This window comes from Pseudomonas frederiksbergensis (assembly GCF_001952935.1).
GTDB lineage: Bacteria > Pseudomonadota > Gammaproteobacteria > Pseudomonadales > Pseudomonadaceae > Aquipseudomonas > Aquipseudomonas frederiksbergensis.
Genome location: NZ_CP018319.1, coordinates 5412075 through 5469293 on the forward strand (window position 1 = coordinate 5412075; position 57219 = coordinate 5469293).

The following is a 57219-nucleotide window of genomic DNA, read 5'->3' on the forward strand; positions in this document are numbered from 1 at the left end:
TACCGCATCGGCCTCGGGCCGGTGGCCGTGTTTGGCGCCAGTAACTTTCCGTTGGCGTTCTCCACAGCTGGCGGCGACACCGCATCGGCATTGGCCGCCGGATGCCCGGTGGTGTTCAAGGCCCACAGCGGTCACATGGCCACGGCCGAACAGGTGGCCGACGCGATCATCCGCGCCGCCGAGAAAACCGATATGCCGGCCGGCGTGTTCAACATGATCTACGGCGGTGGCGTCGGCGAAGCGCTGGTCAAGCATTCGGCAATTCTGGCGGTTGGTTTTACCGGCTCGCTCAAGGGCGGCCGTGCATTGTGTGACATGGCCGCAGCACGGGCGCAGCCCATCCCGGTGTTCGCCGAAATGTCGAGCATCAACCCGGTGATAGTGTTGCCGCAGGCGCTGCAAACTCGCGCCGAATCGATCGCCCGGGACCTGACCGCTTCGGTGGTTCAGGGCTGTGGTCAGTTCTGCACCAATCCCGGTTTGGTCATCGGTATTCGTTCGCCGCAATTCACCACATTCGTGCAACAGGTGGCGGGGCTGGTGGGCGATCAACCGGCGCAAACCATGCTCAATGCCGGGACCTTGAGCAGCTATGGCAAAGGCCTGCAAAAACTCCTCGCGCATCCGGGCATCGAGCATCTGGCCGGAAGTCCGCAGCAAGGCAATCAGGCGCAACCGCAGCTGTTCAAGGCCGATGTCAGCCTGTTGATCAAGGGCGACGAAGTGCTGCAGGAAGAAGTGTTCGGCCCGACCACGGTGTTCGTCGAGGTCGCCGATCAGGCGCAACTCAGCGCCGCGTTGAACGGCCTGCACGGGCAACTGACGGCGACGATTATTGGCGAATCGGCCGACTTCGAACAGTTCAGCGAGCTGACGCCGTTGCTGGAACAGAAGGTCGGGCGGATCCTGCTCAACGGCTATCCGACCGGCGTGGAAGTCTGCGATTCGATGGTCCACGGCGGGCCGTATCCGGCGACCTCCGATGCACGGGGCACCTCGGTGGGTACGCTGGCGATCGACCGTTTCCTGCGCCCGGTGTGCTTCCAGAACTATCCGGACAGCCTGCTGCCGGAGGCCTTGAAGAATGGTAATCCGCTGCGTATTCAGCGGTTGGTGGATGGCCAGCCTTCGCGCGAAGCCCTCTAAACCTGTGACTGATCGTTCCCACGCTCTGCGTGGGAATGCAGCCCGGGACGCTCCGCGTCCCTTCAAAGCCGAACGCAGAGCGTCCGAAGAGGCATTCCCACGCAGAGCGTGGGAACGATCATTGCGGTGTGATGAGCTATCATTGCGTCTTTCCCATTCAAAGATTGACTGCCATGACCGCCCCAACAGACACCTTGCTCGCCACCCTCGAACACTGCGATATGGTGGAAATCGACGGGCTGCACGCCTTTGAATTCTCCCTCGATGAAGACGACAACCTGCACATCGAATGCCTGGACGGTCGTGTGTCCAAGCACTGGGAGTTCACCCCCGCCGAGGTCGAGGCCGCGACCTTCGATCCAGACCTGCAAAGCTGGTTGATCACCGGCAGTTCCGGTGAGCACCGCTTGGTGTGCATGACCGCGTTCCGCGGTGATGACGACGAGGAAGAAACGAATGAGGATGCGTAAGCTCTGGCCACTGTTGATGGTCGGCAGCGTCGGCGCAATGGGTTTTCAAGTTGCGTCGGCTGACGACTATCAGTTGCTGGTCGGTTCCTACACGGCCGGTCAGAGCCAGGGAATTTATCGCCTGAACTTCGACAGCGCTACCGGGCTGATCGACGCCAAGCCATTGCAAGTGATCAAGAGCGAAAACCCATCCTGGCTGACCCTGTCCAAGGATCAGCGTCAGCTGTTCGTGGTCAACGAAAACGGCCCGGGGCAGACCGATCCGGTAGGGCGCGTCAGCAGTTATGCGATCGATCCGAAAACCCATGAGCTGAGCCTGATCAATCAGGTGCAGAGCCTGGGCAACGAGCCGACGCATTCGGGCCTCAGCGCTGAAGCCAATCATCTGTTTGTCAGCAACTATTCGGTGTCTGAAGATCCGGGCGGCACCCTGGCGGTGTTGCCGGTGGACGCTGATGGCAAGCTCAAGCCCGTGGTGCAGATGAGCAGCCATCCATCGAGCCGGGTCAATCCTGAACGGCAGATGTCGGCGCACGTGCATTCCACGGTTTCCTCGCCGGACGGCCAGTATGTGTTCTCCAATGACCTGGGCGCCGACAAGGTCTTTGCCTACCGCTTCGACCCCAAGGCCAACCCGGAACTGCCCTTGACCGCGGCTACACCGGCGTCTGTCCAGATGCCACCCGGCAGCGGTCCGCGTCATCTGCTGTTCAGCGCCGATGGCAAGCACGCGTGGCTGACCATGGAAATGAGCGCGCAGGTTGCGGTGTTCGATTACAAGGACGGCCAACTCAAGCAAACGCAGATGGTCGAGTTGGCGACGGGGCAACCCGTTTCGGACAAGGCCGCCGCTGCGCTTCACGCGTCGAGCGATGGCAAGTTTCTCTACGTCAGCAACCGTGGCACCACCAATCAGCTGTTGGTATTCGCCATCGATCCTGTGACCGGGCACCTCAAGGAACTGCAGCGCCGTTCCGTTGAAGGTGATCACCCGCGCGAGTTCAGCCTCGATCCGAGCGGCAAGTTCGTGTTGATCGCCAATCAGAAAAGCAACCAGATTGTCGTCGTCGAGCGCGATTCAAAGACAGGCTTGCTGGGTAAAACCGTGCAAAAACTGCCAATGGATGCCCCGAGCGACCTCAAGTTTCTGGTGCGTCAATAGGCCGCAGGCCCCGGTTGATGGGGCCTGCATCCTTCTATTAATGACGCTGATATCTGCTAATGCTACAAAAGATTTCAAGGTGCCAACCTCGACGGTTAAGTTTGCTTCACGGCCCCACCGGGCAAGCAAGCCAACTGAATCCGAGGAACAGCGCCATGAACTTCAATCTCTTCTCCGTAATCGCCGCTTCCGCCATCTCTGCCACCGTTGCGTTGCCAGCCAACGCCAACATTGAAATCAGCGATAAAAAATCCCACGCCCAAAGCTACACCCAGAAATACCTGCAACAGAGCGCTAACTTTTACGCCGCACTGGATCACAAGACCCAAGCCTGAAAGTTGAACCCTGCACCCTTTATGCAGGAGCGAAGTCACTTGCGCCGATCGAGCTGAAGCTTCGAGAAGCGTGAGTGATGTCGCTCCTGCATAACGCATTTACGACAGCATCATATTGCTATCAAACTAGTAATTGATATCACGGGGCCATTAGTTTAAATTTGACGCTGATTTTTTGACTCCTTCTCCTGATAAGGATCGACAGCATGGCAATGCGTCTGGCCGTGGTTCTTCTGTTTCTCTATTCCACCCCCATTCTTTCGGCTGCCCAGCCCGTTCCATCCGAGCCGGATGCGGCCCGCGAGCGCCTGATGAGTTTTATTGAAGACTGAGATAGTTTGGTTTAATGATTAACGAAGCTGATGGTTACTATGGATAACCCTGAGTGGTTATCACCGCTTTCTTGATCGATTCTGTGGGCATCGAAACATGCCTGCGGAGAACATCATGGTCAGCGCAATCATCACTTCTGCCAAACACGGCGCCTACCTAGCTATCGCTCTTTATGTGATCCTGGTGCTGCTTGTCAGCCTTTCGCCTCAATCGCGTCAACCGCTTGAAGCGCCAGTTCAAGTCGCGCATCCCGGCATCCAGTTTGAACACCGTTCGCAAACTGCGATGGTCGATCAAGCTGAACTCGGGGGAGTCGCCGGGGAATGAAAGGGCACAGACTTTGGGTCATCGCCTTCCTGGCGTTCATGACCAATGGATCTTCCTTGCTGGGGATCGGACAGGGCTCAGCGGGGTCGGTGGCACGGACTATCGAAGCCAATCACAACCTTGCTCGTAACATTGAAACCGCGAAGGCCCTGGGTCTGCTGACCGGCAATCCGCCAATCGAACGCCAGAACGATTTCTTCGGGCCGTTCCAGGTCGATTGCTCGGCGTTGCAGATGTGCTCGGTATTGGCGTGAATCCCAGCAGCGCAATGGACCGCTACTTTGCCATTACGCCGATGAACAGCTCCGACTCCAGAAACCGCTGCAACCAGGCCTGCAAACGGTGATAGGACGATTGCCCGAACCACTCGCGATCCACATGGGCGAATTGCCGCACGAACGGCATCAGCGCCACATCCGCCAGGCTCGGATGCTCGGCCAGTAAGTAGTCGCGTCCCTCCAGCAACTCATCGAGCCTGCGCAAAAACACCTCGCCTTCGGCTCGATAAACCGTCATCGGCTGCTCGGGGAATCGGTCGGCGTACTTGTAGCGATTCAGGTGAACCTTGAACACCTGATCGTTTTCTTCGATCAACCCGGCGATGAGATGCTGTCCAACAGGATCATCCTTGAGCAACCAATCCTGCGGATCGTTCTGCGCCAAGGCCCAGTGCATGATCGCCAGGCTTTCATCGATCATCTGACCGTCGACGCTCAACACCGGCACCGTGCCTTTGCTCGACAGTGCGAGCATTTCGGCAGGTTTGGCCTTCAGGCTGACCTCGACAATGTTCACCGCAACCCCGGCGTAGCGCAGGGCCATGCGCGCCCGCATCGCGTAGGGGCAGCGGCGGAAGGAATACAGCGTATTCATTTCACCTCCAGCGTACTCAGGCCGTTGCCCTGACGGCGGACCTGAATCTGCACCGGAATCCGTTCATGCATTTCCTGAACGTGTGAAATCACCGCGACTTTTCGTCCCTGCGCTTGCAAGCCGTCGAGCGCATCCATGGCCAGTTGCAGGGATTCCGGATCGAGGCTGCCGAAGCCTTCGTCGATGAACAACGATTCGATTTTCAGCGTGCTCGATGCCATTGATGCCAGGCCCAAGGCCAGGGCCAGCGACACCAGGAACGTCTCGCCGCCGGACAACGAATGCACCGAACGCAGTTCATCACCCATCTCGGTGTCCATTACCAGCAACCCGAGCATGCTGCCACCACGTTTGAGGCGATAGCGCCGCACCAGTTGCCGCAACTGAACGTTGGCGTGATGCACCAGCAGGTCGAGGTTGTAGGCCTGGGCGATCTTGCGGAAGGTGTCGCCCGTGGCCGAACCGATCAGTGCATTCAAACGTGCCCAGCGCTGGTATTCGGTGTAGGCGTCGGCGATCTGCTGCGCGAGGGCCTGATTGGCGTTTTGCCGGCGCTGGTCCTCGGCCTGTTCGGCACGCAGTTCGGCGCAACGGTGTTCGCTGGCGGTGAACAGATTTTGCAGCTCGACAAGCGCTGTCGCCAGTTGTTCGGCGTCGAGATTGCTGTTGTGCTGCGCCTGGTGATTGAGCAGGCGCTGATCGCGTTCCTGCAACAGGACTTTGGTCTGTTCGATGGCTTTTTCGCTTTGCTGCAATTGCTGGCGCAGTTCGCTGACCTGCTGGTCGTCGACACTCAGCAGAGCTTCCAGGCCACCGTCATCCAGTTCCGGATGCAAAGCGCGCCAGTCGGCGATCTTGCCGCTCAGCTCGCGATCTTCAGCTTCCAGTGCCTGCGCGCGTTCCTGCTGGGCCTTGAGTTCGGCCCCCAGCTGCACCAGGCGCGTACGCACGGCTTGCAGTTCCTGATTGGCGGTCGCCTCGGCATTGCGCGCCTGTTCGACGGCTTGATCCAGTTGCTGCTGCCACTGCTCGGCGCTGTTGTGTTCGCCGAGCAATTGCGTGAGTTTTTGTTGGCAGGCCTGTTGCTGGTCGGCGAGGGCGGTGAACTGCTGGTGGGCGGTTTCCAACTGTTGGAGGCGAGTGAGTTGGCGGTCCTGTACTTTCTCCAGCGTCTGCTGCCGTTGTTGCTGTTCGCCCAGTTCATCGCGTTGCTGATCGAGTTGCTCCAGGCGCTGGCTGATCTGCTGGTCCAACTGCATGAAGGTCGCGGCCGGTTCGTTGCGCAGCGCTTGCAGCGTATCGGCCGGGAGCAGGGTGCTGAACGCCGTCAATTCCTCGTCCAGACGCTGGCGATCGCTGCTCAACTCACGTTGCTGGTTGGCCAGGTGTTGGGCTGCTTGCTGGCTCGCCGCTTCAGCGCTACGCAGTTGCTGTTGAAGGCGCGCGGCGTCTTGCTGCAGGGTGAGCAGGGCGGTTTGCCGTTGTTCGTCCTGAGTGATGCTCTGGTTTAGCTGACTGCTTTGTTGCGTCAGCCAGGCATCGCGTTTGAGCGCATCCTGCGTGAGCAGCTGCGCAGCTAACGGATGTGCTTCAAGGCTCGGCGCCAGGCTCTGTTGCTGGGTCGCGAGGTGTTCTTGTTGTTGCAGCAACTCCTTTTGCTGGGCAATCACGCCGCCCACTTCAGCACGCAGGTCAGTGAGCTGTTCTTTCAGCAGGTCGACGGCTTTCTGGGCGTTGGCCTGTTCGCTTTCATCATGCCGGCCAAGGCTCTGCAGCAGGGCTTCGGGCTGATGATAAGGATGGTCGGGGCTGCCGCAGACCGGGCACGGCTGATTGTCCTGCAGTTGCTCGCGCAGTTCTTCGACGCTGGCGCTGCGAGCCAGGCGCTGGCGTTCCAGCAGTTCGCGGGTGACGATCAGGGTCTGTTCGGCGACGAGCAATTCGCTCTTGGCTTTCACACCCTCCTGGGTCAGACGTTCTCGTTCTTGCTGAGCGATCATCTGACGCTGCTGGAGCTCGGACGCGCGCTTGTCCAGTTCCTGCTGACTGGCCCACAGGCGCGTCAGCTCTTCAAAGGCCCGCTGCTGCTTGCGGTTATCTTGCAACAGACTCCCGAGAATCTGGATCTGCTCGGCCACCGCTTCCGGTTCGGCGCCGGCCTCCTTGTACAGCACTTCAAGGTTCTGGCGCTGAGTGGACAGGTCCTCGGCAGCGCGAGCGGCGCTTTGTTCCAGGGCGGCCAGCTCGGCCTGGCCCTTGTTCAGGCGATTGCCGATCAGCATCAGCTGTTGCAGGCGATCACGGTATGCGTTCCAGGCATCGCTCAAGGGCGCCAGAGGGGTGCTTTGCTCAAGCTCCCCGGCAATCCGCTGCAAACGCTCGGCGACCTGTTTCTGTTGGTCGAGCAAGCCTTGGATCGTGTTTTGGCCCTGAGTGCAGGCCAGTTCCGCCTGCTGCTTGAGGTCGGCACTGCGGCTGGCATCCTTGACCAGGCGGGCGAGGGTGCTTTGCTCTTCGAAGGCCTGACGCAGCAGCGGAGCGCTTGAGGTGTGTTGGCTTTGGGCCTCGACGAGTGCGGTCTGCGCAGTGCTGAGGCTGTGTTCGAGTTGCGTCTGGCGCTCGTTCAGCTCGGCTTGCTGTTGAGTGTGTTGCTGAATTTGCGCGGCCAGCGGTGTGAGCTGGGCGGTGAGTTCGGTCTTGCGGGCGAACTGGTGCCGTTGCGGGGCCAGTTGCTCCAGGCGAGTCAGCTTCAAACGTTCGCCGGCCAAACCTTCCCAGTGCTGCCGAGCCGATTGCAGCTGCTCGGTGGCGCTCTGTTGTTCGTCCTGCAACTGACGTAAATCCCTGAGCCAGGTGTGTTGCAGCTCCAATTGCTTGAGTTGCGCTTGCTGGGTCTTGAGTTGTTGCTGAGCCTCGTTGAAGCGTTCATCGAGTTCCGCACGTGCCTCCGGCGACAACGGCGTCACACCGGTGGCCTGGTCCTGCAACAGTTTGTGGGTGTCGCGAGCCTCTTTGGTTTTGTCGAACGCCCGGCGACCGAGGCGCGTATACAGCGCGGTGTCGGTGAGTTTTTCCAGCAGTTCGCTACGTTCGTTGTCGTTAGCCTTGAGGAACGCACTGAATTCGCTTTGAGCCAACAGCACCGCACGGGTGAATTGCTCAAAGTTCAGGCCCAGTACAGATTCGAGCTGGGTTTTGAATTCAACTTTCTGACTGGCCAGCAGTTGATCCAGATCGATGTCGCGCAAGCTCTGGCGGCTGGCTTGCAACTTGCCGCCAGCCTTCTCGCGGGCGCGATTTGCTTCCCAGCGAGCGCGGTAGCGACGGCCATCGATGCCAACGAAATCGACTTCGGCATACCCTTCACCTGTGCCACGACGCAGCAACGTGCGCGGGTCGCCGGTGCTGATCTCGCCGTCGGCGTCTGGGGCTTTGGCAGACACCTGGGCATTGCTGAGCCGAGGTACAGCACCGAACAGCGCCAGGCACAAAGCGTCGAGCAAGGTGCTTTTACCGGCGCCGGTCGGCCCGGTGATCGCGAACAGACCGGCGCTGGCCAACGGCTCAGCGGTAAAGTCGATTTCAAACGGCCCGGCCAGTGAGGCGAGGTTTTTCAGGCGGATCGCGAGGATCTTCATGGTTGTTCGCTCTCCATCTGCACGTCTTGCAATAGCTCGGCGAAGTCCTTGAGGGTTTGCTCGTCGACCTCGCTGCCGTAGTTGTCCTGCCAGGCGCGGCTGAACAATTCCTGAGGTGAGAGCTGGTCGAGCTCGATCAAGGTCGCGCCGTCATCCACGCCATCGCGGCTGCCGTTGCCGGCGTATTCAGCGGCGATCCGCACCAGGCGCACGGCTTTGCCTTGCAGGGCGGTTTCCACTTGATATCGCAAGTCCGGTTGCGGCTCATCGAGACGCACCCGAACTTCCAGCCAAGGCTGGCGCTGGATATCGGCCAGCAGGTCGATGTTCGGCAAATCGGCCAGTTGCAGCAGGATTTCCGCCAATGGCGCGGGACCGATGCGTTGCAGATTCACCGCCCGGGGGATCAGTTTGGGTTCGACGCTGACCAGGGTTTCGCCTTTCAGTGTGATGTCGAGAATCTGGTGCTGATAGCCGATCTCGGAAAACGACAACGGAATTGGCGAACCGCTGTAGCGGATGCGCTCTTCACCATTGACCTTCTGCGGCTTGTGCAAGTGACCGAGGGCGACGTAACTGATGCTCGGCCCGAACAGGCTGGCGGGCAACGCTTCCGCGTTACCGATGATCAGGCTGCGCTCGGAATCTTCCGACACCGAACCGCCGGCCATGTGCGCGTGGCTGATGGCGATCAGCGCCTGGCCCGGTTTGCGCTTGGCATTGGCGGCTTCGATCAGCCATTCGTGAACCTGACCGATACCGCGCAGGTAGTTGTCGCCCAAATGCGCGCCAGTCACTTCGGCGGGGCGCAGGAACGGCAGCGCCAGGCACCAGGCGACGGTTTTGCCCTTGGCATCCGGCAATGGCAGCAACAGGCGCTCGGCGTCGAGTTGGCCGTCATCCAGCCACAGCACACGGCCCAAAGCATGGGTGCGCAAACGGCGCATCAACGGCGCGGGCAGTTCGATCCGCGAGCCGGAATCGTGGTTGCCGGCGATCATCACGATGGTCAGCTTCGGCTGTTGTTCATGGGCGCTGACGATGAAATCGTAGAGGCGTTCCTGGGCTTTGACCGGCGGATTGACGGTGTCGAAGATATCGCCAGCGATCAGCAGCACGTCTGGCTGGTCCAGCTTCAGCTGGCGCAGCAGCCATTCGAGAAAGCAGGCGTGTTCGAAATCGCGTTCCTGGCCGTGCAGGTTTTGCCCAAGGTGCCAGTCGGAGGTGTGAAACAGACGCAAGGTGAACTCCGTAGGAAATAAGGTGATGGCCGCGAAGAAAATGATGGCGGCTAAAGGGGAGGGAGTTTACTGGCAAAAGACCGGGGATGCTGAATGCCTTGAAAGATTGCCGGTCGATTGGGTGGAGCAGCTTCAGTATGGTAGAGGGCAGTCGAACGCTGTTGCGCAGCATCAGGGAGTTTTAATGTTTAAGGAGGCGTCATGACCCAACGGTTACTTCAACTTGATCAATTGTCGTTCAACCTGCCCGACGGGCGCGTTCTGTTCGATCACTTGAACCACACCTTCAGTACCAGGGCCACTGGCATCGTGGGCGCCAATGGTTGTGGCAAGTCCTTGCTTGGCCGGCTCCTGACGGGGGAGCAACTGCCCACCAGCGGCATCGTCCGTCGCGAAGGTCGGGTTTACGCCGTGGCGCAGTTACTGGAACCCGAGCGCTATCCCAGCGTTGCCGCGCTGGCCGGTGTCGCCCCTGTTCTGGCGGCGCTGGAGCGCATTGCTCAGGGCAGCGTCGACGATGAGGATCATGCGCTGGCGGTCGATCAATGGGATTGCGCCACACGCCTTGAGGCGGAACTGCAGCAGATCGGCCTGGGGCATTTGAATGCCGACGCGCGCACCGATGCACTCAGTGGTGGCGAACGGCAACGGGTGGCGCTGTTGGGGCATGGTTGTCCAGAGCCGACTGGCTCATTCTGGATGAGCCCAGTAATCACCTGGATATTGATCAGCAACACAAGTTATCGCAGCAGATCGATCGCTGGCCCAACGGCCTGGTGTTGATCAGTCACGACCGGGGCCTTCTGGAGCACGTGAACGAAATTGTCGAGCTTTCGCCCTTGGGGCTGGCGGTTTATGGCGGTAACTACAGTCAGTATGCGGCGGCACGTGAGCAGGAACAGCAGTCGTTCCAGTCGGCATTGCAAGGGGAACGGGCGCAGGCCAAGCGTGAGCAACGTGAGATGGCCGTGCAGATGGAGCGTCAGCAACGGCGTAATGCGCGCGGTGACCGTCAGGCCCGTGACGGCAATCAGACCAAGCTGATCACCAACGCCCAGAAAGAACGCAGTGAAAACAGTCAGGGAAAATTGCGCCTCAATCAACAGGTGGCCCGGGAGCAGCAACAACAACGGATCGCCGAGGCCCGTGCGCGGTGTGCGCCCGACATTCAACGCATGATGCTGTCTCCGGAAAGCGTAGTGCCCAATGGCAAGCTGATTGTGCAGCTCAACGACGTCATGCTTCCGTTTGGTTACGCGGCGCCGGTCAATCTGACGCTGACGGGGCCTATGCGCATGGCAATCCTGGGCGTCAACGGCAGCGGCAAGTCGACGTTGTTGCGAGTGATTGCCGGCCAACTGCCGGTGCGCGAAGGCGAACTCATCCGCAGTTGCCATGTTGGCTGGCTGGATCAACACGCCGGATTGCAGTACCCCGAACGCACGGCGGTGCAATGGCTCAACGAGAGTAATCCGGAGCTGCCGGAAGCCGAGGCGCGGACCCGGTTGGCGCAGATGGGCATTGATGCGGATCGTGCGACGCTCAAGACCTGTCAGTTGAGCGGCGGCGAACGCCTGAAAATAGCCCTGGCTGCGCAGTTATATGCACAGCGGCCACCGCAATTGCTGTTACTGGACGAACCGGACAACCATTTGGACTTGCCCAGTAAAATTGCGCTGGAGCAGATGCTCAATCAGTACCAAGGGGCATTGATTGTGGTGTCCCACGACAGCGCTTTTTTACAGGCTATTCATCTGGATGCCGAGTTCCATCTCGACAGCTAGGGACAGTTACTTCGGATACAGCGGCGGCAATCCACTGTCGCCCACCGGGTCCTGAACCCGCTCGGCAATTGGAATCGCCTTGATCGCCCGCCACAGGTCTTCACCTTGCCAATGCTGGCCGGTTTCGCTGTAGAGCGCACCGTTCAAGCCATCGAGGGCGTCGGACAACGGCACAAAGCGCGCCGCCATATCGGCCAGGGTTTCCGGTTGTTGTCGGGCCCAGGCGTCGAGGGCCTGGCGGGTGGCGTGGGAATCGTTGGCCTGACAGGCGCGCTTGAGATCGTCGAGCACGGTGCGCGGGCTCGGGCCAGTCTGCGCCGCGCGCAGGATCGCCGGTTGCCAGCGGGCGCGCCACCAGAGGCCAAAGCCCAGCAGGGTGGTGCAGGCCAGGATCAAGGTGCTGAGTTTCCACCACCAGAGGGCTTCGTTGTCGGCCGCGGAAAAGACTTGAGGCATGCCGGCCGCGGTGTCGACCATCAGGCTCGGATTGTTCGCCACCGGCAGGGTTTGAGCCGGCAGGCTGCTGTGATCGAGGTGGTCCTCGAAGGTGTTCCACCAGACGACTTCGACCGCTGGCAACTCGATTGCGCCAGCACGCGTTGGCACCAGGGCTTCGCGGTCTTCGCGGCTGCCGATCAGGCCGCGCTCGCTGTTCTGATTGCCCAGCACCGGTTGATCCGGGTAGCGGCGCAAGCCGTTGACGTCGGTGGCGGGCAGTGGCGGCAACTGCGAACTGTCCAGGCCTTCAGCCTTTACGGTCAGGCTGCGGGTCAACGAATCACCCACCTGCGCATGCCCCGGTTCCGGGTTCCAGCTTTCGCTCAGGCTGAGGCTACGGGCCGGCAGCCACGGCACGTCGGCCGGGTAGGTGGCGGGTTTGGCCTTGACCGTCAGCAGAATCTCGGCGGAGCTGACACGCATCAGTTTGCCGGATTTCGGTGCCTGGGCGGCGGCGTCCTTGGCGGGCTGTGCGTCCACCAGTGCGGCGTTGAATACCTGCGGTGGAATGACCAACTCACCGCTGTGTTGCGGGTAGATCGCGTAGCGCATCTCGATCACGCCGTGGCGCAGGCCATTGATGTCTTTCTCGTAGGTGCGCGACTCGCCCAGTTGCTCGATGCGCACATCGGGGATTTGCAAAGGGGGCAGGCTGCTGTCGTCGTACAGCGACACCGAATGGTAGATACGCAAGGTCAGGATCGCCTGGGCTTGGACGTACACGCTGTTTTGATCGAGGCTGGCGTCGATGAATACCGGAGCCTGTTTGGTAGGGCTGTCCTGGGTTTCGGTTTCGACCACTTGCACGCTAATCGACTGGCTCTGTACGTCCCCCAGTTGCAGTGACGGAATTACCACGCTGCCGTTCTGCCGGGGCAGCAGGGTGATGATCCAGCGGGTGGTCGCACGGTTATCGCCGTTCAGGGTGGTCAACTGGTTGACCTGACGGCTGCCGCGCACTTCGAACAACGCCTCCAGCGGTGTCAGATCAGGCTTGCCGAACTGTGTGACATCGTTGGTTTCCAGGGTCAGTTCAACCGTTTCGCCGCTGTTCAGGCGACTGCGATCCACACTGGCGACCAGCCCCGCAGCCTGGGCCTGAACAGTGCAGAGCAGCAATGCTAACGAGAAAGTGGTGAAGCGGGTCATCGAGTTTTTTCCTGATCCTGATGTTGTTGCTGTTCGTACCAGAATTTGCGCCTGAGCAATTCACCCGGGTCATCCGGGATTTTGCGCAGCCATTGTTCCAGCGCCTGGCGCTGTTCGCCCTCGATGCTATTGCTGGCCGGGCGCATCGGTGGTCGGGTGCTGTCTTCATTCCCCAGCTCGCTGCCCGGGACTTCATTGGTGCCGGTTTTCGGCGGCGTTTTGCTCTGTGGGTCTGAGTCCGCCGTGGTTTGTTGGCCGTCGGTTTTCGGTTCGCCCTCATCCGACGGTTGCGTGGCCGCGCCCGGCGGCGGTTCTTGCGTGGGGGGCTCGGTCTGGTTGCCAGTGTTTTTGTCCGGATCAACGGGCGGTGGAGTGTTTTTCTGCTTGAGCAGGCTTTCCACCAACGCTTTGTTGGTCAGGGCCGGACGCAAATCCGGTTGACGCTCCAGCGCTTGATCGTAGGCATCCAGCGCGGCTTCCAGCTCACCGCTTTTGGCCAGGGCGTTGCCACGATTGTAGTGGGCGTGGGCGTCGCTGCCTTCGGCGAACCGTTGGGCGGCACCGCTATAGTCGCCTGCTTCGTAGAGCGCGACACCTTGCCATTGTCGATCTTCGAAATGCTGCGCAGCCTCGGCCGGGCGCTTCTGCTTGAGCAAGATCAGACCTTGTTGGTCTGCTCGCAGCCACAAATCGTTGAAGTCGAAGGCATAACTCGGTTGTGGCAGTAAAAACAGCAGGGGCAGGCAGAACAGCCAGCCGCGACGACCGGCGCACGCCGCCAGCAGCAGCAACGGCAACAACAGCCAGTAACCCTGATCGGCCCATGTATCGAGGCGCAGGGTCTGGCCGTCGTTGCGCAGCTGGCGTGGCCCCTCGAGCAAGCCGAGGGCGCGCAGGTCGGCATCGTCCAGGCGTGCGTGGGTATAGCGTCCGTCCAGGTCGTTGGCAAAGGCTTTCAGGCTTGGCTCGTCCAGATGCGGCACCAGAATCGCGCCCTGGTCGTCTTTCAGAAAACTGCCGTCCTCCTGGGTAATCGGCGCGCCTTCGGCAGTGCCGATGCCGAGCATCAGAAATTGTGTCGACTTGCCGTCCAGCGCCTGCTGGATCCCCTGGCGTTCCGGTTCGGTCAAGGTTGAGCCGATCAGCAGGATTCGCCCGTCACCGAGGGCGCCCTGTTCCAGCAGGGCGAGGGCCTTGGTTACCGCCAGATCGGCGCGATGTCCCACTTGGGGCATCAGCGAAGGCTTGAGGGCATCCAATAGATTGCGGCTGGTCGACAGGTCATCCGACAGTGGCACCAGCGTGTGAGCGCTGCCGGCGTAGACGACGATCGCGGTCTGGGCATCGCTGCGGTTCTCCAGTAGGTCCAACAGCTTGCGTCGGGCCTGCTCCAGCCGGTTGGGGGAGACGTCGGTGGCGAGCATTTCCGGAGTCAGCTCAAAGATCACAACCAGCGGGTCAGCGGGTTTCTGATTGGCCTGTTCGACACGTTCCCAACTCGGTCCGAGCAGCGCCAGAACCGTCAGCACCCAGGCACATCCCAGGATGACCCACGGCAGTTTGCTGTCGCGACCGTTGCCACCACTGAGCAACGCGGCATGGAAGGCCGGCGGCAGAATCATCTGCCAGCGCCCGGCGCGTTTCTGCCGATGCCAGAGTTGCCAAAGCAACCAGCCGAGCAATGGCAACAACAGCAACCACCAGGGGCGGAACAAGTACGGCCAGAGCGCGCTCATCGGCGCCTCCGCAGGCGCAGGCGTTTGAGCCGCTGGCGCCAGTCAGGCAGTTGAGTTTGCAAAAGATCCTTGGTGAACAGTCGTCGCAACGGGTTATCAGGCCAGCGTTCGCGAACCACCAGCAGCATGCTCAATAGCAACCCCATTGCCAAAGGCCAGTGGTACAACGCCTGAGCCGGGCGGGCCTGAGTCGGTTGCTGGGTTACCGGTTCCAGTTTGTCGAGGGTGTCCTTGATCGCTTGCAGCTCCTTGTCATCATGGGCGCGAAAATACTGGCCGCCCGTGGCTTCGGCGATCGCCATCAAGGAGGGTTCATCGAGGTCGAGGCTCGGGTTGACACCCAGGAAACCCAAAGTGCCGCTTTGCTCTGGATCGGCGCCGATACCGATCGGGTAGATTTTCACGCCTTCGCTGGCTGCCAGCCGCGCAGCCGTGAGCGGGTCGATTTGGCCACCGTTGTTGGCGCCGTCAGTGACCAGAATCAGTACGCGACTTTGTGCCGGGCGTTGGCGCAGGCGTTTGAGGGCCAGGCCGATGGCATCACCGATGGCGGTGTTCTTGCCGGCGATGCCGATCCGCGCCTCGTCGAGCCACACGCGCACCGTGTGCCGGTCGAACGTCAGCGGTGCTTGCAGATAGGCCTGGCTGCCGAACAGGATCAGGCCGACGCGATCGCCGTCGCGACTTTCAAGGAAGTCACCGAGCAAGTGCTGTACCAGTGTGAGACGACTGACTTCTTCGTCCTGCCATTGCATGTCGGGGAAATCCATCGAGCCGGACACGTCGACCGCTACCAGCAGATCGCGACCGCTGGCGGCGATGGGCAGCGGTTCGCCAAGCCATTGCGGTCGCGCCGCGGCGATCAGTAGCAACAGCCACAGCAGAATGAACGGTGCCTGTTGGCGCCAGGCCGGCAGGTTGGCTCGGGCGCGGCGGCGGACCAGGCCTTCGAGGTCGCCGAGGAAACTGACTTTGAGCGCCGGCTCGCCACTGTCGGCGACAGGCAGCACGATGCGCATCAGCCACGGCAGCGGCAACAGGGCAAAGATCCACGGCCAGGCGAACTCAAACATGTTTACGAATCCAGGTGTCGACCGCTTGAGTCAGGCCGGCAATGGCCTTGTCGTCGAGCTTGCATTCAGGTTTGTAGGCGCCTTCGACCAGCACCATCCAGCGGGTCAGGCCGGCGGCCGGGCAGCGATTGTCGAGGAATGCCAGCCATTTGCGCCCATTGAGGGTGTGGCTCTGGCTGTAGGGGTAATGGTTGCGGCACAGGCGTTTGAGCAAACCGTTGAGTTGCTGCAACCAGGCACCGGCCGGCGCCCCGTCGTAGGGTTTGGGCATCCGCGCGAGTTCTGCCAGCGCGGCGAGGCGTACCGGGTCCAGCGGTTGTTCGGCGCGCACGATCGGGCGTTTGTTCAGAAGGAAACGCCTTGCCTTCCACAGACCGAAGCCGATGAGCGGCAGTAACAGCAGCAGCAACCACCAGCCTGGTGCCGGTGGCCAGAATTCGATGGGCGGCGGGGAGATCAGCGGTTGCAGTTGATCGAGGCTGCTCATCGGCCTTTCCCCGGTTTCTGCGGGTTCAGGTACTCGCGCAGTTGCTCGACCATCTCGCTCTGGGTGCTCAGGGGCATCAGCAATATCCGCAGCTTCTGCGCCAGCAATTCCCAGCGAGCGATGCGCGCTTCGGCCTGGGCGCGATAGGTCTGGCGCAGCTCGAAATTCAGGGTGTCGAGTTCCAGTTGCGCACCGCGTTCGGCAAAACGTAAAAGTCCGGCGGCGGGCAGGGCGTGATCGAGAGGGTCGGATACCGGCAGCAGCAATAGATCGCAATGCCGCGACAACAGGCTCAGCTGTTGTTCGGCGCCCTCGGTCAGGGTGCGTTCGTCGCAGATGATGATCACCAGGCTGCCGGGACGCAGTACTTCCCGGGCGCGACGCAGGGCAATGTTGAAGGCGTCCCGGTCCGGCTCGTTTTCCGTGTGCAGCGACTGATTGACCCGCACCAGACGGTTGAGCAATTGCAGCAGGCTCTGTTTGCTGCGTCGTGGCTTGATTTCATAGTGCTCGTTGTTGCCGAACACCAGTCCGCCGACCCGGTCGTTATGGCCCAGCGCGGCCCAGCCGATCAGGCTCGCGGCCTGGGCGGCGAGCACCGATTTGAACATCAGCCCCGAGCCGAAAAACAGTCGGCGACTTTGCTCGACCATGATGAAAATCGGCCGCTCGCGCTCTTCATGGAACAGCTTGGTGTGGGGTTCCTGGGTGCGGGCGGTGACGCGCCAGTCGATGCTGCGCACGTCATCGCCGGCCTGATAGACCCGCACCTGATCGAAATCCACCCCGCGCCCGCGCAGTTTGGAGTGGTGCAGGCCGATCAGCGGGCTGCGCTGGCTCGGTGTGGAAAACAGTTGCACTTCACGCACGCGATGGCGCATCTCGATCAGCTCGGCAAGGCTGACACGGATGCCCGGCTCGGGCGGCAGGATGGCTTTCATCGGGGTCAAGCGACGGCTACGACGTCGAGAATCCGCTGGACCACCCGGTCCTGGTCGATGCCCGCGGCTTCGGCTTCAAAGGAAAGAATGATGCGGTGGCGCAGAACGTCGAACAGCACCGCTTGAATGTCTTCGGGGCTGACGAAGTCGCGCCCGGCCAGCCAGGCATGGGCCCGGGCGCAACGGTCAAGGGCAATCGAACCGCGCGGGCTGGCGCCATAGGCGATCCACTCGGCCATCTCCGGATCGAACTTGGCCGGGGTGCGGGTGGCCATGACCAGTTGCACCAGGTATTCCTCCACGGCGTCGGCCATGTACAAACCGAGGATTTCCTTGCGCGCGGCAAAAATCGCCTGCTGGCTGACCCGGCGCTCGGGCTTGGTTTCGCCGTTCAGCGCTTCGCCGCGGGCCTGTTGCAGGATCCGACGTTCGACGGCAGCGTCCGGGAAGCCGATTTTCACGTGCATCAGGAAGCGGTCGAGCTGCGCTTCGGGCAATGGATAGGTGCCTTCCTGCTCGATCGGGTTTTGCGTGGCCATTACCAGAAACAGCGGCGACAGCTCGTAGGTGCTGCGCCCGACGCTGACCTGGCGCTCGCCCATGGCTTCGAGCAGGGCCGATTGAACCTTGGCCGGGGCGCGGTTGATTTCGTCCGCCAGCACCAGGTTGTGGAAGATCGGGCCTTGCTGGAACACGAAACTGCCGGTTTCCGGGCGATAGATTTCCGTACCGGTGATGTCGGCGGGCAGCAGGTCGGGGGTGAACTGGATACGATGGAACTGTGCTTCGATGCCTTCGGCAAGTTCTTTGATGGCCTTGGTCTTGGCCAGGCCCGGGGCGCCCTCGACCAGCATGTGGCCGTCGGCGAGCAAAGCGATGAGCAAGCGCTCGATGAGTTTTTCCTGGCCGAGAATCTGCGTTGAAAGAAAGGTTCGCAGCGCTAGCAGCGCTTCACGATGTTCCATCGATGACTGTTCCTGGAAAGGGTGACCGAAGACGTTCGAATAACGCCAGGGCTGGGGGCGTTACTTTAATCTATCGCGGGGGGCGGCGACTAACGGCATTTTGTGCAAAGTGAGGGAATTGATTGGCGAAATTGTTTGAATGTTGTAGGACCCAGAGGGTGGCGGTGTTCTTTCGGGCCTCATCGCGAGCAGGCTCGCTCCCACATTGGAATTGTGCTGGACGCAAATTTTGCATCCGCAGGAGCCCCACTGTGGGAGCGAGCCTGCTCGCGATGAGGCCGGTTCAGGCACTACATAACTGGTTTATACAGGTACCAGTGCCCCTTGGGATGTTCTGCAATGTCTCCCACATTGGAATTGTGCTGGACGCAAATTTTGCATCCACAGGAGATCCCCTGTGGGAGCGAGCCTGCTCGCGATGAGGCCGGCTCAGGCACCCGAGATTCTGAGGCTCAAAGCTGACTTATATAGGTGCCAGTGCCCTTGAGAATGTTCTGCAATGTCTCTTCCACTTCAGCCAGATCGCTCGCATCAGTGCTGTGAATGATTTCCAGCGAATCATCACCATTGAGCGCATCGGCGTCAGCGGCGGCGATTTCGATCAGCAGGCGGGTAGGGCTGAGGGTGACTTTTACGCCGTCCAGCGTCGACGGCTCGCCGTCGAGGGTGATGTCCAACGCATCCTCGTCCGGGTAGCGGGTCATCAGGAACATATCGCCCTGATCGCTGTGGCAGCAGAGCATGGCCATGTTGTCTTCTTCGTCGTCGCACGGGTTGACGATCAAGAGGGCGGTGGTCATTTGCATGGGGAATTCCTGGCTCGACGAGCATTGTGAAGACGAACAAAGGGCGATTCTGCCAGCCCTCGGGAATTTCTGCTTGCCTGAGTGTCAGAGGATGTGTCGTGAACATCCGGGGAGTTGCTGGTCATTTCTGGTACGGATGTGCCGCAAAACCGGGCTTAAACCCCCCGTTTTGCCGTGCGGCTGCTAGTGTTGTTCGATGCACAAGGCGCAAGCTGCGTACCGATGACCGAATATGTCGCAGCGCTGCAAGCACGGGCCTTGCCGCACTGGTTAAGCTGCGCAACGGATGAGCACCTGTAAAGGCATTGCGCTGTACCTTGCCCAGTCGTTTTTGCAGATGCCCATTCATGGAAGGTGAATGTGACCTGAGTGTCTCGTCCAGCTTCACCCACCTGTCATCCTGTTTCCTCTGCCCGAGAATCAGGAACAGGGTGACGGATTGCCCCGAAAGGGGTTTGCACGCGACGCTTCCATCAATAACAAGCCCAAGCGGAGTACCACAGATGGCGTTCTTCACCGCAGCCAGCAAAGCCGACTTCCAGCACCAACTGCAAGCGGCACTGGCCCAGCACATCAGTGAACAGGCACTGCCACAAGTGGCGCTGTTCGCGGAACAATTTTTCGGCATCATTTCCCTGGACGAGCTGACCCAGCGTCGGTTGTCCGACCTCGCCGGCTGCACCCTTTCTGCGTGGCGCCTGCTTGAGCGCTTCGATCACGCGCAACCGCAAGTGCGCGTCTACAACCCCGATTACGAACGCCACGGCTGGCAGTCGACCCACACCGCGGTCGAAGTGCTGCACCACGACTTGCCATTTCTGGTGGACTCGGTGCGCACCGAGCTGAACCGTCGCGGCTACAGCATCCACACCCTGCAAACCACTGTGCTGAGCGTGCGTCGCGGCAGCAAGGGCGAGCTGCTGGAAATCCTGCCGAAAGGCACCCAGGGCGACGACGTGCTGCAAGAGTCGTTGATGTACCTGGAAATCGACCGTTGCGCCAACTCGGCGGAATTGAATGTCCTGAGCAAGGAACTGGAACAGGTTCTCGGTGAAGTCCGCGTCGCGGTCGCCGATTTCGAACCGATGAAAGCCAAGGTCCAGGAAATCCTCACCGGCCTGGACAACAGCAAGTTCGCTGTCGATGCTGAAGAGAAAGCCGAAATCAAAAGCTTCCTGGAATGGCTGGTGGGCAACCACTTCACCTTCCTGGGCTATGAAGAGTTCGTGGTTCGCGATGAAGCCGACGGCGGCCACATCGTCTACGACCAGGACTCCTTCCTCGGCCTGACCAAATTGCTGCGCACCGGCCTGACCTATGATGACCTGCGCATCGAAGACTATGCCGTGAACTACCTGCGCGAACCGACCCTGTTGTCGTTCGCCAAGGCTGCACACCCAAGCCGTGTGCACCGTCCGGCTTACCCGGATTACGTGTCGATCCGTGAAATCGACGCCGACGGCAACGTCATCAAGGAATGCCGTTTCATGGGCCTGTACACCTCCTCGGTGTATGGCGAGAGCGTGCGGGTCATCCCGTACATCCGCCGCAAGGTCGAAGAAATCGAACGCCGTTCCGGCTTCCAGGCCAAGGCTCACCTGGGCAAGGAACTGGCACAGGTGGTTGAAGTGCTGCCGCGCGACGACCTGTTCCAGACCCCGGTCGACGAACTGTTCACCACCGTGATGTCGATCGTGCAGATCCAGGAGCGCAACAAGATTCGCGTGTTCCTGCGCAAAGACCCGTACGGTCGTTTCTGCTACTGCCTGGCCTACGTGCCGCGCGACATCTACTCCACCGAAGTGCGCCAGAAGATCCAGCAAGTGCTGATGGATCGCCTGAAAGCCTCGGACTGCGAGTTCTGGACCTTCTTCTCCGAGTCCGTGCTGGCCCGCGTGCAACTGATTCTGCGTGTCGATCCGAAAAACCGTCTGGACATCGACCCGGTTCTGCTGGAAAAAGAAGTCGTGCAAGCCTGCCGCAGCTGGCAGGACGACTACGCGAGCCTGGTGGTCGAAAGCTTCGGCGAAGCCCACGGTACCAACGTGCTGGCCGACTTCCCGAAAGGCTTCCCGGCCGGTTACCGCGAGCGTTTCGCCGCGCATTCGGCTGTGGTCGACATGCAGCACCTGCTGAGCCTGAAAGAATCCAATCCGCTGGTGATGAGCTTCTATCAGCCATTGGGTCAGGTTTCCGGCCAGCGCGAGTTGCATTGCAAGCTGTATCACGCCGATACCCCGCTGGCATTGTCCGACGTGTTGCCGATTCTGGAAAACCTCGGCCTGCGCGTGCTGGGTGAGTTCCCGTATCGCCTGCGTCACAACAATGGCCGCGAGTTCTGGATTCACGACTTCGCGTTCACTGCCGCTGAAGGCCTGGAACTCGACATCCAGCAACTCAACGACACCTTGCAGGACGCGTTCGTCCACATCGTGCGTGGCGATGCCGAGAACGATGCGTTCAACCGCCTGGTGCTGACCGCCGGCCTGCCATGGCGCGACGTCGCGCTGCTGCGTGCCTACGCCCGTTACATGAAGCAGATTCGCCTGGGCTTCGACCTGGGTTACATCGCCAGCACCCTGAACAACCACACCGACATCGCTCGCGAATTGACCCGGTTGTTCAAAACCCGTTTCTACCTGGCGCGCAAGCTGACCGGCGACGATCTGGAAGACAAGCAGCAACGCCTGGAACACGCGATTCTCAGCGCCCTGGACGACGTTCAGGTACTGAACGAAGACCGCATCCTGCGTCGCTACCTGGACCTGATCAAGGCCACCCTGCGGACCAACTTCTACCAGACCGACGCCCACGGTCAGAACAAGTCCTACTTCAGCTTCAAGTTCAACCCGCACCAGATTCCAGAGCTGCCGAAGCCAGTACCGAAGTTCGAAATCTTCGTTTACTCGCCACGCGTCGAAGGCGTGCACCTGCGCTTCGGCAACGTTGCTCGCGGTGGTCTGCGCTGGTCTGATCGTGAAGAAGACTACCGCACCGAAGTCCTGGGCCTGGTAAAAGCCCAGCAAGTGAAGAACTCGGTCATCGTGCCGGTTGGCGCGAAGGGCGGCTTCCTGCCGCGTCGCCTGCCACTGGGTGGCGGTCGGGACGAGATCGCGGCCGAGGGCATCGCCTGCTACCGCATCTTTATCTCGGGCCTGTTGGACATCACCGACAACCTGAAAGACGGCGCGCTGGTACCGCCGGCCAACGTCGTGCGTCATGACGACGATGACCCGTACCTGGTAGTGGCAGCGGACAAGGGCACTGCAACCTTCTCCGACATCGCCAACGGTATCGCCATCGACTACGGCTTCTGGCTCGGCGATGCGTTCGCATCGGGCGGCTCGGCCGGTTACGACCACAAGAAAATGGGCATCACCGCCAAGGGCGCGTGGGTTGGCGTTCAACGTCACTTCCGCGAACGCGGCATCAATGTCCAGGAAGACAACATCACGGTAGTTGGCGTCGGCGACATGGCCGGTGACGTGTTCGGTAACGGCTTGTTGATGTCCGACAAGCTGCAACTGGTCGCAGCGTTCAACCACCTGCACATCTTCATCGACCCGAACCCGGAGCCGGCCAACAGCTTCGCCGAGCGTCAGCGCCTGTTCGACCTGCCGCGTTCGGCCTGGTCGGATTACGACACCAGCATCATGTCCGAAGGCGGCGGGATTTTCTCCCGTAGCGCGAAAAGCATCGCGATTTCCCCGCAGATGAAAGAGCGCTTCGACATTCAGGCTGACAAGCTGACCCCGACCGAACTGCTGAACGCCTTGCTCAAGGCACCGGTGGATCTGTTGTGGAACGGCGGTATCGGTACGTACGTCAAGGCCAGCAGCGAAAGCCACGCTGATGTCGGCGACAAGGCCAACGATGCACTGCGCGTGAACGGCAACGAACTGCGCTGCAAAGTCGTGGGCGAGGGCGGTAACCTCGGTATGACTCAGCTGGGTCGTGTCGAATTCGGCCTCAATGGCGGCGGTTCCAACACTGACTTCATCGACAACGCCGGTGGTGTGGACTGCTCCGACCACGAAGTAAACATCAAGATCCTGCTGAACGAAGTGGTTCATGCCGGTGACATGACCGACAAGCAACGTAACCAGTTGCTGGCGAGCATGACCGACGAAGTCGGCAACCTGGTGCTGGGCAACAACTACAAGCAGACTCAGGCATTGTCCCTGGCGGCACGCCGCGCCTTCGTGCGGATTGCCGAATACAAGCGCCTGATGAACGATCTGGAAGGCCGCGGCAAGCTGGATCGCGCCATTGAGTTCCTGCCGTCCGAAGAAGCGATCAACGAGCGTCTCGCGGAAGGCCATGGCCTGACCCGTGCAGAGCTGTCGGTGCTGATTTCCTACAGCAAGATCGACCTCAAGGAAGCGCTGCTCAATTCCCTGGTGCCGGACGACGATTACCTGACGCGCGACATGGAAACCGCTTTCCCGCCGACCCTGGTGAGCAAGTTCTCCGACGCCATGCGCCGTCACCGTCTGAAGCGTGAGATCGTCAGCACCCAGATCGCCAACGATCTGGTCAACCACATGGGCATCACCTTCGTTCAACGACTCAAAGAGTCGACCGGTATGAGCCCGGCGAACGTGGCCGGTGCTTACGTGATCGTGCGTGACATCTTCCACCTCCCGCACTGGTTCCGTCAGATCGAAGCCCTGGACTACCAGGTTTCCGCTGACGTGCAACTGGAGCTGATGGATGAGCTGATGCGCCTGGGCCGTCGCGCTACGCGCTGGTTCCTGCGCAGCCGTCGCAACGAGCAGAATGCTGCCCGTGACGTCGCGCACTTCGGTCCACATCTGGCAGCGCTGGGCCTCAAGCTCGACGAACTGCTGGAAGGCCCGACCCGCGAAGGCTGGCAGACCCGTTATCAGGCGTACGTTGCGGCTGGCGTTCCTGAGTTGCTGGCGCGCATGGTTGCAGGCACCACACACCTGTACACCTTGCTGCCGATCATCGAAGCGTCCGACGTGACCGGTCAGAACCCCGCCGACGTGGCGAAGGCTTACTTCGCCGTGGGCAGCGCGCTGGACATCACCTGGTATCTGCAACAGATCAGCGCTCTGCCGGTTGAAAACAACTGGCAGGCCCTGGCTCGTGAAGCGTTCCGCGACGATGTCGACTGGCAACAACGTGCGATCACCATCTCTGTCCTGCAACAGGGCGACGGCACCCAGGACGTGGAAACCCGTCTGGAGCTGTGGATGGAAGAGCACGAAGGCATGATCGAACGCTGGCGCGCCATGCTGGTAGAAATCCGTGCCGCCAGCGGCACTGATTACGCCATGTATGCGGTGGCCAACCGTGAGTTGCTGGATCTGGCGTTGAGCGGTCAAGCGGTAGTGCCAGTCACTGCCACTAGCATTGCCAATGCTGAGTTGGAGCCGGCTGCCTGATCAGGCACTGAATGAAGAAGCCCCGTCTTGAGAGAGACGGGGTTTTTTTGTCTGAAGGTTTTGTACCGTCTGGTCGGGCCCTTTCGCGAGCAAGCCCGCTCCCACATTGGTTTTGCGTTGTACACAGAACTAATGTGGGAGCGGGCTTGCTCGCGAAGGGGCCATCAACCTCAATACAACTTTTTGCCTATATTATTATCGATCATTGACACTTTATCTGTCGGCCTGGTCAATAAATTACTGAGCGACCGGTCAAACTTCTGCAAGGCCCGAACTTGCACATTCTGTTGTTCGTTTATATCGGCAACGATATCTTCGCTGCGCTTATAGTCCGCCCATATCGGACTCAGTTCTTTAGCGTCATGACCTTGCGCAGTGCCGATGTAGTTGAAGTTGGAGTCGTAGAACGCTGCGCTGACATTCGCGCTGATATCCGAACTGCGCGAGGTCATCAATTGACTGCGCGTATCGACGATGGCGACCACGTCCGGTTTAGCGGCCCTGAGGCTTTGCATGTCCGGGTACACCGTCACCGAGCCAAACTGACGTTGCAAGGATGCTTTGACCCAGTCCACCGCCAAGTCGGGTTTGGAGGTGGCAACGTAGGTATCGTGAATCGACTGCACCAGCAGGCTCTGGCCGAAACCGGTGCCGGCGTTGGCCTGGTAATCCTGAAGGTAGGCGCGGTTGGTTTGAGTGTTGCGGCTGTACACGATGCCCAGGGACACGTTGCTGCCATTGGTGACACGCGTGGCGCTGCTGCGGCCCACCGGCTCGGTGAAAATACCGTCGAGCGAAGAAACAGCCTTCGGTGCAGTAGGTATTGAACAACCCGTTAAAAGAACCGTCATCGTCAAGGTGCTGACAAGTGCAAGTTTCATGGTGTTTCTCCCGTGAAACAACTTGAGTCGGAAAGTTAGTGGGCCGGACACAGTCGGCGGAGATTCCAGACTAAACCTGTCGTTGCTCAATGAAATAGCCAATCTCTGCACTTATCAGGTGGCCAATAGTTTTGTTTGGTTTAAAAGCCCCCCGTTAATTACGCCGGGAAATAAAAAGGCCCGAATGCTTAATTCGAGCCTGTTTATTTATGGCTGATGCAACAGCTATCAGTTTTCCAAGGGGATCAATATTTTTTCTTCTGGCGCTAACACCATAAACACCAACAGCTTGGCGGGTTTAGTCGTACTGGCATTTTTCGAGACCAAATGCTCCGAGCCGGCCGGTTCGTACCAGTATTCACCGGCCTTGTACGTGATCGCCTTTTCGCCTTTGACCTGGGAAATGATTTCTCCCGAAATGACGTAAGCCATGGCCGTGCCTTCGTGCTTGTGGGCGATGGATGATTGGCCGGGTTTGTAATCGACTTCGATCATCAGCGCTTTTTTACCCGGTGCATTTTTCAACATCTGATCCTGCAACACGGTGACCTTTTCCGAAGGCGCGGCTTCGTGGGCGAATGCTGAGTTGCAAAAGGTCAGGGCCAGGGCGGCGAGGGGCGCAGCACAGTAGCGTAAGGCGTTCATGGGTTGTCACCTGCTGTGGTTAGTTGTCAGGGACCACAGTAAGTCTTGGCCGGAGCCAATCAAACAGCCAATTTTCGTGAAGGCGAGGGGACCAATCATGCGCGTTGAAAAAACAAGATCGCCGTCTCCAGCCACTCCTGCAGAGGTACCCACAGCCCTGTAGGAGTAGCCGAAGGCGGCGACCTAATTTCTAAACGATTGGGAAGCTGTTGAAGTCGACGCTGTTGGCCAGGCGGCTGTCGATCAGGCCGATAAAGCCTTGGACTTCAGGGCAGTTGAAATGCATTTGCATGGCCGCTTCCGATTGCCAGCGGGCGCTGACCGTCCAGCGGTTGTCGTCCTCGGGGCAGCGGTCGACCATATAGGAATCACAACCCGGTTGTGCGCGCAGGGTTTCGACAATCTTTTGCAGTTGCTTGCCCAGTTCGTCCGAGCGGCCGGCGGCGGCCTGCACCTTAACGGTATTGATCACTTCGTTGGACATTGCTCACACTCCTGAATCAGGCCGGACGAATCCTGCTCATTGAGGGATAACGTTTATGCAGGATAGGCCTGCATCCCCGGACCACCAATAGCCAATCGCGGGATAAAAACGCAGACCAATCCGTCAGGCAACCTGCTGCAAAATGTCCCGCAGGCGGTCCAGGGCGATGTCGATGTCGAGGGTTTCGATGGCGCCAAAACCGAGGAAAAGCCCGGCCTGCGGCGCTTGCTGATAGAAAAAGCTGTCGATGGGATACACCCCGACTTCGACTTTTTTTGCAAGTGTGATCACCAACGGAATATCGATAGACACTTTGCACATAACCACCATGTGGAACCCGGCAGTAGTCGGCACCGCCTCGAGCCACGGCGACAAATCGCCGGCCATGCGCTCGAGGATCCGCTCACGACGCCCGGCATAGATCGTATGGCAGCGCCGGATGTGCTTGAGCAGACAGCCTTCGGCGATGAACTTGGCCAGCGCCCATTGGGGCAGGGTGGAGGTGTGCAGGTCGGTAAGCTGCTTGGCGCGAATGACCGCGTCGAGAATCGCTGGCGGCAGGATCGCGTAACCCAGGCGCAGCTCCGGCAGCAAGGTTTTCGAAAAGGTCCCGACGTAGGCGACGATGCCGCGTTCGTCCATGCTTTGCAGCGAGTCGGTGGGCCGGCCTTCGTAGCGGAACTCGCTGTCGTAATCGTCCTCGATGATGATCGCGCCCAACTCATGGGCTCGTTCCAGCAGCGCCACCCGGCGGGCCTGGCTCATCGGCATGCCGAGCGGAAACTGGTGCGACGGCGTGACGTAGATCAGGCGGGTGCCGAGGGGGATTTTGTCCACCTGAATGCCTTCCGCATCCACCGGGACGCCGATCACCGTGGCACCGTGGGTCCCGAACAACAGGCGAGCGGGCGGATAACCGGGGTCTTCCATGGCGACGATGCTGCCGGGACGCGTGAGCACCCGGGAAATCAGGTCCAGCGCCTGTTGCGCGCCATTGCACACCACCACGTCTTCGTCCTGACAATTGACCCCGCGAGAAAACGCGATGTGCCGGGCAATCGCATTGCGCAGCGCCGGCAGGCCTTCGGGCAGGCTGTAGAAGCCCTTGGACGCGGCGATCTGGCGCAAGGCGTGAGCGGTGCAGCGCCGCCAGTCATCCTGAGGAAACTGGCCCTTGCTGGTGGCGCCGCCGATGAAGTCGTAGCGCAAAGAGCCTTCCAGCGTCGGATGGCGCAGGAACACCGGCAGGTTGCGCCAGGACTCGATGACCTCGGCACTGGCCAGCTCCGAATGGCTCTGTTTGCGGGTGATTTTTGCCGGTCGGGCGTTGACGTAGGTGCCTTTGCCGATGACCCCGGTGAGGAAGTTTTCGTAGGTCAGTTGCGTGTAGGTATCGGAAATGGTCTTGCGCGAAATGCCCAGTTGTTCTGCCAGCAAACGGCTGGGCGGCAGCTGCGTCCCGGCTGCCAGACGACCGGATTCGATGGCGCTGCGCAGTTGGTTGTACAACTGGCCTGCCAGGTCCTTGCGGCCGTTGATGACAACGTGAAGTTCCATACCGGCGAGGCTCCTGGGGCGATTGAGGCGCGTGTGCGTCGGGCCAGATTACCCGCATGCGCGCCTGCGCAAAAGTTGCGTGGGCGAAAAACCTCCGATTGGTCTGGTGCCTGAGTGGTCCATGGGTATTTCGCAGAATTGGATCTGTAACGCCTTTGTATCAACGCCTACCTTGAGGGGCACACATTCGATCCGCGAGGTCACTCCATGAACGTCCGCCTCGATTACTACAGCGCATCGCCCAAGGCGATGAAAGCGATGATTGCCATGGAGGCCTTGACCAGCAACCTCAGCATCGAGCCGGCCTTGCTGCACTTGATCAAGATTCGTGCCTCGCAGCTCAATGGCTGCGCTTTCTGCACCGACATGCATTCGGTGGATGCCCGGCGACTCGGCGAGACTGACCGTCGCTTGTATTCGATCGTGGTCTGGCGTGACAGCGGCTTCTTCAATGCCCGAGAACGCGCGGCGCTGGCCTGGACCGAAGCCGTCACGTTGCTCGCTGAAAGCCATGTGCCGGACGACGTCTACGCGCAGGCCCGGGAGCAATTCAGCGAAAGCGAAATGGTCGACCTGACCATCGCCGTCACCACCATCAACAGCTGGAATCGCCTGGCGGTGAGCTTTCGACAAACCCCTGGAGGCTGAATCGATTTTCCATCCCGAGTGTCACGTCAGGTTCATAAACCCTGCGCAGGATGAGGCTATCAAGGACAGATCGACAGGGAGTCAGCGATGCGATTCATGGAAACCACAGAGCGTCAGCGAGTTGCCCAGTACCGCTCGACCGTAAAAAAAACTTTATCCTGGCGCGCACTGGCAGCAGGAATCGATCCGGTATTGGCGCAGTCTTTTCGGGTCAGCGCCCGCTGCGGCTGTTTCATGCAGGCGGCTCGCAGTCTCAATATCAAGGCCACCCAACTGCGCAAACACTTGGCGCAACTTGAAACGCAACTGCAGTGTTCGCTGTTCAGCCACACAGAGAGTGGCGTTGCCCTCAGTCGGGACGGGTTACAGCTGCAATCGCAGTTGATTGCCTTGGCCCACGAACGCGACTTGCCGGTGATCGAACAGCCGTTGGTGCGCCTGGCCGTCGCCGAGTCGATCCTGCATGACATTCTCGGTCGCGATCTGGTTGCCTTATTGCGCCGCAACGCCGGCGTGCGTCTGGACATCATCACTCTGGACAGCGAACTGTCCCTGCAAGCGGTCAGCGCCGATGTGGTGCTGTGGCTGGCCGGCACCGAATCACCGCTGCCCGGACCCAGTTTTGCCGTCAGCGAGCCCCGGCGTCTGGCGCGGCTCGACTACCTGCCCCATATCGCCAAACGGTATTCACGGGTCGCATCGCGGCCAGACAGCCTCGACGATCTTGCGGACTTCCTGCTGGTGCAATGGCAGCATGACCGTCAGGTCGACTGTTTCCGGCCGTGGAATAACCTCGTGGACCAGCGTCTGGCCGGGGTAGTGCAGTTGCATTCCTATGAGCTGATGCTGGAGATGATCCGTTGCAGCGCCTGCATTGGCCTGCTGCCCGGATACATCAGCCGCTTCGACCGCGGCCTGATTGGATTGCCGGGGCTGTTCAGCCAACCGATGCAGCGTCAGGTGTGGATGGCGGTCAATGCCGAGTCCGAGGGGGCCGCGCAGGTGCAGATGATCGTTGAGCTGATCCAGAACACCTTCAATGAACGGCGGGAGTGGTTCGAAGGCTGACCACTGTCCGAAATGTGGGAGCGAGCCTGCTCGCGATAGCGGCCGGATAGTCGACATCAATGTTGAATGTGATGGCCCCATCGCGAGCAGGCTCGCAACCACACTGATTCTCGCCATATTGGAAGTACGCGGTATAGAGTGGGCGGCCATGTCTGTCTCAAGGATGAATCACCCATGCCCGCCACTGACGCTGTCATTACCCTCGAACGTTTCAACGAATCCCACATCGACGGCATTACCGCGCTCTACAATGACCCGGTCATTACCCGTCAGGTGCTGCAAATGCCGTTTCAGTCTGCGGAAGTCTGGCGCAAGCGCCTGGCGCCGGACAATGAGCGTGTGGTGCAACTGGTGGCGCTGCATCAAGGGGCGGTCATTGGCAATATTGGCCTGGAGCAGTTTTCGCGGATTCGCCGCAGCCATGCCGGCAATCTCGGCATGGGCGTTGCGGTGGCCTGGCAGGGCAAAGGCGTTGGCTCGAAATTGCTGACGGCGGCGTTGGACATCGCCGACAACTGGATGAACCTGCAACGGCTCGAGCTTTCGGTGTACGCCGACAACGAAGCCGCCATCGGGCTGTATCGCAAGTTCGGCTTCGACACCGAAGGGCTGTTTCGCGACTACGCCGTGCGTGACGGCGGATGGGTCGATGCCTTGAGCATGGCGCGGCTGCGTCGCACGCCCAAGGCCGGTTGAGTCACTCGCCCAACGCGAACGCCACCGCCGCCTGCGCATGCAGTTCGGTGGTGTCGAGCAAGGGCAGGGCGCTGTGCTCGGGTTTGATCAGCAGGCCGATTTCCGTGCAACCGAGGATGATTGCCTGGGCGCCACGTCGGGTCAGTGATTCGATGACCTGCTGATACACCTTGCGTGACGCCTCGCTGATCACCCCGACACACAACTCGTCATAGATGATCCGGTGGACGGCCTGACGTTCATCGGCCTCCGGCACCACAACGGTCAGCCCCATTGAAGTGAGGCGCTCCTTGAGGAAGTCCTGCTCCATGGTGAACGCTGTGCCGAGCAATCCGACCTTCATCGCCCTCGTATCGACGGCAGCCTGACCCGCCGGGTCGGCGATGTGCAGGAACGGAATACTGATCGCGGCCTGAATTTGCCCGGCCACTTTGTGCATGGTGTTGGTGCACAGCACCACGCAATCGGCACCGCCAGCCTGCAACCGCTGCGCCGCGTCCACCAGAATCGCCGCCGCATCATCCCAGCGCCCGGCGTGCTGGGCCTGTTCGACAGGGCCAAAGTCGACGCTGTACATTAGCAATTTCGCCGAACGCAACGGCCCGAGTCGGTCGCGCACCTGCTGGTTGATGAGACGGTAATACTCGGCGCTGGACTCCCAGCTCATGCCGCCGATAAGGCCGATGGTGCGCATGTCATGCTCCTGTTGATGGCAACCCGTTGTTCGAGCATGCCTTTATTTGAGAGTACCCATGGCTCTTCATCGCGATCTATCAGGAAATTTCACATGCCAGCGGTGCTGAGCCAAGAGCTGCTGGACGGCAGACTCTGCTTGCAGCTTTTGCCCCGCGCCGCTTACAGCGCGCGTGATCCTGTGCAATGGCAAACCCTTGGGGTGACGCTGGAACGTCAACAGGGCGTGCACGCCATCGATTCGGATCACCGGGTGGATTTCGACACCTTGCCTGGCGTGCTGGCTTACACCCCGGTCGGCGTGGAAGTGTTTTCCGAATCGGCCAGCGGTGGCGAATACCTGCTGATGCGTCTGGGCGAACCGTTGGCCCATCTGCATTTACCCTCGGTTGACCACCGTGTGCAGTCTTCAGGCAATCGCCGCGCGTTGATGCTGGGCCGGGAGCTGCGGCGCCTGTTGCTCGCTCCGCAACCGGACAGGCTGGCGCTTGAGCAAAGGGCGGTGGAATTTGTTGGCTTGATGAGTCCAAAGGTCGATACCGCGCGACGTGCTACGTCCAAGGTTTTCACCCAAGTGCTGGATCAGATCGCCGAGCAGTTCCACGAGCCCCTGACCCTTGGACAATTGGCCGCCACCTACGGCCAAACCGAGTTGCGCTTTCTGCGCGACTTCACCCGCGCCATCGGCCTGACACCCCACGCTTACCTCGTTGAAGTGCGGCTTCAGGCGGCACGCCGGATGATCGAACACACCGACCTGTCCCTGGCCGACATCGCCCTTGACGTTGGCTTCGCCCATCAGTCCCACATGGGCAGTGCCTTTCGCAAATACCTGGCCATGACCCCCAGCCAATACCGTTCACGCTTTTAGTCGTACGCCGGCAGCGCGCATCTGCCATGCTCAAAGTCCGCAGCACCGCTTCAACAAAGGAACACCGCAATGGACGATGTACAGCAACTGGGTGAGATGCTTCGCCATTACGCAGAAAGCGAAGCGCACAAGAAGCAACTGTTCGAGTCGCAATCGGCCGTGTGGGCGACGCGCATTGGTGAACTGTTCGATCAGATCCAGCAATGGCTGGAACCGGTCCAGGCGCCGAATCTGCTGGAGGTGAGCCGCGAGGCCTATGTCGCCTCGGGGCCGAGCGTTCCGGTCGAAACGTCGACCTTCAAGACCGAGAAGCTGTCCATTGTGCTCGCCGGTAAACCAGTGGAGTTTGTGCCGGATGTGATGGGTGCCGGTGGTCAGATTTCGCTGGCCGTGATGGGCCTGACAGCGGCGCGCTACGGCAGCATTTCCCTGGTGTGCCTGCCACCGTCCAGCAACTGGCAATGGCGCAAGACCAATGGCTTGAAAGACCCGGATACCTTTGCGTTCGATGCGAACTTTCTGGCGCAGCAGTTGCAGAGCCTGATTCCCCGCGAACGTGGCTGAATCCTCTGACCCGATACAGACCCCTGTGGGAGCGGGCTTGCTCGCGAAGAGGCCATAACATTCAGCATCAATGTTGAATGTCAGTCCGCCTTCGCGAGCAAGCCCGCTCCCACATTGATCATCGTGGCGTCAAATTTCGAGATTGCCCCAACCCGGTTTTGCTTCTTCCGGCGCCACCGCCTTCACGGTTTTCCCCGTCGCCAATTCCACCCGCCGCGCCACCTCCGGGTCATCGGCAAACGGAATCAAACTGGCTTCATCCAGACTCTCGGCCGTCTGGTGTTTCAGGCAGTATTCAACTGCCAGCCAAAGCCCCACGACGCCCAACACATTCAGCACGACCTCAATCATCTCAGGCCCCTTGCTTCAGGCAATCTGCGCTTCGCGGTGGGCCATTTCGATGTCCGAAACCCGCACCGTGCGCCAGACGTTGTAAGCCATCAACAACATGCCACTGAGGAAGAACACACCGCCGACGAAGCGCACCACGAACCCCGGATGGCTGGCCTGCAAGGCTTCGACGAAGGAGTAGGTCAGCGTGCCGTCATCGTTGATCGCTCGCCACATCAAGCCCTGGGTAATGCCGTTGACCCACATCGAGGCGATGTACAACACGGTGCCGATGGTCGCCAGCCAGAAGTGCAGGTTGATCAGCGGCGTGCTGTACATCTGTAAACGGCCAAAGACTTTCGGAATCATGTGGTACAGCGCGCCGAAGGTGATCATCGCCACCCAACCCAGAGCGCCAGCGTGGACGTGACCGATGGTCCAGTCGGTGTAGTGGGAGAGGGCATTGACCGTCTTGATCGCCATCATCGGTCCTTCGAAGGTCGACATGCCGTAGAAGGCCAGGGACAACACCAAAAAGCGCAGGATCGGGTCGGTGCGTAATTTATGCCAGGCGCCCGAGAGCGTCATCATGCCATTGATCATCCCGCCCCAGCTCGGTGCCAGCAGGATCAGCGACATGGCCATGCCCAGCGACTGCGCCCAGTCCGGCAGCGCGGTGTAGTGCAAGTGATGCGGGCCGGCCCATATGTACAGGGTTATCAGCGCCCAGAAATGCACGATCGACAGCCGATAGGAATACACCGGCCGCCCAACCTGTTTCGGCACGAAGTAATACATCATCCCCAGGAACCCGGTGGTCAGGAAGAAACCCACCGCGTTGTGCCCGTACCACCACTGCACCATGGCGTCGGTGGCCCCGGAATACACCGGATAGGACTTGAACCAGTCCACCGGAATCGACAGGTGATTGACCACGTGCAGCATGGCGATCACCACGATAAACGCGCCGAAAAACCAATTGCCGACGTAGATGTGCTTGGTCTTGCGCTGCACCACGGTGGTGAAAAACACGATCGCATAAGCGACCCACACCACGGTCATCCACACCGCGCCGGAGAACTCGATCTCGGCGTATTCCTTGGTGGTGGTGTAACCCAGCGGCAGGGTGATCAGCATCACCACGATCACCGATTGCCAGCCCCAGAAAGTGAATGCCGCGAGCTTGTCGGAAAACAGCCGCACCTGGCAGGTACGCTGCACCGCATAGTAACTGGCGGCGAACTGCGCGCTGCCGGCGAAGCCGAAAATCACCAGGCTGGTGTGCAGCGGGCGCAAGCGCCCGAAGGTGGTCCATGGCAGGTCGAGGTTCATCTCGGGCCACACCAGTTGCGAGGCGATCCACACCCCCATCGCCATCCCCACGACACCCCATACCACGGTTGCCACGATGAATTGGCGAACGACCTTGTAGTTATAGGCCTGTCCGATTGTTGCTGTGCTCATGGTCAATGCTTCCACGGTTGCAAAGTCTTGCCAGGCCACCTGGACTGGCATGTCGTGCACTGTAGAAACCTTGCCGGAAACAAAACAGACTCAGGAAAACATCATTTATGCAGATCAGATTTAAGGTAACCCTGCGGCCATCTGGCACAACCTGATACGGTTTTTTAGCGTTCGGCTGAATCTGTAACGCGCTGCGTCGCGGGCCCATGGTCGCTACCACAAGCACCGCCAAACCCGTAGCAGCTGTCGAGCAGCGCGAGGCTGCGTTCGGCGGCGCAGTCGTCGTGAAATCGAGCTACTCGGTGGGTCAGGTAAACCGGGTACACAGGGTTTACGACGGCTGCGCCGCCGAACGCAGCCTCGCGCTGCTCGGCAGCTGCTACAGACCTGGCGCAAGGCTTACTTCAGCGCCGGATCTCCCCTGTTCATTTTCTTCCAGCCCTGCAACAGCACCTGCGCCTTGGGCTCCTGCCCGTTATCCAGGTAGTACTGGATCAACGACAACCGAACATTGCGATTGGCCGGTTGCACTTTCAGCAACCGCTCCAGCTCTTCACAGGCCTCATCGACTTTGCCGCTGTCGTGCAGTGCCACGGCCAATACATACCCATACTGCGCGTTCTGAGGTTCCAATTGCGCGGCCTTGCGCAGAGCCTGCATGGCCAGGGCTGATTTGCCTGCGCGCACCAGCGACAGGCCTTGAGTGTGTTGCAGCAGCGCAGCATTCGGGTGTTCTTTCAGGCTCTGCGCCAGCAGCGCCTGAGCTTCCTGGCTGCGTCCGTTCGCCTCCAGCCATTGCGCCAGCGTCACCAGCGCCGGGTAGAAATCCGGATCGCGCTGCAGGGCCGTGCGCAGCAGCGCTTCGACTTCACCGCTACGACCGTTGGCCTGATAAAGCATGGCCAGGTTGAGGTTGGCTTCGGCGCGTTCGCTCAGATTCTTCTGGACCGCCTCGTATTCGGCGATGGCTGCATTCCAGTTGTCTTGGGCGCTGCCCAAGCCATTACGGGCCACGCTCAGCAGGTCCCGGGCTGCGGCTATCCGCACAGCTTTCACCGGGTCGGCCAGCAATGGCGTCAGTAGCGATGCGCGCTCCGGCGGCGGCAGGAACGCACTGATCGCCCGAACAGCGCTTTCACGCACTTGCGGTGCCGGGTGGCTCAAGTCCTGAGTGGCCAGTTTCAACGCCTGTTCGCTGGGATACAGCGGCAACTCGGCGAGTAGGGTCGCGCGCTGAATCGCTGGCAATTGGCTGCGTTGCAGCTGCTCGTACAAGGCTTGTGCCGCGCCAGGCTGACCGTTGCGAATCAGCCACAGGCTTTCGTCGTAACGCGGTGCCTGTGCGGTAGTGGTGTTCCAAAGCTTGAATTGCTCGGTGACCTTGTTGCCAGTCGTGCCTTGGTGGCAGGTCAGGCAAGCGTCCGGTGTACCGAGTTTTTTCGCCCGCTCAGGGTTGGGGATGCTGAAACTGTGGTCATGCCTGAAGTCATTACCCATGTAGAACTTGCCGGGCATGTGGCAATCCACGCACTGCGAACCCGGCTGGCCCATGGTGTGGCGGGTGTGTTCGATGGAATCGTAGTTCTTCGCTTGCAGCCCTTTGCCGTCGACGCCATTCACCGAGGTCTTGCCGGCGGTGTTGTGGCATTGCAGGCAGACACCATTGCCCGGTGTCTTGAGCTCGGTGCTGTGCGGGTTGTGGCAGTTGCTGCAGCGCACGCCCTTGTCGAACATTTTGCTCTGGGCAAAGGAGCCGTGTTCGAACACTTCGTCCTTGATCTTGCCGTCCAGTGCGTACAACTCGCGGGTCAGTGGGCTCGGCAAGTAGTCATCCATCAAGCGTTTACCAGTGGTGAAGCCGTCGCCCAATGGCGCGCGGCGCGAGTGGCAGCGGGCGCAGGTTTCGATTTCGACGGTGGCGTTCTTGTCTTTCAGGTCGACGGCAAAGCCGGCATGGACCAGGTCACCTTTTTTTGCCGTCCACTCCAGGTGACTGGAGGCCGGGCCGTGGCAAGCCTGACAGCCGACACCGAGGCTGTTCCAGTGACTGTCGAAGGTGTTTTTTGCGGCATCGAAATTGCGCTTGTAACCGGTGGTGTGGCACTCGACGCACATGAAGTTGGCATTCTGGCTCGGCTTGCTCCAGTGCAACGGGTCCTTGAAGTTCACCCCCTGGCCCGGATAGAGGTGAAACCAGCGATGCTTCTCGGTATCCCAGGCCACGCCGAGTGCCTGCAACCGACCTTCGCCGACCTCGATCAGGTATTGCTGCAACGGCGCGATGCCGAAGGTGTAGGCGACCTTGAAGTCGGCATTCTTGCCGTCAATCCCAGGGGTGTTGACCCAGAATCCGCCGTCCTTGCGCGAGAAACGGGTGGTTTCGTTTTCCGCCTTGAAGGTGACGTTATTGAAGTCGCCGAGCATCGTTTCGGCGTTGGCTTCCTGCATCGCCAATTGGTGATGGGAGCCTTGCCAGTCCTTGACCTGCTCGCTGTGGCAGCCTTGGCATTGTTGCTCATCGACCATCGTTGCCGGTGCCACGGCGACCGGTTGCGGTTTGGTCGGCTGAGCGATCGGAGCGGTGACAGGCGAATAGGGCACCGGGGCCGGTTTGCTGCTGAACAGAAACCAGCCGATGCCCGCGATAGCCAACAGCAAAACGCCGAGGGTGACGGGAAACAGGTAACGGCTAATCAAGGTCGGTGATGAATCAGGGGGTGGCTGTACCGCTTTATTTTTATGTTTCGGCATTGCGACTTCCATGGTCCGGGTTATTGAACGCCACCACCGCGCCGATCTGACCGACCCGCTCGTGACCGATGCTCAAAAGCAGGGCCAGTGCAAATGCAGCGCCGATCAGTTCAACCAGTGCAAACACGATGCTCACCACCGCGAACCGCGCGGTGATACAAAAGGCGTAAGTACGCGTGCTCATGAACAGGGCGGGAATCAGCAACTCCGGAGATTTGATCCCCCTAGCGGGTAGGGCCGACGACTTGCTGGCGACACGTGAGGACATTGCGGATGGCCTTGGCAAACCGGACGCCAGGTTCATCGGGTTGTTACTTTTGTTGGCCGTATCGGCGTTATCTGCATGGGCATAAACGGCAGACGCCATTGATGCCGCCAATAGAAAGGCGTGCGCTCCCGCATTGTTCAACATGGCTCCCCCCGTTCCTTCGTGGCTCATTGGACAACTCGGCACTCGGCAGCCGTTAGTGCGAAATTTCTTTCCTATCAAGCCTGTAGGACGTCTGTTGAAGCTAGCAGCTAACTCGGGGTTCGCCAGTTGACGGGGGGGCATCTTCGGTTTTTTTGTACACGCTTGCGTGAATTTACGTGTGCTAAAAAGTTAATACGAAACAGGAGGTTGGGGAGGCTGGAGGCAAAAGCAACCGCGGATAAGCCTCGCTCCTTTGGGGCACCGACATTTCGATCATTCCCACGCAGGCGCGTGGGAATGATCCGTTATTCAGTGCTTGTTCATCTGCGCCCGCACCCGCTCTTCCTGTTCCCGCAGTTCCGGTGTGAACTCGTCCCCGAAATCCTCGGCCTCGAACACCTGGCGAATCTCGATCTCGGCGTCGGTGCCTGGCATCGGGTTGGGGCAGCGCTTGACCCACTCGATCGCCTCCTGTTTCGACTTCACCTGCCATATCCAATAGCCGGCGATCAGCTCCTTGGTTTCGGCGAACGGGCCGTCGATTACCGTGCGCTGGTCACCCGAGAAACGTACACGAGCGCCTTTACTGCTGGGCTGCAGGCCATCGCAGTCGATGAGGATGCCGGCCTTGGTCAATTCCTCGTTGTAGTTGCCCATCGCGGTCATCAGTTCCTCGCTGGGCATCACACCGGCCTCGGAGTCGGGGCTGGCTTTCACAATGATCATGAATCGCATGGTCTTATCTCCGCTGGATGTGAATGATTCACTGACTAGTCGAATGGCCGTCGTTTAAATCGACAACGCTGCTAACGGAAGATCGCCGAAAAGCAGATTTGTTTCTCGAGACTAAACTCGCTATGCGGTGATGGAGGCGGGTTGTATCCAATGTGTGCGACGAGACATCACAATTTGTATCTGGGCATAGGTCGACGGGCCATTTCGTGGTTAACTTCGGCCTCTTCAAAATTCTCTACAACAACGTTCAGAAGGACTCCGTTCATGGCTCAAGTCACTCTTAAAGGCTCCCCGGTTCAAGTCAACGGCCAACTGCCACAAGCCGGTTCCAAGGCGCCAGCCTTTTCCCTGGTTGCCGGCAATCTGTCCGACGTGACCCTGGCGAGCTTCGCCGGCAAGCGCAAAGTGCTGAACATCTTCCCAAGCGTCGATACCCCGACCTGCGCAACGTCGGTTCGCAAGTTCAACGCCCAGGCCAGTGATGTCGCCAACACTGTCGTGCTGTGCATCTCCGCTGACCTGCCGTTCGCTCAAGCGCGCTTCTGCGGCGCTGAAGGCCTGGAAAACGTTCAGAACCTGTCGACCCTGCGCGGTGAAGAGTTCATCGAGAACTACGGCGTTGCCATCGCTGACGGCCCGCTCAAAGGCCTGACCGCCCGTGCCGTCGTGGTTCTGGACGAAAACGACAATGTTCTGCACAGCGAACTGGTCAAGGAAATCGCTGACGAACCGAACTACGAAGCGGCACTTGCTGTTCTGAAGTAATCGTAGTTTTACAATTGTTAACGGCCTGGCCCTGTCCAGGCCGTTTTCATTTGTGCTTCAGTGTCTTAGATAAATCTCCTGTTACGTAAGCCAAAGGTAAATTGCCGGTAAAGCCGCTTTGCTTAATGCCCGCCAGTGCTTATCGTTCAGCCTCCTGTAGAAGAAGCCCACGCGCCCAATGGTTGATCATTCCATGCAATCCTCCGTTTCCCGTAGTCCCCGTCGCTGGCTGTTCGGCCTGCTTGTCCTGTTGGTCATCGCTGGCCTGTGCTGGAAATTCTGGCCCGCCGGCACTGCCCAAAAAGAGGGCGCTGGGCAAAAAGCCGTTGCCGGGCAAACCGGCAGGTCGGGGGGGATGCGTCCCGGTTTCGGCGGGGCGACCGGGCCGGTCCCGGTGCGTGTTGCGCCAGCGGTCAAGGGTGATTTCCCGCTGTACTACAAGGCGCTGGGCACTGTGACGGCGCTGAACACCATCAATGTGCGCAGCCGTGTTGGCGGTGAACTGATGAAGATTTCCTTCGAGGAAGGGCAGATGGTCAAGGCGGGCGATCTGCTGGCTGAAATCGACCCGCGTCCTTACCAGAACGCCTTGCTTCAGGCCGAAGGCACGTTGCTGCAGAACCAGGCGCAACTGAAAAACGCCCAGGTCGATGTCGAACGCTATCGCGGCCTGTATCGCGAAGACAGTATCGCCAAGCAGACCCTGGACACCGCCGAAGCGCTGGTGGGCCAGTATCAGGGCACGGTCAAGACCAATCAGGCGGCGGTCAACGACGCCAAGCTCAATCTGGAATTCACCAAGATCCGTGCCCCGATTGCCGGGCGTGTGGGCTTGCGTCAGCTGGATGTCGGCAACCTGGTGGCAGCCAACGACACCACCGCGCTGGTGATCATCACCCAGACCCAACCGATCAGCGTTGCCTTCACCTTGCCGGAAAACAGCCTGGAAACCGTGCTGGCCCGTTATCGCACCGGCGCCAAGCTGCCCGCTGAAGCCTGGGACCGTGGCGACACCAAGTTGCAGGCGACCGGCGTCTTGCAGAGCCTGGACAACCAGATCGACGTCACCACCGGCACACTGAAATTCAAGGCTCGTTACGAGAACCGCGACCAGGCGCTGTTCCCCAACCAGTTCGTCAACGTCCACTTGCTGGCCGACACCCTCAAAGACGTGGTGCTCGCACCTTCGGCAGCGATCCAGTTCGGCACCAACGGTACGTTTGTCTACGCTCTCGACGGCGACAAGAAAGTCACGATTCGCCAGTTGAAAGTCGGTGCCAGTAATGGTGAAAACACCGTGATTACCGAAGGCCTGGCCGCAGGGGAGCGCGTGGTCCTTGAAGGCACCGACCGCTTGAAGGAAGGCAGCGAAGTGGAAGTGGTCAACGACACCAAGGATGTACCGACCACCCCGACCGGGCACCTGCAAGGCAAATCGGCCGCCACGGTGCCTGACGCGACGACCACCGACAAGGCGAAAAAGGGCGGCGCATGAACATCTCGCGGCTGTTCATCCTTCGCCCGGTCGCCACGACCCTGAGCATGCTGGCCATTATCCTGGCCGGCGTGATCGCCTATCGGCTGTTGCCGGTGTCGGCATTGCCACAGGTCGATTACCCGACCATCCGTGTCATGACGCTGTATCCCGGTGCCAGCCCGGATGTCATGACCAGCGCGGTGACTGCGCCCCTTGAACGTCAATTCGGGCAGATGCCCGGCCTGACCCAGATGGCCTCGACCAGTTCCGGCGGCGCTTCCGTGCTGACCCTTCGTTTCAGCCTCGACATCAACATGGACGTCGCCGAGCAGCAGGTGCAGGCGGCGATCAACGCTGCAACCAATTTGCTGCCCAAGGACCTGCCGGCGCCGCCCGTGTACAACAAGGTCAACCCGGCTGACACCCCGGTGCTGACGCTGGCCATCAGCTCCAAAACCATGCTGCTGCCCAAGCTCAATGACTTGGTCGACACGCGCATGGCGCAGAAAATCGCCCAGATCAGCGGCGTCGGCATGGTCAGCATTGCCGGCGGCCAGCGTCAGGCCGTGCGGATCAAGGTCAATCCTGAGGCACTGGCGGCCAATGGCTTGAACCTGTCGGACGTACGCACCTTGATCGGCGCGTCCAACGTCAACCAGCCCAAGGGCAACTTCGACGGCCCGACCCGGGTGTCGATGCTCGATGCAAACGATCAACTGACCTCGCCCAAGGACTACGCCAACCTGATTCTCGCCTACGCCAACGGTGCGCCGTTGCGGCTCAAGGATGTGGCTGAGATCGTCGATGGCGCGGAAAACGAACGTCTGGCGGCGTGGGCCAATGAAAACCAGGCGGTGCTGCTGAACATCCAGCGCCAGCCTGGCGCCAACGTCATCGAAGTGGTCGACCGGATCAAAGCCCTGCTGCCGAGCATCACCGATAACCTGCCGGCGGGTCTCGAAGTCACCGTGCTGACCGACCGCACCCAGACCATCCGCGCCTCGGTCACCGACGTGCAGCACGAATTGTTGATCGCCATTGCGCTGGTCGTGATGGTGACCTTCCTGTTCCTGCGTCGAGCCAGCGCCACGATCATCCCGTCGGTTGCAGTGCCACTGTCGTTGATCGGCACCTTCGGCGTGATGTACCTCGCGGGGTTCTCGGTCAACAACCTGACCCTCATGGCACTGACCATCGCCACCGGTTTTGTGGTGGACGATGCGATCGTCATGCTGGAGAACATTTCCCGATTTATCGAAGAGGGCGACAGCCCCCTGAATGCGGCGCTCAAGGGCGCCAAGCAGATCGGCTTCACCCTGATCTCCCTGACCCTGTCGCTGATTGCAGTATTGATTCCGCTGCTGTTCATGGCCGACGTGGTGGGGCGGCTGTTCCGTGAATTTGCCATCACCCTGGCGGTGGCGATTCTGATTTCCCTTGTCGTCTCCCTGACCCTGACGCCGATGATGTGCGCGCGGCTGCTCAAACGTGAGCCGAAGGAAGAAGATCAGGGCCGTTTCTACCGGGCCAGCGGCGCCACAATTGATTGGATGATCGCGGCTTACGGGCGCAAGTTAAAGTGGGTTCTCAAGCATCAACCGCTGACCCTGCTGGTGGCCGTTGGCACGCTGGTGTTGACCGTGTTCCTTTACATGGTGGTGCCCAAGGGCTTTTTCCCGGTGCAGGACACCGGGGTGATCCAGGGCATTTCCGAAGCGCCGCAGTCGATTTCCTTTGCGGCCATGAGTGACCGTCAGCAGGAACTGGCCAAAGTGATCCTGGCGGATCCGGCGGTGGAGAGCCTGTCGTCCTACATCGGCGTCGACGGTGACAACTCGACGCTGAACAGCGGTCGTCTGCTGATCAACCTCAAATCCCACAGCAATCGTGACCTGAGCGCCACCGAGGTGATCGCACGCCTGCAACCGGAGCTGGACAAACTCACCGGCATTCGTCTGTTCATGCAACCGGTGCAGGACCTGACCATCGAAGACCGCGTCAGCCGCACCCAGTACCAGTTCAGCATGTCGTCGCCGGATTCCGAGCTGCTCAGTCTGTGGAGTGGTCGACTGGTGGACGCACTGGCCCAACGGCCGGAACTGACCGACGTCGCCAGCGATTTGCAGGACAAAGGCCTGCAGGTGTATCTGGTGATCGACCGCGATGCGGCGTCGCGGGTCGGTGTGTCGGTGTCGAACATCACCGATGCGCTGTATGACGCTTTCGGTCAGCGGCAGATTTCCACCATCTACACCCAGGCCAGCCAATACCGCGTGGTGCTGCAGTCGCAGTCGGGCGAGAAGATCGGCCCGGAGGCGTTGAACCAGATTCACGTGAAAACCACCGACGGCGGGCAAGTGCGCCTGTCCAGTCTGGCGCACATGGAGGAGCGTCAGGCGCAACTGGCGATCACTCATATCGGCCAGTTCCCGGCGGTGATGATGTCGTTCAACCTCGCGCCCGGCGTGGCGCTGGGGCATGCGGTGGAGCTCATCGACCAGGTGCAGAAAGACATTGGCATGCCGATTGGTGTGCAAACCCAGTTCCAGGGCGCGGCCGAGGCATTCCAGGCGTCGCTGTCGAGCACCTTGCTACTGATCCTGGCGGCGGTGGTCACCATGTACATCGTGCTCGGCGTGCTGTACGAGAGCTACATCCACCCGATCACCATTCTTTCGACCTTGCCCTCGGCGGCGGTCGGTGCCTTGCTGGCGTTGCTGTTGAGCGGCAATGATCTGGGCATGATCGCGATCATCGGCATCATTTTGTTGATCGGTATCGTGAAAAAGAACGCGATCATGATGATCGACTTCGCCCTCGACGCTGAACGCAATCAGGGCATGGACCCGGAAACGGCGATCTATCAGGCGGCGCTGCTGCGTTTCCGGCCGATTCTGATGACCACACTGGCCGCGTTGTTCGGCGCGGTGCCACTGATGCTGGCGACCGGTTCCGGCGCGGAACTGCGACAACCGTTGGGTCTGGTGATGGTGGGCGGCTTGTTGCTGAGCCAGGTGCTGACGCTGTTTACCACTCCGGTGATCTACCTGTACTTCGACCGCCTCGGCCGGCGCTGGGGCCGCAAGTCTGAAACCGTGGAAGCGGCAGAACAGCCATGAACCTGTCCGGACCTTTTATCAAACGCCCGGTCGCAACGATGTTGCTGAGCCTGGCGATCCTGCTGTTGGGCGGCGTGAGCTTCGGCCTGTTGCCGGTATCGCCGTTGCCGCAGATGGACTTCCCGGTGATCGTGGTCCAGGCGAGTCTGCCCGGTGCGAGCCCAGAGGTCATGGCCTCGACGGTGGCCACGCCGCTGGAACGCTCCTTCGGCGCCATTGCCGGGGTCAACACCATGAGCAGCCGCTCCAGCCAGGGCTCGACCCGGGTGATTTTGCAGTTCGACCTGGACCGCGACATCAACGGCGCGGCGCGGGAAGTGCAGGCGGCAATCAACGCTTCGCGCAATTTGCTGCCAAGCGGGATGCGCAGCATGCCGACCTACAAGAAGGTCAACCCGTCCCAAGCGCCGATCATGGTGCTGTCGCTGACCTCGGATGTACTGGAAAAAGGTCAGCTCTACGATTTGGCCTCAACGATTCTGTCCCAGAGCCTGTCTCAGGTGCAGGGCGTCGGCGAAGTGCAGATCGGCGGCAGTTCCTTGCCGGCGGTGCGCATCGAACTCGAACCGCAGGCGCTCAACCAGTACGGCGTGGCGCTGGACGATGTGCGAAACACCATTGCCAATGCCAACGTGCGCAGGCCCAAAGGGTCGGTCGAAGACGGCCAGCGGCTGTGGCAGGTTCAGGCCAACGATCAACTGGAAAAGGCCAAGGACTACGAGTCGCTGATCATTCACTACGCAGACGGCGCGGCCCTGCGCCTGAAGGACGTGGCCAAGGTCAGCGACGGCGTCGAAGACCGCTACAACAGCGGCTTCTTCAACAACGACGCGGCGGTACTGTTGGTGATTAACCGCCAGGCTGGCGCCAACATCATCGAGACGGTCAACGAAATCAAGGCTCAACTGCCGGCGTTGCAGGCCGTGTTGCCGGCCAGCGTGAAGCTGAACGTGGCGATGGACCGGTCGCCGGTGATCAAGGCGACCCTGCATGAAGCGGAAATGACCCTGCTGATAGCCGTGGCGCTGGTGATTCTGGTGGTGTTCCTGTTCCTCGGTAACTTCCGCGCCTCATTGATTCCAACCCTTGCGGTGCCTGTGTCGCTGGTCGGCACCTTTGCGGTGATGTACCTCTACGGATTCTCCCTGAACAACCTGTCGCTGATGGCGCTGATCCTGGCCACCGGGCTGGTAGTGGACGATGCCATTGTGGTGCTGGAGAACATTTCCCGGCACATCGACAAAGGCGTACCGCCGATGAAGGCCGCGTACCTCGGGGCGCAGGAAGTCGGCTTCACCTTGCTGTCGATGAACGCCTCGCTGGTGGCGGTGTTCCTGTCGATCCTGTTCATGGGTGGGATCGTCGAAAGCCTGTTTCGCGAGTTTTCCATCACGTTGGCGGCGTCCATCGTGGTGTCGCTGGTGGTTTCCTTGACGCTGACGCCGATGCTCTGTGCCCGTTGGCTCAAGCCGCATACGCCGGGTGAGGAAAACCGTTTGCAGCGCTGGAGTCAGCGCGCCAACGAGTGGATGGTCGGCAAATACGCCACAAGCCTGGATTGGGTGCTTCGTCATCGACGGCTGACCTTGCTTAGTCTTATCGTTACGGTTGGCGTTAACATTGCGCTGTATGTCGTTGTTCCTAAAACATTTATGCCTCAGCAAGATACCGGCCAGCTGATCGGTTTCGTGCGCGGCGACGACGGACTGTCATTCAGTGTGATGCAGCCGAAAATGGAAACCTTCCGTCGCGCCGTGCTCAAGGATGACGCGGTGCAAAGCGTCGCCGGCTTCATCGGCGGCACCAACGGCACCAACAACGCCTTCATGCTGGTGCGGCTAAAACCGATCAAGGAACGCAACCTGTCCGCGCAAAAGGTCATCGAACGTTTGCGCAAGGAAATGCCCAAGGTCGCCGGCGCGCAACTGATGCTGATGGCCGATCAGGACTTGCAGTTTGGTGGCGGCCGGGAACAGACCACGTCGCAGTATTCCTACATCCTGCAAAGCGCCGACCTCGGCGAGTTGCGCCAGTGGTATCCGAAAGTCGTTACTGCACTCAAGGCCTTGCCGGAGCTGACGGCGATTGACGCCCGTGAAGGGCGCGGCGCCCAACAGGTGACCCTGATCGTCGATCGTGATCAGGCCAAACGCCTGGGTGTAGACATGGACATGGTCACCGCGGTGCTCAACAACGCCTACAGCCAGCGGCAGATTTCGACGATTTACGACAGCCTTAATCAGTATCAGGTGGTCATGGAGGTCAATCCGAAATATGCCCAGGACCCGATCACGCTTAATCAGGTCCAGGTGATCACGGCTGACGGTGCACGGATTCCGCTCTCGACCATCGCTCATTACGAAAACAGCCTGGAAGACGACCGCGTCAGCCACGAAGGCCAGTTCGCCTCCGAGAGCATTTCCTTCGACATGGCCGAAGGCGTGGCGGTGGAGCAGGGCACAGCGGCCATCGAGCGGGCGATCGCCAGACTTGGCATGCCGGAAGACGTGATCGTGAAAATGGCCGGCACTGCCGACGCCTTTGCCGCGACCCAGAAGAGCCAGCCGTGGATGATTCTCGGGGCGCTGGTGGCGGTGTATCTGGTGCTCGGTGTGCTGTATGAAAGCTACATCCATCCGCTGACCATTCTCTCGACCTTGCCATCTGCCGGGGTCGGCGCGTTGCTGTCGATTTACGCGCTGGGCGGTGAGTTCAGCCTTATCTCGTTGCTCGGGTTGTTCCTGCTGATCGGCGTGGTGAAGAAAAACGCCATTCTGATGATCGACTTGGCCTTGCAGCTGGAACGGCATCAGGGCATGGCCCCGCTGGAATCGATTCGCAGTGCTTGCCTGCAACGTCTGCGGCCGATCCTGATGACCACCCTGGCGGCGATCCTCGGCGCGTTGCCGTTGCTGCTGGGCCGCGCCGAAGGTGCGGAAATGCGCCAGCCACTGGGCCTGACAATCATTGGCGGGCTGGTTTTCAGCCAGGTGCTGACCCTTTACACCACCCCGGTGGTTTACCTCTATCTCGACAAACTGCGCCATCGCTTCAACCATTGGCGTGGGGTGCGTACCGATGCTGCTCTGGAAACTCCGCTATGACTGACCGTTCGCTTATCACTCTGGCTGCACCGCTGGTATCGGCCCGAGGCTCGCGTTTGTTGAGCCTGGCGCTGTGCGTGGCGATGCTCAGCGCCTGCGCCATCGGCCCGGATTACCAGCGCCCGCCAGCGGCTGCGCCGGCGCAATACAAGGAAGCGGCAGGCTGGCGTCAGGCCAATCCCAGCGATTCCCTGGCCCGTGGCGCCTGGTGGGAGTTGTATGGCGATCAGCAGCTCAATGGCCTGATCGAAAAACTCAACAGTGCCAACCAGACCGTTGCGCAGTCCGAGGCCCAGTACCGTCAGGCCCAGGCCTTGGTGCGCAGTGCCCGTGGCGCGTTTTTCCCGACCGTGGACCTGACCGTCGGGAAAAATCGCTCCAGCCAGGGCACCGGCAGCAGCAGTTCGAGCCTGACCAGTTCTTCCAGCGGTATTCGCGACACTTACACCGCACAGGCCGGGGTCAGTTGGGAGGCCGACGTTTGGGGCAAGCTGCGCCGAGGCCTGGAAGCCGATACCGCCAACGCCGAGGCGAGTTATGCCGATCTGGCGGCGATGCGCTTGAGCCAGCAGTCGGAACTGGTGCAGAACTATCTGCAACTGCGCGTGATCGACCAGCAGAAACGCCTGCTGGAAGCGACGGTCGAGGCCTATCAGCGCTCGCTGACAATGACTGAAAACCAGTACCGCGCCGGTGTCTCCGGCAAGGATGCGGTGGCGCAGGCCCAGACTCAACTCAAGAGCACCCAGGCTGACATGGTTGATTTGATCTGGCAGCGGGCTCAATTCGAGAATGCCATTGCCGTCCTGATCGGGTTACCGCCGGCCGAGTTCAACCTGGCTGAAACCAAAGACATTCCTGCGTTGCCCCAGATACCGCTGAGCCTGCCTTCGCAATTGCTCGAGCGCCGCCCGGACATCGCCTCCGCCGAACGTTCGGTGATGGCGGCCAATGCCAACATCGGCGTGGCCAAGGCGGCTTATTACCCGGACCTGACGCTGAGTCTGAACGGCGGTTACAGCAGTAGCACCACTTCCAACTGGATCAGCGTGCCGAACCGCTTCTGGTCGGTCGGACCGCAATTGGCCATGACCTTGTTTGACGGCGGCCAGCGCTCCGCCGAAGTTGACCGCAGCGAAGCGGCCTACGACGAGACCGTGGCCAAGTACCGTCAGACGGTGCTCGACGGCTTCCGTGAAGTGGAAAACTACCTGGTGCAGCTCAAGGTCCTGGAAGACGAAGCGGGCGTGCGCCAGGAAGCACTGGACGCAGCGCGTGAATCCTTGCGCCTGACTCAGAACCAGTACAAGGCCGGTGTGATCGCTTACCTGGGTGTGGTGGTGGTTCAAGCCACAGCGTTGAACAATGAACGCAGCGTGCTGAGCCTGTTGCAGAGCCGGTTGATTGCCAGCGTGCAATTGATCGCGGCATTGGGCGGTGGTTGGGATGGGGCGTTGCAGGTGAGCGAAAAAGAGTAGGCATCAGCGCAACTGATCGTTGATCGTTCCCACGCTCCGCGTGGGAATGCCTCAAGGGACGCTCCGCGTTCCAGCTCTCGAAAGGGACGCGGAGCGTCCCGGGCTGCATTCCCACGCGGAGCGTGGGAACGATCAGTTAAGCGGGCGTTAATGTGAAACCTTAAAACAAGCGTTTCATCGGCTTGATGGCCATTTGCTTATTTTGTCGGTGCGTTCGTTTACGAAATCAGTACAATCGCCCGATTTGCCCCGCCGAGAACGGAAGCAGTACGGAGGGGCTGTCGCGAGTAGTCTCATGCTTATCGGTAGCTATTCCCCCACGCTGGTCATCATCTCGCTGTTTGTAGCGATTCTCGCCTCCTATACCGCACTCGACCTGACCGGACGCATTGCCACGGCCAAGGGCCGGGCCGTGCATCTATGGACGGCGGGCGGCGCCTTTGCCATGGGGATTGGCGTGTGGTCGATGCATTTCATCGGCATGCTCGCGTTCCAGTTGCCCATCGACCTCGGCTACGACATCGGCATCACATTGCTGTCACTGCTGATCAGCATCCTGTCCTGCGGCTTTGCCCTGTGGCTGGTCAGCCAGCCACAATTGCCAGCCTGGCAACTGGCATTCGGCGCGCTGGTCATGGGCGGCGGGATCAGCGCGATGCACTACACCGGCATGGCCGCCATGCGCATGCAACCGGGTATCGATTACGATCCGACGCTGTTCGGCGCCTCGCTGCTGATCGCCGTAGTCGCCTCGGGCGCCGCCTTATGGATCGCTTTCCGCCTGCGCCAGCACACGCCCTATGTCGGCCTGATCCGTGGCGGTGCGGCGGTGATCATGGGGTTCGCGATCGTCGGCATGCATTACACCGGCATGGCGGCGGCGCGTTTTCCGGATGGCAGCTTCTGTGGCGCGGCCATCAACGGTTTGAACGGCAAGGGCCTGGACAATCTGGTACTGATCACCACCCTGGCAGTGTTGAGCCTTGCCTTGTTGACCTCAATCCTCGATGCGCGCCTTGAGGCCCGCACCGCAGGCCTTGCCCACTCATTGACCGAGGCCAACCGCGAACTGACTCAACTGGCCCTGCATGACACCCTGACCGGCCTGCCGAATCGCGTGTTGCTGGCTGACCGCATCGATCAGGCGATGTCCATGGTCCAGGAGCAGGGCGGCTGTTTCGCGTTGATGTTCATCGATCTGGACGGGTTCAAACCCGTCAACGATGCCTTCGGTCACCATATGGGCGATCTGTTGTTGCGTGAAGTCGGTCTGCGCTTGCGCGAGGATTTGCGCCGCCACGACACCTTGGCGCGGATCGGCGGTGATGAGTTCGTTCTACTGGTGCAGCTTGGCGAACAGAATGACGCATTGAGTCTGGCTGCCCGTCAGGTCGGGCTGATCGCGCGTTCGTTCCGGGTCGCCGAACATGACTTGCAGATTTCCGCCAGTGTCGGCATCGCGATTTATCCGGGTAACGGTGAAACCGCCGAAGAATTGCTGATGAACGCCGACGCGGCGATGTATCACGCCAAGGGCGCCGGCAAAAACGGCTATTCCTTCTTCGATGCCTCGATGAACAGCAACGCGCGCAAACAACTGCAATTGTTGCAGGACCTGCGTATCGCCCTCGATCAGCAGCAGTTCAGTCTCTATTACCAACCCAAGTTCGATGCCAACAATGGTAAGCCGGTCGGCGCCGAGGCGTTGCTGCGCTGGGTGCATCCGACCCAGGGCATGCTGTTGCCGGACAAGTTCATCGAACTGGCGGAAAAGACCGGGTTGATCATTCCGATTGGCGAGTGGGTGCTCAACGAAGCCTGCCGTCAGATGCGCGAGTGGTACGTGCTCGGGTACACCGACTGGCGCATCGCCGTGAACCTTTCAGCCCTGCAGTTCTGCCACGCAGGCCTGGTCCAGAGCGTCGCCAAAGCCTTGGCCACTCACCATTTGCCGGCCAACAGTCTGACCCTCGAGATCACGGAAACCACCGCCATGAGCGATGCCGATGCGAGCATGACGGTGCTTCAGGAGCTGTCGGCAATGGGGGTCGACCTGTCGATCGACGACTTTGGCACCGGTTACTCGAGCTTGATGTACCTCAAGCGCTTGCCCGCCAATGAACTGAAGATCGACCGCGGTTTTGTCCGCGACCTGGAGCGTGACAGCGATGACGCTGCCATCGTTTCCGCCATCGTCGCCCTCGGTCAGGCACTGGGGTTGCGGATCGTCGCCGAAGGGGTGGAAACCGGTTCCCAGCAAGACTTCCTGACGCAACTGGGTTGTGATTCGCTTCAGGGTTATCTGCTCGGGCACCCGCTGCCGGCTGAACGCTTCATGGTGGATATTCTGCGTGCAGAGCAATTGGCGGTGAGTCTAGAGCAATGTGATTGATGTGGGTCCATGCAAAAGCCCGCGATGACGGTTATTCTTGGCCCCGACTGCTAACGCTTGGTATGGGGGAAATTTCGCATGGACAAAGTCATCGTCATCACTGGCGGCAGCCGTGGTATCGGCGCCGCCACAGCCCTGTTGGCCGCCGGACAAGGCTATAAGATTTGCATCAACTACCTGGCCGACGAATCCGCTGCGCAAACGGTGCTGGAGCAAGTCCGCGCCCTCGGTGCCCAAGCCATCGCGGTACGCGCTGACGTCAGCATCGAAGATGAAGTGATCGCCTTGTTCCACCGCGTGGACACTGAGTTGGGCCGGGTCACGGCACTGGTGAACAACGCCGGCACCGTCGGGCAGAAGTCCCGGATCGATGAAATGTCGGAATTCCGAATCCTCAAAATCCTCAGAACCAACGTCCTGGCGCCGATCCTCTGCGCCAAACACGCGATCCTGCGCATGTCGCCCAAGCATGGCGGGCAGGGTGGCAGCATCGTTAACGTGTCCTCGGTGGCCTCACGCCTGGGCGCGCCCAATGAATACGTCGATTACGCCGCCTCCAAAGGTGCGCTGGATACGTTCACCATCGGCCTGTCCAAGGAAGTGGCTGGCGAAGGCATCCGCGTCAACGCGGTGCGCCCTGGTTACATCTACACCGATTTCCATGCCTTGAGCGGTGATCCGGATCGGGTCAGCAAGCTGGAGTCGGCGATTCCAATGGCTCGGGGCGGACGTGCGGAAGAAGTGGCCGAGGCGATTGTGTGGTTGCTGTCGGACAAGGCTTCCTATGCGACCGGGACATTCGTTGACCTTGGTGGTGGGCGTTAATCCTTAAGGTGCTTCGTTGTCTGGTCTGGCCTCTTCGCGAGCAAGCCCGCTCCCACATTTGATCGCATTCCCCTGTGGGAGCGGGCTTGCTCGCGAAGGCGTCAGTCGTGACGCCTCCAAACCCTCAGAACGACCGCACAATCCGCCCCAACGTTTCCATCGCCTTCTCGGCCGTCTCATCCCAGGGGCTGCCGTAATTCAGGCGGATGCAATTGCGAAAGCGCTGGGTCGGTGAAAAGATCGGCCCGGGCGCGATGCTGATTCCTTGCGCCAACGCCATCTGAAACAACTTCAGTGAATCCATCTGCGGTGGCAATTCCAGCCACAAAAAGTAGCCGCCGGCCGGTTGGCTGACGCGAGTCTGCGCCGGGAAGTAGCGCGCGATAGCGGCGAGCATGGCGCTTTGCTGTTCTTCCAGGGCGTAACGCAGTTTTCGCAGGTGCCGGTCGTAGCCGCCGTGTTGCAGGTAATCGGCGATAGCCGCCTGGGCTGGCATCGATGCGCACAGCGACGTCATGAGTTTCAGCCGTTCGATTTTCTGCGCATAACGTCCGGCGGCGACCCAGCCGATGCGGTAGCCGGGGGCCAGGCTTTTGGCGAACGAACCGCAGTGCATCACCAGCCCTTCGGTATCAAAAGCCTTGGCCGGTTTCGGCGCCTGTTGGCCGTAATAGAGTTCGGCGTAGACGTCGTCTTCGATCAGCGGCACCTGATGGCTGCGCAATAGCTCAACCAGTTCCTGCTTCTTCGCCTCGGGCATCGTCGCGCCCATCGGGTTCTGGAAGCTGGTCATGCACCAGACAGCCTTGATCGGGTGCCGTGCCAGAGTTTGCGCGAGTACACCAAGGTCGATGCCATCGCGCGGATGCACAGGGATTTCCACGGCTTTGAGCTTCAGCCGCTCGAGGATTTGCAGGCACGCGTAGAACGCCGGGGCTTCGATGGCCACCAGGTCGCCGGGCTCGGTGACCGCTTGCAGGCACAGGTTCAGCGCTTCCAGCGCGCCGTTGGTGATCAGCAGTTCTTCCATGGGCAGCATCAGGCCGCCGACCATGTAGCGCAGGGCGATTTGTCGACGCAGTTGCGGGTTGCCCGGCGACATGTCGGTGACGACCATGCGCGGGTCCATCTCGCGGGCGGCGCTGGCCAGGGAGCGGGACAGGCGTTGCAGCGGGAACAGGGTCGGGCTGGGGAAGGCCGAGCCGAAGGGCACGGTGTTCGGGTCCTTGATTGAATCGAGGACCGAGAACACCAGTTCGCTGACGTCGACTTCGGTGGACTCGTTGACCTGACTGCTGATCACCGGCTCCGAGAACGGGCTCGGCGCGTGTGCGTTGACGAAGTAGCCGGAACGCGGACGAGCGCGGATCAGGCCGCGGCGTTCGAGCAGGTAGTAGGCCTGGAACACCGTGGATGGGCTGACCCCGTAAGTCTGGCTGGCGTAGCGCACCGACGGCACACGCTGGCCGGGGCCGAGAACGCCGGAGCGGATCAGTTCAGCGATGTCATCGGCGAATTTTTCGTAGCGTTTCATCTAGGTCCCGCAATCGAATGGGTTCAATGAGCTGTTGTGGCTAGGTGGCCCTTGTGGCTGGAGGGCTTTTGTGGCGAGGGGGCTTGCCCCCGTTCGGTTGCGCAGCAGCCGTGAAATTTTGGGGCCGCTTCGCAGCCCAACGGGGGCAAGCCCCCTCGCCACAAAAGCCCCCTAGCCACAGGCCCCCAAGCCACGGGAGCTCCCTAGCCACAGGGAGCCTGCTTTCCACAGGGCTCCGCAGTCTAAAGGCTCAACGGTTCATCGGCGCAACAAACCGGCTCTTCGCCACGCTATAAATCTCAGGCTCATCACTGTCGGCAATCTTGAAGCTGATCGTCTGTGAACTGCTGCTCGGCCGTTCCGTGGTCATCGCCACCGACACCGGCACATCGACAATCTCGCCCGGCGCCAGGCTCAGTCCGGTCTTGCCTTGCAGGAGGAAGCCTTCACCATCGACCAAGGTCAGGCGGTAATCCTGACGTTGCTGGGTCTTGTTGATGACTTTCAGGCTATAGATGTTTTCGATCTGTCCCTGACTGTTCTCGCGGAACAGCCCACGGTCCTTGCTCACGTCCAGCGAAACCATCGGCCGTTCCACCAGCGCCAGGGCCAGCGCACCGATCATCACCAGCAGGACCGCGGTGTAGCCGATCAAACGTGGCCGCAACAAATGCGTCTTGCCACCCTGCAATTGATGCTCGGAGGTGTAGCTGATCAGCCCGCGAGCGTAGCCCATTTTGTCCATGATCGAATCACAGGCGTCGATGCACGCGGCGCAACCGATGCATTCCATCTGCAAACCGTCGCGGATGTCGATGCCGGTCGGACAGACCTGCACGCACACCTGGCAGTCGATGCAATCCCCGAGGCCGACTTCTGCCGGTGCCACGTCACGTTTGCGCGGGCCACGGTTTTCGCCACGGGCCACGTCGTAGGAGATGGTCAGGGTGTCTTTGTCGAACATCACACTCTGGAACCGCGCATAAGGACACATGTGCATGCACACCGCTTCACGCAGCCAACCGGCGTTGATGTATGTCGCGCCGGTAAAGAACAGCACCCAGAACAGGCTGACGCCGCCCATCTGCAAGGTCAGCAGCTCTTCGGTCAGCGGCCGGATCGGCGTGAAATAGCCGACAAAGGTCAGGCCGGTCAACAGGCTGATGGCCAGCCACAAGGTGTGCTTGGCCGAGCGGCGGATCAGCTTATTCAGGCCCCAGGGCGCGGCTTGCAGCTTGATCCGCTGGTTGCGTTCGCCTTCGGTGAGTTTCTCGCACCACATGAAGATCCAGGTCCAGGAACTCTGTGGGCAGGTGTAACCGCACCAGACTCGCCCGGCAAACACGGTGATCGCGAACAGGCCGAACGCGGCAATGATCAGCAGCGCCGACAGCAGAATGAAATCTTGTGGCCAGAAGGTCGCACCGAAGATATGGAATTTGCTTTCGGAAAGGTCCCAGAGCACCGCCTGGCGGCCGCCCCAGTTCAACCACACCGTTCCGAAGAACAACAAAAACAGAAACCCCGCGCCGCTCAGGCGCAAGGTGCGGAATAGACCGGTGAAGCTGCGGGTATGGATCAGGTTGTCGCTGGACTTGGCCTTCATCTTTGGGCGCGAAGGCTCATAGCTTTGAACGGACGGGGCACTTTCAACAATTCGGACGGGGATTCTATCGCTCATGGTCTTTCGCTCATCAGCCTCCATCAGGCCTGAGCACTATGAGCGCCGATCTGTTTGCATAACAGACTCACCTATTGCAATAAAAAGCGGATCAGATGGGCTTTGATCCGCTGCCTGCGACAAGTTGATGCACCCGCTACAGCGGGACCCGGACGTCTATATCAAGCGCCGCCGGGGGTTATTGATCCGGGTCAGTCAAATCACCGAACCACTGTCAGTGGCCTTCAAGTGCCTACGCCCGTCGACTGCGCCTGCTACGGTCAATGCGTCGGCTTCTGCTTCGGTAATGTAGAAAGGCTTGTCATTGAGTTCCACCATCGACATGGCTTTTTGCGGGTCGGTGACGATGGTGACGTCGGGACACAAACGAATTTCTTCGCCGTTTGCGGTAATGAAGAAGCAGGTCTGGTTTTCGATGCGCACAGTCATGTAGGTGTCCTTTTTTCTGCGGGTTCTAAAGTGTTAGGGCACAGCCGAGGATCATCGTTCTGCGCAACTGATTAGTGGTCGGCGCGGTCCACCCTGAAACGACCCTTAACAAGGACAACACCATGAACGCCTGGTGGCATGAGGTTTGGGTGACGCTGCAAGCGGAGTTCGCCGACATTGGCGACGCTTCACAACTCACGCGCATAACCGTGCGCTTGCTGATGGCTGCGGTGTTGGGCGGGATTCTTGGCTTCGAACGCGAGCACAAGGGCAAGGCCGCCGGGGTTCGCACCCACATGCTGGTGGCCCTGGGCGCCGCGCTGTTCGTGCTGGTGCCGCAAATGTCCGGCTCGCAAGCCGATGCCATGAGCCGGGTGGTGCAGGGTGTGATCGCCGGGATCGGCTTTCTCGGCGCGGGGACTATTCTGAAAAACAACGATGGCGACGAGGGACACGTCAAAGGCCTGACCACCGCCGCCGGGTTGTGGATGACCGCGGCCATTGGTGTTTCGGCCGGGTTGGGGCGAGAGGCGACGGCGGTGCTGAGCACGTTGTTGGCGTTAGTGATTCTTGGTGTGATGCCCGCCGTTGTGCGGATGTTCGACAAGGACAAGGACCAAACTCCGTGAATGATCGTTCCTACGCTCTGCGTGGGAATGCAGCCCGGGACGCTCCGCGTCCCATCCAGAGCCGAACGCGGAGCGTCCGTGGAGGCATTCCCACGCAGAGCGTGGGAACGATCAGTGCGCGATCATTACTCGGGTGTAACGACCACCGGTGGCATCGTCCCTGGCGGGTCTTCGCGTGGTGGCGCAGTGGTGCCGGGCGGGTCTTGCTCCGGTACAGGTTCAGGCTCGGTCGGCGGAATGGTTGGGCTGTCGATGTTTGGATCAGGCGTTTCGGCAGGGATCGGAATGCTCATGAATTCAACCTCCAGTGGCACATGGCGTAAGTCGTGCTTAAGTGTGTTGACCACTGCGCAAAGGAATTGATTCCTTCGAAGGCCCGGGCAAATCTTCGTGAACTTTTACCGGTACCTGTCGCTCGGAACCTAAGTGAGTTCATTCCAGGGCGGACGATCCTGCGGGATGACTATCCTGTTACAAGCCACAGACACAAGAGCGTCCATGGGGCGTAAAGGAGAGATGCTCGATGACTGCTGAAAAACCGACAGAGCTGAACTACAACCCTCATATGCCGCTGTCGCAGGCTTTACTGCTGCCGCGCATCGCCATCGAAAACACCATGCCGACCCTCGATGGCGGGCAGTTCGCCGTCAAAGCCGTTGTGGGTCAGGACGTGGTGGTGACCAGCAAAGTGTTCGCCGACGGTCACGACAAGTTGGCGGTGCGGGTGCGCTGGCATGCCGAGGGCGAGGAAACCTGGCATAGCGAAGTCATGGCCGACCTGGGCAATAACGGTTGGCAGGGTCAGTTCCGGGTCGCGCGTCAAGGCCGTTATGTGTTTTGCATCGAAGCCTGGATCGATCAGTTCGCCAGCTTCTGTTATGAGCTGGAGAAAAAACACGCCGCCAGGGTGCCGATCAGCCTGGAGTTGCAGGAAGGGCGAACGCTGGTCCAGCAAGCTGCCGAACGCACCGAAGGACAACTGAGCGAGCAACTGGCGACGCTGCACCATGATCTGTCGGGGTTGCTCGAAATTGAGCAGGTCGAATTGTTTCTGCACCAGCGTAGCGCCGAGCTGATGACCCAGGCCGATCATCGTGCCTATTTGAGCATCAGTCCTGAGTACCCGCTCGACGTCGAACGGGACCTGGCGCAGTTCGCCAGTTGGTATGAATTGTTTCCGCGTTCGATCACCGACGATCCGGCCCGTCATGGCACCTTCAACGATGTACATTCGCGGCTGCCGATGATCCAGGACATGGGTTTCGATGTGCTGTACTTCCCGCCGATCCACCCGATCGGCCGCAGCTACCGCAAAGGCCCGAACAATTCCCTGACTGCCGGGCCGGACGATCCGGGCAGCCCGTATGCCATTGGCAGCGAAGAGGGCGGTCACGAAGCCATTCATTCAGAGCTGGGCACGCGTGAAGACTTCCGGCGACTTGTCGCCAGGGCCGCAGATCATGGACTGGAAATCGCCCTCGATTTTGCCATTCAGTGTTCTCAGGATCACCCGTGGCTGCAACAGCATCCGGGCTGGTTCAACTGGCGTCCCGACGGCACGATCAAATATGCCGAGAACCCGCCGAAGAAATACCAGGACATCGTCAACGTC

At 60.2% G+C, this 57219-nt stretch carries 47 protein-coding genes and 1 pseudogene (2 of these 48 running past the window's edge); 24 read left to right on the forward strand and 24 right to left on the reverse strand.

Going from position 1 to position 57219, the window contains the following annotated elements:
* From PFAS1_RS25505 to PFAS1_RS25530, 7 genes are all read left to right on the forward strand, one after another.
* On the forward strand, window positions 1-1146 hold the 3' portion of the coding sequence (locus PFAS1_RS25505) for an aldehyde dehydrogenase (NADP(+)) (protein ID WP_076031000.1). 435 nt of this gene lie to the left of the window's left edge; the window shows 1146 of its 1581 coding nt (coding positions 436-1581); its start codon lies off the left edge, out of view; it ends in the stop codon at window positions 1144-1146.
* Window positions 1147-1319: 173 nt separating this feature from the next.
* Entirely contained in the window at window positions 1320-1616 is a 297-nt protein-coding gene (locus PFAS1_RS25510) for a DUF5629 family protein (protein ID WP_074876879.1), read from the forward strand.
* A complete protein-coding gene (locus PFAS1_RS25515; protein WP_076031001.1) occupies window positions 1609-2778 on the forward strand; it encodes a lactonase family protein in 1170 nt (389 codons plus the stop codon). The genes PFAS1_RS25510 and PFAS1_RS25515 overlap by 8 nt, the downstream gene beginning before the upstream one ends.
* Before the next feature lie 155 nt (window positions 2779-2933).
* A complete protein-coding gene (locus PFAS1_RS25520; protein ID WP_074876875.1) occupies window positions 2934-3113 on the forward strand; it encodes a hypothetical protein in 180 nt (59 codons plus the stop codon).
* 206 nt (window positions 3114-3319) lie between these two features.
* Entirely contained in the window at window positions 3320-3445 is a 126-nt protein-coding gene (locus PFAS1_RS30190; RefSeq protein WP_256581124.1) for a hypothetical protein, read from the forward strand.
* A 115-nt stretch (window positions 3446-3560) separates the two neighbouring features.
* Entirely contained in the window at window positions 3561-3773 is a 213-nt protein-coding gene (locus PFAS1_RS25525; RefSeq protein ID WP_076031002.1) for a hypothetical protein, read from the forward strand.
* The gene (locus PFAS1_RS25530) at window positions 3770-4027 is read left to right on the forward strand and encodes a hypothetical protein (RefSeq protein WP_076031003.1); all 258 of its coding nucleotides are present in this window, start codon (window positions 3770-3772) and stop codon (window positions 4025-4027) included. Before PFAS1_RS25525 ends, PFAS1_RS25530 begins: the two co-directional genes overlap by 4 nt.
* 22 nt (window positions 4028-4049) lie before the next feature.
* On the opposite strand, the gene PFAS1_RS25535 is transcribed toward PFAS1_RS25530, so the two are convergent.
* The 3 genes from PFAS1_RS25535 to PFAS1_RS25545 are packed head-to-tail and all read right to left on the reverse strand — an operon-like array spanning window position 4050 to window position 9525.
* Complete coding sequence (locus PFAS1_RS25535) at window positions 4050-4646, reverse strand: glutathione S-transferase (RefSeq protein WP_076031004.1); 597 nt, start codon at window positions 4644-4646, stop codon at window positions 4050-4052.
* Complete coding sequence (locus PFAS1_RS25540) at window positions 4643-8284, reverse strand: AAA family ATPase (protein WP_076031005.1); 3642 nt, start codon at window positions 8282-8284, stop codon at window positions 4643-4645. The genes PFAS1_RS25535 and PFAS1_RS25540 overlap by 4 nt, the downstream gene beginning before the upstream one ends.
* The gene (locus tag PFAS1_RS25545) at window positions 8281-9525 is read right to left on the reverse strand and encodes an exonuclease SbcCD subunit D C-terminal domain-containing protein (RefSeq protein WP_074876866.1); all 1245 of its coding nucleotides are present in this window, start codon (window positions 9523-9525) and stop codon (window positions 8281-8283) included. The genes PFAS1_RS25540 and PFAS1_RS25545 overlap by 4 nt, the downstream gene beginning before the upstream one ends.
* Before the next feature lie 25 nt (window positions 9526-9550).
* On the opposite strand from PFAS1_RS25545, the gene PFAS1_RS25550 reads away from it, so the two are divergent.
* Together PFAS1_RS25550 and PFAS1_RS25555 are read left to right on the forward strand one after the other, a co-directional pair.
* Window positions 9551-9730: a hypothetical protein gene (locus tag PFAS1_RS25550; protein ID WP_076031006.1), complete on the forward strand. Its 180-nt coding sequence runs from the start codon at window positions 9551-9553 to the stop codon at window positions 9728-9730.
* A pseudogene (locus tag PFAS1_RS25555) lies at window positions 9727-11309 on the forward strand (ABC-F family ATP-binding cassette domain-containing protein). The gene PFAS1_RS25550 and the pseudogene PFAS1_RS25555 overlap by 4 nt, the downstream one beginning before the upstream one ends.
* Window positions 11310-11315: 6 nt before the next feature.
* Here the strand turns inward: PFAS1_RS25555 and PFAS1_RS25560 are convergent.
* From PFAS1_RS25560 to PFAS1_RS25590, 7 genes are all read right to left on the reverse strand, one after another.
* Window positions 11316-12956 (reverse strand): BatD family protein, encoded by a 1641-nt coding sequence (locus PFAS1_RS25560; RefSeq protein WP_076031007.1) that lies wholly within the window; start codon window positions 12954-12956, stop codon window positions 11316-11318.
* A complete protein-coding gene (locus PFAS1_RS25565) occupies window positions 12953-14692 on the reverse strand; it encodes a tetratricopeptide repeat protein (protein ID WP_076031008.1) in 1740 nt (579 codons plus the stop codon). Before PFAS1_RS25565 ends, PFAS1_RS25560 begins: the two co-directional genes overlap by 4 nt.
* Complete coding sequence (locus tag PFAS1_RS25570; RefSeq protein ID WP_076031009.1) at window positions 14689-15765, reverse strand: vWA domain-containing protein; 1077 nt, start codon at window positions 15763-15765, stop codon at window positions 14689-14691. Before PFAS1_RS25570 ends, PFAS1_RS25565 begins: the two co-directional genes overlap by 4 nt.
* Window positions 15758-16252, reverse strand: coding sequence for a DUF4381 domain-containing protein (locus PFAS1_RS25575; protein ID WP_076031010.1), 495 nt, complete (start codon window positions 16250-16252; stop codon window positions 15758-15760). The genes PFAS1_RS25570 and PFAS1_RS25575 overlap by 8 nt, the downstream gene beginning before the upstream one ends.
* Complete coding sequence (locus PFAS1_RS25580) at window positions 16249-17193, reverse strand: DUF58 domain-containing protein (protein ID WP_076031011.1); 945 nt, start codon at window positions 17191-17193, stop codon at window positions 16249-16251. Before PFAS1_RS25580 ends, PFAS1_RS25575 begins: the two co-directional genes overlap by 4 nt.
* Window positions 17194-17198: 5 nt before the next feature.
* Window positions 17199-18158, reverse strand: a complete 960-nt coding sequence (locus tag PFAS1_RS25585; protein WP_008150800.1) for an AAA family ATPase — start codon at window positions 18156-18158, stop codon at window positions 17199-17201.
* Window positions 18159-18610: 452 nt separating this feature from the next.
* Window positions 18611-18964, reverse strand: coding sequence for a hypothetical protein (locus PFAS1_RS25590; RefSeq protein ID WP_076031012.1), 354 nt, complete (start codon window positions 18962-18964; stop codon window positions 18611-18613).
* Window positions 18965-19467: 503 nt separating this feature from the next.
* On the opposite strand from PFAS1_RS25590, the gene PFAS1_RS25595 reads away from it, so the two are divergent.
* Window positions 19468-24375: an NAD-glutamate dehydrogenase gene (locus PFAS1_RS25595; RefSeq protein ID WP_076031013.1), complete on the forward strand. Its 4908-nt coding sequence runs from the start codon at window positions 19468-19470 to the stop codon at window positions 24373-24375.
* 170 nt (window positions 24376-24545) lie between these two features.
* On the opposite strand, the gene PFAS1_RS25600 is transcribed toward PFAS1_RS25595, so the two are convergent.
* The 4 genes from PFAS1_RS25600 to pdxR all read right to left on the reverse strand — a co-directional run bounded on the left by PFAS1_RS25600 (window position 24546) and on the right by pdxR (window position 27942).
* Window positions 24546-25256, reverse strand: a complete 711-nt coding sequence (locus PFAS1_RS25600) for an ATPase (RefSeq protein ID WP_076031014.1) — start codon at window positions 25254-25256, stop codon at window positions 24546-24548.
* Window positions 25257-25484: 228 nt separating this feature from the next.
* On the reverse strand, window positions 25485-25901 hold the full coding sequence (locus tag PFAS1_RS25605; RefSeq protein WP_076031015.1) for a cupin domain-containing protein: 417 nt from the start codon (window positions 25899-25901) through the stop codon (window positions 25485-25487).
* Window positions 25902-26091: 190 nt separating this feature from the next.
* Entirely contained in the window at window positions 26092-26385 is a 294-nt protein-coding gene (locus PFAS1_RS25610) for an antibiotic biosynthesis monooxygenase family protein (protein ID WP_076031016.1), read from the reverse strand.
* Between the two features lie 123 nt (window positions 26386-26508).
* Entirely contained in the window at window positions 26509-27942 is a 1434-nt protein-coding gene (gene pdxR, locus PFAS1_RS25615) for a MocR-like pyridoxine biosynthesis transcription factor PdxR (protein ID WP_076031017.1), read from the reverse strand.
* 207 nt (window positions 27943-28149) lie between these two features.
* On the opposite strand from pdxR, the gene PFAS1_RS25620 reads away from it, so the two are divergent.
* The 3 genes from PFAS1_RS25620 (at window position 28150) to PFAS1_RS25630 (ending at window position 30354) form a co-directional block, all read left to right on the forward strand.
* Window positions 28150-28590, forward strand: a complete 441-nt coding sequence (locus tag PFAS1_RS25620) for a carboxymuconolactone decarboxylase family protein (RefSeq protein WP_076031018.1) — start codon at window positions 28150-28152, stop codon at window positions 28588-28590.
* An 87-nt stretch (window positions 28591-28677) separates the two neighbouring features.
* Window positions 28678-29658 carry a LysR family transcriptional regulator gene (locus PFAS1_RS25625; protein WP_076031019.1) on the forward strand — a complete coding sequence of 327 codons (981 nt, stop codon included), beginning with the start codon at window positions 28678-28680 and terminating at the stop codon, window positions 29656-29658.
* Window positions 29659-29832: 174 nt separating this feature from the next.
* On the forward strand, window positions 29833-30354 hold the full coding sequence (locus PFAS1_RS25630; RefSeq protein ID WP_076031020.1) for a GNAT family N-acetyltransferase: 522 nt from the start codon (window positions 29833-29835) through the stop codon (window positions 30352-30354).
* A gap of 1 nt (window position 30355) precedes the next feature.
* On the opposite strand, the gene PFAS1_RS25635 is transcribed toward PFAS1_RS25630, so the two are convergent.
* Window positions 30356-31048: an aspartate/glutamate racemase family protein gene (locus tag PFAS1_RS25635; RefSeq protein ID WP_076031021.1), complete on the reverse strand. Its 693-nt coding sequence runs from the start codon at window positions 31046-31048 to the stop codon at window positions 30356-30358.
* A 93-nt stretch (window positions 31049-31141) separates the two neighbouring features.
* Here PFAS1_RS25635 and PFAS1_RS25640 point away from each other — a divergent pair, with 93 nt between their 5' ends.
* Complete coding sequence (locus tag PFAS1_RS25640) at window positions 31142-31918, forward strand: helix-turn-helix domain-containing protein (RefSeq protein WP_076031022.1); 777 nt, start codon at window positions 31142-31144, stop codon at window positions 31916-31918.
* A gap of 69 nt (window positions 31919-31987) precedes the next feature.
* Entirely contained in the window at window positions 31988-32482 is a 495-nt protein-coding gene (locus PFAS1_RS25645) for a hypothetical protein (RefSeq protein ID WP_076031023.1), read from the forward strand.
* A gap of 129 nt (window positions 32483-32611) precedes the next feature.
* Here the strand turns inward: PFAS1_RS25645 and PFAS1_RS25650 are convergent, their stop codons facing one another.
* The 5 genes from PFAS1_RS25650 to PFAS1_RS25675 all read right to left on the reverse strand — a co-directional run bounded on the left by PFAS1_RS25650 (window position 32612) and on the right by PFAS1_RS25675 (window position 38174).
* The gene (locus PFAS1_RS25650; RefSeq protein WP_056745851.1) at window positions 32612-32833 is read right to left on the reverse strand and encodes a hypothetical protein; all 222 of its coding nucleotides are present in this window, start codon (window positions 32831-32833) and stop codon (window positions 32612-32614) included.
* A gap of 15 nt (window positions 32834-32848) precedes the next feature.
* Window positions 32849-34276: a cytochrome-c oxidase, cbb3-type subunit I gene (gene ccoN, locus PFAS1_RS25655; protein ID WP_076031024.1), complete on the reverse strand. Its 1428-nt coding sequence runs from the start codon at window positions 34274-34276 to the stop codon at window positions 32849-32851.
* Between the two features lie 399 nt (window positions 34277-34675).
* Complete coding sequence (locus PFAS1_RS25665; RefSeq protein WP_076031026.1) at window positions 34676-37027, reverse strand: tetratricopeptide repeat protein; 2352 nt, start codon at window positions 37025-37027, stop codon at window positions 34676-34678.
* Window positions 37014-37439, reverse strand: a complete 426-nt coding sequence (locus tag PFAS1_RS29645; RefSeq protein ID WP_156886758.1) for a hypothetical protein — start codon at window positions 37437-37439, stop codon at window positions 37014-37016. The genes PFAS1_RS25665 and PFAS1_RS29645 overlap by 14 nt, the downstream gene beginning before the upstream one ends.
* A 309-nt stretch (window positions 37440-37748) precedes the next feature.
* The gene (locus PFAS1_RS25675) at window positions 37749-38174 is read right to left on the reverse strand and encodes a YciI family protein (protein WP_076031028.1); all 426 of its coding nucleotides are present in this window, start codon (window positions 38172-38174) and stop codon (window positions 37749-37751) included.
* Between the two features lie 264 nt (window positions 38175-38438).
* Between PFAS1_RS25675 and tpx the strand changes: the two genes are divergently transcribed.
* The 7 genes from tpx to PFAS1_RS25710 all read left to right on the forward strand — a co-directional run bounded on the left by tpx (window position 38439) and on the right by PFAS1_RS25710 (window position 51334).
* Window positions 38439-38939, forward strand: coding sequence for a thiol peroxidase (gene tpx / locus PFAS1_RS25680; protein ID WP_076031029.1), 501 nt, complete (start codon window positions 38439-38441; stop codon window positions 38937-38939).
* Between the two features lie 178 nt (window positions 38940-39117).
* Window positions 39118-40434: an MdtA/MuxA family multidrug efflux RND transporter periplasmic adaptor subunit gene (locus PFAS1_RS25685; protein ID WP_074876799.1), complete on the forward strand. Its 1317-nt coding sequence runs from the start codon at window positions 39118-39120 to the stop codon at window positions 40432-40434.
* Entirely contained in the window at window positions 40431-43535 is a 3105-nt protein-coding gene (locus PFAS1_RS25690) for an MdtB/MuxB family multidrug efflux RND transporter permease subunit (protein ID WP_076031030.1), read from the forward strand. Before PFAS1_RS25685 ends, PFAS1_RS25690 begins: the two co-directional genes overlap by 4 nt.
* On the forward strand, window positions 43532-46639 hold the full coding sequence (locus tag PFAS1_RS25695) for an efflux RND transporter permease subunit (protein WP_074876796.1): 3108 nt from the start codon (window positions 43532-43534) through the stop codon (window positions 46637-46639). Before PFAS1_RS25690 ends, PFAS1_RS25695 begins: the two co-directional genes overlap by 4 nt.
* A complete protein-coding gene (locus tag PFAS1_RS25700; RefSeq protein ID WP_076031031.1) occupies window positions 46636-48117 on the forward strand; it encodes an efflux transporter outer membrane subunit in 1482 nt (493 codons plus the stop codon). The genes PFAS1_RS25695 and PFAS1_RS25700 overlap by 4 nt, the downstream gene beginning before the upstream one ends.
* A 295-nt stretch (window positions 48118-48412) precedes the next feature.
* Complete coding sequence (locus PFAS1_RS25705) at window positions 48413-50509, forward strand: putative bifunctional diguanylate cyclase/phosphodiesterase (protein ID WP_076031032.1); 2097 nt, start codon at window positions 48413-48415, stop codon at window positions 50507-50509.
* Window positions 50510-50587: 78 nt separating this feature from the next.
* Window positions 50588-51334 (forward strand): SDR family oxidoreductase, encoded by a 747-nt coding sequence (locus tag PFAS1_RS25710; RefSeq protein WP_076031033.1) that lies wholly within the window; start codon window positions 50588-50590, stop codon window positions 51332-51334.
* A 124-nt stretch (window positions 51335-51458) separates the two neighbouring features.
* On the opposite strand, the gene mapR is transcribed toward PFAS1_RS25710, so the two are convergent.
* From mapR to PFAS1_RS25725, 3 genes are all read right to left on the reverse strand, one after another.
* Window positions 51459-52868 (reverse strand): GntR family transcriptional regulator MpaR, encoded by a 1410-nt coding sequence (mapR, locus tag PFAS1_RS25715; protein WP_076031034.1) that lies wholly within the window; start codon window positions 52866-52868, stop codon window positions 51459-51461.
* 250 nt (window positions 52869-53118) lie between these two features.
* Complete coding sequence (gene ccoG, locus PFAS1_RS25720) at window positions 53119-54549, reverse strand: cytochrome c oxidase accessory protein CcoG (RefSeq protein WP_076031035.1); 1431 nt, start codon at window positions 54547-54549, stop codon at window positions 53119-53121.
* A gap of 195 nt (window positions 54550-54744) precedes the next feature.
* Window positions 54745-54978, reverse strand: coding sequence for a DUF3203 family protein (locus PFAS1_RS25725; protein ID WP_076031036.1), 234 nt, complete (start codon window positions 54976-54978; stop codon window positions 54745-54747).
* Between the two features lie 122 nt (window positions 54979-55100).
* Here PFAS1_RS25725 and PFAS1_RS25730 point away from each other — a divergent pair, with 122 nt between their 5' ends.
* Window positions 55101-55607, forward strand: a complete 507-nt coding sequence (locus PFAS1_RS25730) for an MgtC/SapB family protein (protein ID WP_076031037.1) — start codon at window positions 55101-55103, stop codon at window positions 55605-55607.
* 125 nt (window positions 55608-55732) lie between these two features.
* On the opposite strand, the gene PFAS1_RS29805 is transcribed toward PFAS1_RS25730, so the two are convergent.
* Complete coding sequence (locus PFAS1_RS29805) at window positions 55733-55900, reverse strand: hypothetical protein (protein ID WP_198044934.1); 168 nt, start codon at window positions 55898-55900, stop codon at window positions 55733-55735.
* Window positions 55901-56130: 230 nt separating this feature from the next.
* On the opposite strand from PFAS1_RS29805, the gene PFAS1_RS25735 reads away from it, so the two are divergent.
* A protein-coding gene (locus PFAS1_RS25735) for an alpha-1,4-glucan--maltose-1-phosphate maltosyltransferase (protein ID WP_076031038.1) crosses the window boundary here: on the forward strand, window positions 56131-57219 show its 5' portion. 906 nt of this gene lie beyond the right edge of the window; the window shows 1089 of its 1995 coding nt (coding positions 1-1089); the start codon lies at window positions 56131-56133; its stop codon lies off the right edge, out of view.

What these genes read in the sequence shown, in the direction of transcription:
- PFAS1_RS25510 (WP_074876879.1), top strand. Translation starts at nt 1,320, where the DNA reads ATGACCGCCCCAACAGACACCTTGCTCGCCACCCTCGAACACTGCGAT.
- PFAS1_RS25515 (WP_076031001.1), top strand. Translation starts at nt 1,609, where the DNA reads ATGCGTAAGCTCTGGCCACTGTTGATGGTCGGCAGCGTCGGCGCAATG.
- PFAS1_RS25520 (WP_074876875.1), top strand. Translation starts at nt 2,934, where the DNA reads ATGAACTTCAATCTCTTCTCCGTAATCGCCGCTTCCGCCATCTCTGCC.
- PFAS1_RS30190 (WP_256581124.1), top strand. Translation starts at nt 3,320, where the DNA reads ATGGCAATGCGTCTGGCCGTGGTTCTTCTGTTTCTCTATTCCACCCCC.
- PFAS1_RS25525 (WP_076031002.1), top strand. Translation starts at nt 3,561, where the DNA reads ATGGTCAGCGCAATCATCACTTCTGCCAAACACGGCGCCTACCTAGCT.
- PFAS1_RS25530 (WP_076031003.1), top strand. Translation starts at nt 3,770, where the DNA reads ATGAAAGGGCACAGACTTTGGGTCATCGCCTTCCTGGCGTTCATGACC.
- PFAS1_RS25535 (WP_076031004.1), bottom strand. Translation starts at nt 4,646, where the DNA reads ATGAATACGCTGTATTCCTTCCGCCGCTGCCCCTACGCGATGCGGGCG.
- PFAS1_RS25540 (WP_076031005.1), bottom strand. Translation starts at nt 8,284, where the DNA reads ATGAAGATCCTCGCGATCCGCCTGAAAAACCTCGCCTCACTGGCCGGG.
- PFAS1_RS25550 (WP_076031006.1), top strand. Translation starts at nt 9,551, where the DNA reads ATGGCCGCGAAGAAAATGATGGCGGCTAAAGGGGAGGGAGTTTACTGG.
- PFAS1_RS25560 (WP_076031007.1), bottom strand. Translation starts at nt 12,956, where the DNA reads ATGACCCGCTTCACCACTTTCTCGTTAGCATTGCTGCTCTGCACTGTT.
- PFAS1_RS25565 (WP_076031008.1), bottom strand. Translation starts at nt 14,692, where the DNA reads ATGAGCGCGCTCTGGCCGTACTTGTTCCGCCCCTGGTGGTTGCTGTTG.
- PFAS1_RS25570 (WP_076031009.1), bottom strand. Translation starts at nt 15,765, where the DNA reads ATGTTTGAGTTCGCCTGGCCGTGGATCTTTGCCCTGTTGCCGCTGCCG.
- PFAS1_RS25575 (WP_076031010.1), bottom strand. Translation starts at nt 16,252, where the DNA reads ATGAGCAGCCTCGATCAACTGCAACCGCTGATCTCCCCGCCGCCCATC.
- PFAS1_RS25580 (WP_076031011.1), bottom strand. Translation starts at nt 17,193, where the DNA reads ATGAAAGCCATCCTGCCGCCCGAGCCGGGCATCCGTGTCAGCCTTGCC.
- PFAS1_RS25585 (WP_008150800.1), bottom strand. Translation starts at nt 18,158, where the DNA reads ATGGAACATCGTGAAGCGCTGCTAGCGCTGCGAACCTTTCTTTCAACG.
- PFAS1_RS25590 (WP_076031012.1), bottom strand. Translation starts at nt 18,964, where the DNA reads ATGCAAATGACCACCGCCCTCTTGATCGTCAACCCGTGCGACGACGAA.
- PFAS1_RS25595 (WP_076031013.1), top strand. Translation starts at nt 19,468, where the DNA reads ATGGCGTTCTTCACCGCAGCCAGCAAAGCCGACTTCCAGCACCAACTG.
- PFAS1_RS25600 (WP_076031014.1), bottom strand. Translation starts at nt 25,256, where the DNA reads ATGAAACTTGCACTTGTCAGCACCTTGACGATGACGGTTCTTTTAACG.
- PFAS1_RS25605 (WP_076031015.1), bottom strand. Translation starts at nt 25,901, where the DNA reads ATGAACGCCTTACGCTACTGTGCTGCGCCCCTCGCCGCCCTGGCCCTG.
- PFAS1_RS25610 (WP_076031016.1), bottom strand. Translation starts at nt 26,385, where the DNA reads ATGTCCAACGAAGTGATCAATACCGTTAAGGTGCAGGCCGCCGCCGGC.
- pdxR (WP_076031017.1), bottom strand. Translation starts at nt 27,942, where the DNA reads ATGGAACTTCACGTTGTCATCAACGGCCGCAAGGACCTGGCAGGCCAG.
- PFAS1_RS25620 (WP_076031018.1), top strand. Translation starts at nt 28,150, where the DNA reads ATGAACGTCCGCCTCGATTACTACAGCGCATCGCCCAAGGCGATGAAA.
- PFAS1_RS25625 (WP_076031019.1), top strand. Translation starts at nt 28,678, where the DNA reads ATGCGATTCATGGAAACCACAGAGCGTCAGCGAGTTGCCCAGTACCGC.
- PFAS1_RS25630 (WP_076031020.1), top strand. Translation starts at nt 29,833, where the DNA reads ATGCCCGCCACTGACGCTGTCATTACCCTCGAACGTTTCAACGAATCC.
- PFAS1_RS25635 (WP_076031021.1), bottom strand. Translation starts at nt 31,048, where the DNA reads ATGCGCACCATCGGCCTTATCGGCGGCATGAGCTGGGAGTCCAGCGCC.
- PFAS1_RS25640 (WP_076031022.1), top strand. Translation starts at nt 31,142, where the DNA reads ATGCCAGCGGTGCTGAGCCAAGAGCTGCTGGACGGCAGACTCTGCTTG.
- PFAS1_RS25645 (WP_076031023.1), top strand. Translation starts at nt 31,988, where the DNA reads ATGGACGATGTACAGCAACTGGGTGAGATGCTTCGCCATTACGCAGAA.
- PFAS1_RS25650 (WP_056745851.1), bottom strand. Translation starts at nt 32,833, where the DNA reads ATGATTGAGGTCGTGCTGAATGTGTTGGGCGTCGTGGGGCTTTGGCTG.
- ccoN (WP_076031024.1), bottom strand. Translation starts at nt 34,276, where the DNA reads ATGAGCACAGCAACAATCGGACAGGCCTATAACTACAAGGTCGTTCGC.
- PFAS1_RS25665 (WP_076031026.1), bottom strand. Translation starts at nt 37,027, where the DNA reads ATGCCGAAACATAAAAATAAAGCGGTACAGCCACCCCCTGATTCATCA.
- PFAS1_RS29645 (WP_156886758.1), bottom strand. Translation starts at nt 37,439, where the DNA reads ATGTTGAACAATGCGGGAGCGCACGCCTTTCTATTGGCGGCATCAATG.
- PFAS1_RS25675 (WP_076031028.1), bottom strand. Translation starts at nt 38,174, where the DNA reads ATGCGATTCATGATCATTGTGAAAGCCAGCCCCGACTCCGAGGCCGGT.
- tpx (WP_076031029.1), top strand. Translation starts at nt 38,439, where the DNA reads ATGGCTCAAGTCACTCTTAAAGGCTCCCCGGTTCAAGTCAACGGCCAA.
- PFAS1_RS25685 (WP_074876799.1), top strand. Translation starts at nt 39,118, where the DNA reads ATGGTTGATCATTCCATGCAATCCTCCGTTTCCCGTAGTCCCCGTCGC.
- PFAS1_RS25690 (WP_076031030.1), top strand. Translation starts at nt 40,431, where the DNA reads ATGAACATCTCGCGGCTGTTCATCCTTCGCCCGGTCGCCACGACCCTG.
- PFAS1_RS25695 (WP_074876796.1), top strand. Translation starts at nt 43,532, where the DNA reads ATGAACCTGTCCGGACCTTTTATCAAACGCCCGGTCGCAACGATGTTG.
- PFAS1_RS25700 (WP_076031031.1), top strand. Translation starts at nt 46,636, where the DNA reads ATGACTGACCGTTCGCTTATCACTCTGGCTGCACCGCTGGTATCGGCC.
- PFAS1_RS25705 (WP_076031032.1), top strand. Translation starts at nt 48,413, where the DNA reads ATGCTTATCGGTAGCTATTCCCCCACGCTGGTCATCATCTCGCTGTTT.
- PFAS1_RS25710 (WP_076031033.1), top strand. Translation starts at nt 50,588, where the DNA reads ATGGACAAAGTCATCGTCATCACTGGCGGCAGCCGTGGTATCGGCGCC.
- mapR (WP_076031034.1), bottom strand. Translation starts at nt 52,868, where the DNA reads ATGAAACGCTACGAAAAATTCGCCGATGACATCGCTGAACTGATCCGC.
- ccoG (WP_076031035.1), bottom strand. Translation starts at nt 54,549, where the DNA reads ATGAGCGATAGAATCCCCGTCCGAATTGTTGAAAGTGCCCCGTCCGTT.
- PFAS1_RS25725 (WP_076031036.1), bottom strand. Translation starts at nt 54,978, where the DNA reads ATGACTGTGCGCATCGAAAACCAGACCTGCTTCTTCATTACCGCAAAC.
- PFAS1_RS25730 (WP_076031037.1), top strand. Translation starts at nt 55,101, where the DNA reads ATGAACGCCTGGTGGCATGAGGTTTGGGTGACGCTGCAAGCGGAGTTC.
- PFAS1_RS29805 (WP_198044934.1), bottom strand. Translation starts at nt 55,900, where the DNA reads ATGAGCATTCCGATCCCTGCCGAAACGCCTGATCCAAACATCGACAGC.